Here is a 40,500-nt window from a genome sequence, read left to right as displayed (position 1 = left end):
AGGCGCTCAAGGTCCAGCGGGTCCACAAGGACCAGCAGGTAATGACGGTGCAGTAGGCCTACAAGGCCCAGCCGGTCCACAAGGACCACAAGGACCACAAGGACCTCAAGGTCCACAGGGTCCTCAAGGCCAACCTGGTCAAGATGGACAAGACGGAGCAACAGGTCCTCAAGGACCTGCAGGCCCAACGGGTGCACAAGGTCCTCAAGGTCCACAAGGCCCACAGGGTCCTCAAGGCCAACCTGGTCAAGATGGACAAGATGGAGCTACAGGTCCACAAGGACCTGCAGGCCCAACAGGTCCAACTGGCCCTCAGGGTCCACAAGGCCCACAGGGTCCGGCAGGAGATCCAGCAACGGATGACCAAACCCTTTCTACAAACGGTAGCCCAGGTTATATTGCTATTACTGGAGGGAACAACGTAACCATAAATGTAAATGATGCCGATAGTAATATTGGAAATGAATACAATACTGGTTTTACCGTATCTGGAGGTAACCTAAGGATTACTGATGGTGGGGGTAACCTAGATGTTCCATTGACAGATATTGGTTCTGATGACCAGTTTGATGATGAAGTTAACTTAAGAACTCCAATAGACGTAGATGAGGGTGGTGAAGCTTCACCTACGGCAGAGACTAATGTACAAGAGGTTATACAAGCAATTGCTCCAATTACATCTAAAGCGGCAAGAATTTTTTATCCGCCATCAATTGCTGTAGATGCCTCTATAAATGGAACGTTCTCTATAGACTTGCATGCGCAGTATATGGCACAGTACGGTAGCCCAACAGTAGGTAGTGCTGGCGCACCAGCTGCCTTGCCAACTTACACGGCTACGGAGCTTTATTACTACGTAACCTATGCAGATCCTACAGTATTTAATACGGCCACGATGAGCATTGATGCTAATGGTGTTCTAAGTTATGAGATTATTGGGCAACCTGCAGATTACAATTCGTTGATCAACGTAGTATTTGTAGTAAAGTAATCATCTAAAGCTCATCAAATTTTGGATACATCCATTACACATAAAATAAAACTCCTGTCCATATTCCTTTTTATAATGGGTATGGGCAGTGTTTCTGCTCAGTTTTTACTACAAGCGCCAACAGATAGTGATCAAAATAACTTTAGGTGGTTTGAGGCTTCGGACACAGCAACCGTTTTAGGAACAAATTCCTTTTATGAAGTAACCGAACCTGGAGTTTATTTTGCAACCTATGATGGTACGCTGTGCGGTTCTAATGCTACAGGATATTTTATAGTAACTAATTGCAATTCGCCCTATAATGAGGTTACTTTAGACGTATCCCAGAATATTAGTGGCAGCGCAACCATAGACTGGAACAATCCGAGTATGAGTGGTACGCAACCCACGGTAACAGCAACTCAAGATGTTGAACGTTATGTGGCCACAATTACCAAAGCCAATAATAGCTTTGCGTTACCAAGATTCACGGTTGTTTGTATGGACCAAGCTGCTATTTTGGTAGAAGATTTTGCAGTAGTGGATGAAGATGATTCCGTTCAAATTCCAATATTTGATAACGATTCGGAATTGCCAGATACTGGGGTTTTAACTTTTACAGAACCGGCAAATGGTGTAGTATCTGTAGATGAGAATGGCACACCAAACGACCCTACGGACGACATTGTCATGTATACACCAAATCCAGATTTTAATGGACAAGATGTTTTTGAGTATACCTTATGTAATAGTTTTGGCGATTGCTCTACCACAACAGTAACAGTAGATGTAAACCCAATTGTAGACGCGATACCAGATGTGGTAACTACAGAAGAAGATACACCAATTACAATAGATTGGGCAGTCAACGATAATGATTTGCCATCAACAGGAACATTAACCTTTACAGAACCAACAAATGGTACTGTGGTAGTAGATGATAATGGTACACCTAATGACCCTAGTGATGATGTTATTACCTATACACCAGATACAGATTTTGATGGTACCGATATGTTTGATTACACGGTTTGTGATGCGCTAGGTAACTGTAGTACATCTACCATTACAGTAGTGGTAACAGACCAGGTTATTTTAGATACGGATGGGGATGGAATTCTAGATAGTTTTGAAGATTTAAATGCCGATGGCGATAATGACCCAGCTACCAATCCTACAGATACTGATAATGATGGTTTCCCAGATTATTTAGATATAGATAGTGATGATGATGGTATCCCAGATAATATTGAGGCACAAACTACTGATGGTTATATTGCTCCAACTGGTGTTGATGCTAATAACAATGGTCTAGACGATGCTTACGAGCAAGATGGTAATCTAGGGATTATACCTGTAGATACAGATTTGGACGGATTACCAGATTACGTAGATGAAGATGCCGATGGAGATGGTGTTCCAGACAATATAGAAGGTAACGACTTTGACCAGAATGGCTTACCAGATGTGGTATGGGTAGATTCTGACAAAGATAACGATGGTCTTAATGATGGTTACGAAGGCGATGCAACTGTAGATACGGATGTAAATGATGAAATTAACGACCCAGTAGTAGACTTACCAGATACAGACCAAGATGGTATCCCTGATTTTAGAGATACAGATGACGATGGTGATGGTATAGAGACTACTGACGAAGATGTGGATTTAGATGGAAATTTTGCAAATGATGATACCGATGAGGATGGTATTCCAAATTACTTAGATCCAGATTTAATTCAGCAAGAAACAGAAATAGAAGTCTTTAATGTGGTAACTCCTAATGGCGATGGTGTACATGATGTATTACGAATTGCAAACATTGAGAATTTCCCCAACAACACGGTTAAAATATACAATCGTTGGGGTGTTTTAGTATACCAAACAAAAGCTTACAACTCTAATGGTAATGTTTTTGATGGCACATCCGAAGGTAGAGTAACCGTAGATCAGGATAGAAAATTACCTGTTGGTACGTATTTCTACATCATCAATTACGAAGATTCCATCGGGAATATGAAGCAATTGTCAGGATACATTTATATCAATAGATAAAACAAACTAGTATGTTTAAGTACATATTCAAACATAAAAAAACAACTTTAGCTTTTGTAGCGTTGGTAATGACTTTAGGTACCATCAATGCGCAACAAGATGCCCAGTATACACAATACATGTACAATACCATGAGTGTAAATCCGGCTTATGCGGGTTCTCGTGGTCACTTAAGTTTGGCAGCCTTGTACCGTAATCAGTGGATTGGTTTAGATGGTGCTCCAGAAACTCAGACATTAAATGTGCATTCTCCTATAGGCTACCGTGGTGTAGGGTTGGGAGTGTCTATTGTTAATGATAAAATAGGACCTACTTCTGAAACCTATTTTGATGCCGATTTTTCATATACCATTTACACTAGTGCAGAGGGTAGATTGAGTTTTGGCCTTAAAGCAAGTGCTCATTTGTTAAACGTAGATTTTGATCAATTGAATCAAGATGATGTACAGGGTTCAGATGCCACACTACAAGCGAATATAGACAATCGTTTTTCGCCAAATATTGGTGCAGGAGTATACTATCATACAGAAAAATTTTATGCAGGCTTATCTGTGCCTCGCTTTTTAGAAACGGAACATTTTGCAGAATCTTCGCAATCTGTAGCAAAAGAACGGATGAATTTTTATCTGATTACCGGCTACGTTTGGGATTTAAATGACAACCTTAAATTTAAACCAGCTGTCCTAGGAAAGATGGTCAATGGAGCGCCTTTACAAGTAGATTTATCTGCCAACTTTATGTTTAATGAAAAATTTATTGGTGGCGTTGCCTACCGTTGGGATGCTGCATTTAGCGGTATGTTTGGTTTTAATATTTCTGAGCAAATGTTTTTAGGTTTAGCTTATGATAGAGAAATAACAGAATTAGGTTCCACTAGTTTTAATGATGGTTCTTTTGAGGTTATTTTTAGATTTGAGTTTCTACGCTCAGAAGGAAATTTAAAGTCCCCTCGTTTCTTCTAACATTTTCCTTTACAATTTATCTATCTGTTGGCAGCTAGAGTCGTATAAAGACTTTATTTTTATGCCATGGAAGAAAAAGTGATTTTGGTAGACTCCAATGACCAACAAATTGGATTAATGCCAAAAATGGAAGCGCATGAGAAGGCGTTACTACATAGAGCATTCTCAGTATTTGTGTTGAATAAAAAGGGAGAGATTATGTTGCAGCAGCGTGCCGCACATAAATACCATACCCCAAATCTTTGGACTAATACTTGTTGCAGCCATCAAAGAGATGGTGAATCCAATCTAGAGGCTGGTAAACGCAGATTGATGGAAGAAATGGGCTTTGTGGTAGACCTTAAAGAAATTTTCTCATTCATTTATAAAGCACCTTTTGACAATGGCCTTACAGAGCATGAATTTGACCATGTAATGGTGGGCTATTTTGAAGGAGAACCTAAGATTAATCCAGAAGAAGTGCAAGCTTGGAAATGGATGACGCCCAAGGCAGTGAAAGAAGACATTGCTACGCATCCGGAAAACTACACAGCTTGGTTCAAGATTATTTTTGATAAATTTTATAATCATTTAATGCAACAAGTACATGAGGGTTAAAGTAAGCAGAAAAGCACAGTTTAACGCTGCACATAGATTATACAGAGAGGATTGGACGTTTGACAAGAATCAGGAGATTTTTGGTAAATGCAACAATCCCAAATTTCATGGGCATAATTACGATTTAATCGTAAGTGTTACTGGCGAGATTGATAAAGAGACTGGCTATGTGATGGATATGAAGGTGTTAAAAGACCTAATTAAAGAACATGTTATAGAACCCTTGGACCACAGAAATTTAAATCTAGACGTGCCAGAGTTTGCCAATCTAAACCCTACAGCAGAGAATATTGCAGTAGTAATATTTAATAAATTGAGACCACATATTATAGCTGAAAACGAATTGGAAATACAATTGTACGAGACTCCTCGTAATTTTGTAACCTATACGGGCTAAGCAAATTAATACTTAAACTGCAAACACGACGTTATAATTTGTAAGAAAAATAATACGAAATTATTATGGGACTATATCCATTAAAGTTTAACCCTATTATGAAAGACCGTCTATGGGGTGGAGAAAAATTAAAGTCGCTTTTTAACAAGCCAAGTGAAACTGATACAACAGGAGAAAGTTGGGAGCTGTCTGCTGTTAAAGGCGATGTTTCTATAGTTTCTAATGGCGCAATAAAAGGTACTTCCTTACAAGAACTTATAGATGAACAAGGCGAAGCTTTACTAGGTAAAAGTGTGGTAAATCGTTTTGGTAGAGAGTTTCCTATATTAATTAAGTTCATAGATGCTAAACAAGATTTATCAATTCAATTACATCCTAATGATGCTCTAGCCAAAGAGCGACACGACTCTTTTGGTAAAACCGAAATGTGGTACATCATGGATGCAGATCCTGGAGCTAAACTTATTGTTGGTTTTAATAAAGACGTTGAGAAAGAAGCTTACAAGAAAAGCTTGGAAGATGATACCCTGTTGGATTTATTGAATTATGAAGAAGTAACCTCTGGCGATACCTTTTTTATTAATACAGGTAAAATACATGCTATAGGTGCTGGTGTTTTATTAGCAGAAATACAGCAAACATCAGATATTACATACCGTGTTTTTGATTTCAATAGAAAAGACAAAGAAGGAAATTTAAGAGAATTACATACAGATTTAGCCTTAGATGCTATTGATTATACTAAAAAAGACGATTTTAAAGTAGCGTATAATACTACTAAAGACCAAGTTAATGGCATGGTAGATTGTCCTTATTTTAAAACCAATTTTTTGGATTTAGAGAAGGATTTATCGCAAGATGTAACTACAAGAGATTCTTTCACCATATACATGTGTGTTGAGGGCAGTGCTACTGTGACTAATGACTATGGTAGTGCAGAATTAACTAAAGGAGAAACTATTTTAGTGCCAGCATCATCTACCAAAATAGCAATTGCAACTAGTGGTGTTAAATTGTTAGAGGTAACTATTTAGTAACTACCTTTGCTCAAAATTTAGAAGAATGGCAAGTGTAAAGAATTTAAAGAAAGATATCAACTACGTTCTAGGGGATATTATTGATGCAGTATACCAGTGGGAAGCAGAAACCGGAAATATTAATTCTAAAGAGGGTTCAGAATTGATAGATAAAGCTATTGCTACTTTTGATAATCTTTTAGAGAAGGTGCACCAAAAAGATGTTGAAAACAAAAAGGTACATTATAAAGAAATCCGTAACCAATTAGAAAGAGAGGCTACGGATTTAATCTCATCTTTGAACGATTTAGCTACAAGTTAAATTCCACCAAAATATTATTTTTTTAAAAGCTTGGCCAGCTCCTTACCATAGGTAGAGTTGGCCACTTTTGTATCTAGGTTGTTGTAAACAGAATCTAGATATTTTGGGTTAGCCTCTGCGCCATCTCTAACTGTAACAAAAGGGGTAACATAGCTTTTAGGGTGTGTTAAACCAAAGTTTAAGATGTAGCCATATCTTCTTAAGTAATTGCGCTCCGCCGCAGTTTGTAAAGAGTCTAATTTTGTAGTATCCTGCACATTGTAGGCTAATTGGGCTAACTCTAAGTCTTTTTTATGAAAATTAGAAATGATATTTTGGTATTCCTCATAATCAGTTTGGCTGGCAGAACCGATTATTTTAGCTTGATCAAACTCATCCCAATTAGTGGTAATAGTAACTTGGCCTGCTTCACCAAAAAACTGCAAACGGTCATTAAAAGTGTTATTATCTGCTCGGTCTAAATGCAAGAAAAATAATTCTGGATGTTCTAAAGGTTGCTCAAACTCAAAAGAACCATCGCCATGAAAAGCTATAGAATCTACAGTAACCATAGTGGTGTCCTGTATTTTTTGTAGATATAAGGTTCCTTTTTTAAGTCCCTTAATGGTCCCAGTTAGTTGCATAGTCTTACTTGGGTCGCTCCCGCAAGAAGCCAAAATGGAAATAATTCCTAAGGTTAAGATTAGTTTCTTCATCATCAAATTTAAAGTGGCAAATATCTTAATTAAATCGATTTTTAAAAGAGGTAATATGCACAAGTTATTTACATAGTTGCGGCAACTTCCATTAAAATGGCACATAAATAGGCGCCTACTGTACCCACTACATAGCCGAATACAGCCAACAAAATACCTACGGAAGTTAACGAAGGATGAAATTCTGCAGCTACAATAGGGGCAGACGCTGCACCGCCAACATTGGCTTGGCTCCCTACCGCTAAGAAAAAGTAAGGTGCTTTTATCAACTTAGCTACTACAATTAAGAGTAAGGCATGTATAATTATCCACGCAAAACCTATGGCAATTAGTCCTGGATTTTCTAAGACTTTACCTAAATCCATTTTCATCCCAATAGTAGCTACCAAAATGTACACGAATAACCTGCCTATTTTACTAGCTCCTGCTCCTTCATAGTTTTTTGCTTTGGTAAAAGAAAGCAGAATGCCAAAAGCTGTTGCTACTACTACCATCCAAAGAAAGGTTGAACTGAGGGAAGAAAGAATCTTTTCCTTATTGCGAATAATTTCAAAATTATCTTCTAAAAATTGAGCAATAGAATTGCCAAAAAAATGGGATAGACCTACCCCAAAGAAGGCAAAGAAAAAGAGCATTATAAAATCGTGTAGGGTAGGGACTCTAGTGATTTTTTCAGTGTGTGCTTTCACTTTTTCTTTTAAGACTTCTATAGAAGAGGTGTCTGCCTGTAACCAAGTATCTATTTTTTTGGATTTACCAATACCAAATAAGACGACGGCCATCCAAACGTTTGCAACTACAATGTCTATCAACACCATACCACCGTATTTGTCTTGGTTGTATTGAAAAATCTCTAACATGGCTGCTTGGTTAGCGCTACCGCCAATCCAACTGCCAGCAATAGTGGTCAATCCTCTCCAAACAGCATCAAAGCCTGCTCCACCCACAGTTTCTGGAGAAAAGATAGACACAATTAGGATGGCTAAAGGGCCACCAATAATTATACCTACGGTACCCGTAAAAAACATGATGAGCGCCTTAGAACCTAAATTGGCTATGGCTTTTAGGTCAATACTAAGCGTCATTAAAATAAGGGCAGCTGGTAACAAGTATCTACTTGCGATGTAATACAAATTAGAATCTGCTTCTGAAACCAAACCAGAACTGGTTAAAACGGCTGGCAATAAATAGCACATAAGTACACCAGGTACTATTTTATAGAATTTGCTCCAAAAGCCTGTAGATTTAGAAGAGGTGTAAAAAACAAAGCCTAAACACAATGCTAATAGGCCAATAATAACGGTGTCCTCCGTTAGTGGCAGTTGATTCATATTGGTTTGGAATTTATCAAATATAGAAAAAAGAGGACTGCTAGATATTAAGCCAATAGGTAAACTTTAAGTTGATGCTACGGCTTCTAGGCATAAAGCTTTCCACAAAGTAATTATCATTGTATACCAGGAATAAATCTGATAATGGAGCAAAACGCCATTGTAATCTTGAATTGATTCCTAAATTGTCGCGTTGGTTACTATACTGTACCAAGGTAGACCAGAAAACACTTTTAGAAAAAGTTATGTTGACTCTAGGACTAATCAGCCAAATGTCTGCACTAGAATAGGGTTGTGGTAAACTTATGTTATCGTATTGCAAATTAAGGCCTACTTCTACTTTTGGTTGAAATCTAAAATTGAATCGTGATTCTACGGATAAACGATTACCATTAAAAAATTCGCCATAACTAGGCTGTATGCGATAAGAGAAAACGCGTCTTTCATCAGAAGAAAAGCCTAGAGAAAAACTATTAAAGTGGTAAGCACTATTTGCAGGTAATTCTAAAGCATCGTCTTTACGAGAAGGGTCAAAACTATCTGTTAAATACACATAGCGTTTATTTAAGCCAAATTCTAAACGTTCTAGTGTTTTAAAAAATGCGGTAGTTCCAAAATTGATATTATAATCAGAATATAAAAAATCTAATCCAGGTCGCCATGTAATGGTCTGGAAAAGCTCGCTCTCAAAACGGTTTATCTTTCCTTTTTTTGGCCAAAAGCGACCCGTTAATCCGTTAGCTACTTTAAAAATATCTGTTCTGCGGATGAATCCTAAATCTGAAGAAAAATCATCATCAATAGAAACTACATCAACAAAGGCAGAAAGGTATTTGGTATTTTTTATGGCAAATACACCGAGGGATAAATTACCATCGCTATTATTAGGTTGAAAAGATTTGTGCGCATAAGCTTTACCATTCCAACTATTATCGGCAGAAGCGAGGTTGTAATCTATACCGATAACGCGATTGTAAATTTCGTCTTCTGGTAAAAAATCTTCTGCGCCAATAGCTTGCCTATTGATAAAAAAAGCGCTGATGTTAGAGCGGGAAAATACCTTTTGTTGCAGCGCTATCATCATATTATTGTTAGAGGCAATTTCGTTCTCCTTATCTTCTTCTGTTTGTATATTAAGAAAACCTATACGCAAGTTTTTATTGAGTTTACCACTTAACCGTAAGCCTCCTAAAATTCTGTTTTCTATAGTATTATCTGCGGTATCTTTGGCAATACCAATACGTCTAGAAAAAAAAGGATTTGCATCTCTAGTGCCCCCAAAACTGCCAAATAAATCGTTGTTATCCACAAAAAATTGGCGTCTCTCTGGCAAGGCAACCTCAAACCGGGTAAGGTTAGTAATAAAATTATCTACCTCTACGGTAGAGAAATCTGGATTTACGGTTAAATCCAAATTTAGGCTATTGCCAATAGCAACTTTAGCATCGGCCCCTACTTTAAAATTATTAAGTTGTTGGTTTTCTTCGTGATTCTTAGCCACAATACCATTTACATAAGGGATTATAGCTAGGGGTGTTCTGCTTTTACCTAAGGGTTTTTCAAAAACCATATCGCCCATAAAAGCAAGACTAAAAATAAGTTGGTTTTGCGGTATCCTAATCCACGAACTGCGTTCATTGGCTTGCATGTCTAATCGGTAGCTATTAAACCGCCATTTGGTTTCTCCTTCTCTGAATTTAAAAGAGGTGAGTGGAATAGCAATTTCTGAGATAAAGTAATTATCATAAATTTTAGATTCTCCCTTCCACTTTACATCCCAAGAAGTAGTAAAGTCTCCACGATCTAAACCACCATTAGAAATAAGGGCTTCTCTGCGTACTCCAAAGGGATTTATACCAAATAAAAAGGCATTGGTACCGTCATTAAACGTATCAAAAAGTAGGCTTATTTGGTCTATTCCTCCACCTCTAAAGTCCCGTTGTAAAGATTGAGTGATATAGTCTCTACCTTCACTATACCCTTTTACAGCTACATACAAGGTGGTTTCATCATACAACATTTTAATTTCTGTAGGTTGCACAGCCATTACAGTATCTACAGGAAAATATTGATGAAAATTAGTGACGCTCTGGGCTTTTTCCCAATCGGTCTCATCCAAAACACCGTCTAAAACTATGGGTTTGTCCGTGTGTTTTACAACAAAAGATTTGCTAGAAACCTGTGCATTGATTATTTGAAAAAAGACAATAGCAAGGAGTGTGGCAAAGTACTTGGCCATGATAATTTTTTGAATTAGCTGCCCCGAATTTAACAGTTTGTGCTGTTAAATAAATCACAAATATTTCCACTAGGGTTTTATTCTTCTTTTTTGGGTGCTCTTTTTGCCTCTTTCAGCGTTTTCATAAGCATCCATTCAATCTGGCCATTAGTACTACGAAACTCGTCTGAAGCCCATTTTTCTATGGCTTTAAGCATGTCTTCATTTAAACGTAGAGCAAAGGCTTTCTTCTTACTCATGTAGCTTAATAAATTTTTCTATCGCATTAATTAGTTGGGGAGAAATTGGGAAGTTTGGATTGGTATACGTTTCAAGGCCTTTTTCTTTTAAAGCGACTTCTTTTAAAACATGGGTAGTATTATCTAAAATTTGATAGGTTGCTTTAGGACTAGCTTTATATAAAGCTTCCGCTTCTGTAATAGAAACTTGTATGTCTAAATCGCCATTAAGAATAAGAACCGGGAGTTCTAATTTTTTTAATTCTTCTGCAGGATTGTAATTGGCCCACGAGCGTATAAATTTTTGATTTTGAGGTGCAAATATGGAGAATAGCATAGGATTCAGTTCCTGTATGGTATCCGTTGCCATTAGTTCTTTAAAATGCTTGGAAGCAATAGCAGCTAGTTCTGGGCTTTGCTTTTTTATTTGATGGATTAAGATAGTGTCTATACTGTTAGCAGGCCCAGCAATAGAAGTAAAACTTTTAATTTTTGGGTGCTTTTGTAGCATACCTACCAAGGAACCTTGGCTGTGACCTAAAATATGGTATCCTGAAAAATTACCGTTATCCTCAAAATGAGTAAGCATTTGGCCAACATTTTGCACTAAGTCTTCAAAGACTAACTCGGGTTTTTTTGCAATAATATCGTTTAGAACTGCAGCCTTGTCAAAGCGCCAAAAGGCAATACCTCTATTGTTTAAACTATCTGCAAGTTGCAAAATGTAGTCTGCTTGCAGCATGGGTTTTTGATTCCCGTCCATGTCTACAGGTCCGGAACCAGGAATAAAAATGGCTAAAGGCATTGGTTTTTTGCTTTCAGGATAAGATAATATCCCTTTAAAACTAACACCATCATAATTAAACATTATTTTGGCCTGTTTATGCTGCGCAGAGCATGTAACAACAATAAAAGCGATTACAATTTGTACGACTAGTCTCATCTATTTTTAGTTCTTTCCATTATAATTCTCCCTGTATTTTCCAAGTATTGCTTGTACTCCCAGCCATTTTTTGCATGCGCGTTTAAAACACTTTCCAAACGCTGTACGTTTTTGGCCAATCCACCAACAAATTGGACTACTTTGTATGCTTTCATATTAATGATTTAAAGTTCCTGTATTCACTACTGGAGACGCATCTTTATCTGAGCAAAGTACCACCATAAGATTACTTACCATGGCAGCTTTACGTTCTTCATCTAAGGCTACAATATCTTTTTTATTAAGTTCTTCTAAAGCCATTTCTACCATGCTAACTGCGCCCTCTACAATTTTGTGTCTTGCGGCTACAATGGCAGTGGCCTGCTGTCTTTTAAGCATTGCATTGGCAATTTCTTGTGCGTAGGCAAGATAACCAATCCTTGCTTCTAATACTTGAATCCCTGCCATTTGTAGGCGGTCTTGAATTTCTTTTTCCAAAGCCTCACTCACCTCGTTAACGCTAGAGCGCAACGTAATATCTTCTTCTATACCTTCGTCTGCAAAATTATCGTAGGGATACATACTAGCTAGTTTGCGTACAGCTGCATCAGTTTGTACGCGTACAAAATTTTTATAATCATCAACATCAAAAGCGGCTTTATAAGTATCTGTAACCCGCCATACAAGTATCGTACTAATCATTACTGGGTTCCCAAGTTTATCGTTCACTTTTAACCTTTCACTATCAAAATTACTTGCCCTTAAGGATATCTTTTTCTTAGAAAATAATGGGTTTACCCAGTACAGGCCATTTTGTTTTATAGTCCCAACATATTTTCCAAATAGAAGAAGCACTCTAGAACTGTTAGGATTCACTAAAACCAAACCCATGGCAAGTAAGAGTCCTGTAAAAACAGCTAGTATAAAAAGTAGGCTACCGTTATTAAATAACATAAATACGCCACCAAATAATAATAGTAAGGCAAGAAAAAGCATGAGGTAGCCATTGATTGGCTTTAAAGTAATTTCGTTTGTCATAGTGGTTATTTTATAAAAATGATATTAAAATGATATCATAAATATATTGAAATTATCTTAGCCACGAAATTTCTTCTTCTTTTTCTTCTTTGGATTGGTGAACAATCGTTTTAAGAATCCGTCTTTTTTTATAGGGTCACAGGCAAGTTTTGCTTGCTGTTCTGGCGTCAATGGACTAAAAATGGCTTTTGTAATACTGTCAAACTGAGCTTCGGCATTCATTTTTTGGTAGAGCTTGGCAAAAACGGGCAGTGCTGCGTTTGCTCCTTGACCAATGGCGGTATTGCTGAAACCAATCTCATGATTGTCTAAGCCCACCCAAGTAATGTTTACATATTTGGGGGTAATTGCTGCGAACCACGCATCTTTATTATTTTGTGTGGTACCCGTTTTGCCAGCAATAGCATTTTTTAGTCCATAAGAACTTCTTAGGCGAGATGCCGTACCATTATTGACAACGGATTGCATCATGTGTAGCATTATTTTCCGGTTATCCTCACTATAGGCACTTGTTACTGGTTTTTCTTGTTGATGCTTGTAAAGAACCGAATCTTGGTAAGACCTAATTTGTTGAATTATATAAGGACGTATTGGTCTACCATGATTAATAAAGGAGCTATAAACGCTAGCCATTTCTGTCATTGGTATCTCACCTGTGCCTAGAGCAATAGAAGGTTCTTTAGGTAAATCTGTTTGTATACCCATCTCAGTAGCTTGAGCGAGCACTCTTTCTAAGCCTGTTTTTTCTAAAACCTTTACTGTTACTGTATTTACAGACTGGGATAGTGCTTCTTCTAATGAATAATTTAAATATGCTTCGTCCTTATTACCCGAATTACTAGGAGACCAACCTTTTAAATTTTGATATTCCACTTCTCTAGCCGAAAAATAATCGCAAGGTGCTACTCCATTTTCTAAGGCAGTTAAATAAACAATCGGTTTAAAGGTAGACCCCACTTGGCGTTTACTTTGATTAACATGGTCATACTTAAAATAGCTAAAATTAACTCCGCCAATCCATGTATTGACAGCTCCACTTTTTGGATGTATGCCAATACTACCAACATTTAAAAACTTCATAAAATGTTGTAAACTGTCCAAGCTATTAGCCATCACCTCTTCTTCGCCATTGTACGTAGGGAAGGTCATTTTTCGCTTAATTGATAAGCTATCCTGAATTTGTTTTTCTGATAAACCCACTTGTTGCCAGTGTTTGTATTTAGAAAGCTTTTTAGCAGCTTTCATGATTGATTTTTTAGATAACCAAGGAGCTCTTTTACCATAGCCATCTTCAAACTGCTTTTGTAGCTTTTTCATATGTTCCGTCATGGCTTCTTCTGCTAATTGCTGCATGCCATAATGGAGCGTAGTTTGTATTTTTAATCCAGAAGTATAAATGTTTACATCTTTATCATTTGCCCAAGCTAACAACTCTTTACGTACCGCTTCTCTAAAATAAGGGGCTATACCATTATTGTGGTCATAGTCTCGGTAGTTTAGTACTAATGGGAGTTGTTGCAAACTATCTTTTTCTTCTTCAGCTATAAAACTATTACGTTGCATATTGTAGAGCACCAAATTTCTGCGCTCTAAACTTCGTTCTGGGAATAATCTAGGATTATAACCATAAGTAGCCTTAAGCATCCCAACTAGAACCGCCGATTCCTCTATCAAAAGAGAATCTGTAGGCTTATCAAAAAATTTGCGTGCAGCGGCTTCAATACCATAAGTGTTATCTCCAAAAGAAACAGTGTTTAGATAGAGTTCTAAGACTTTATTCTTATCATAATTTGTTTCTAATCTCTTGGCTATGAGCATTTCTTTTACCTTATTTACAGCTATATTTTTAGAGGTACGCTCACTACGTGGATATAGATTTTTTGCCAGTTGTTGCGTTAACGTACTACCGCCACCCGCACTTTTATCACCTAAAAGAATGCTTTTAAACGCTACACGAAACATACTTTTTAAGTCAATACCATTATGGTCATAAAATCGTTCGTCTTCAATGGATATCAATGCTTGGAGTAGATTTTGTGGCATTCGTTTTAAAGGAATCGGTTGTCTGTCATTTAAATAAAACTTACCTATAAGAAAACCATCCGCCGAATAAACTTCAGAAGCTTGCTGGTGTTCTATGGTCGCCAACTCTTGTTTAGTGGGTAGTTTGCCAAATACGCCTATATATACAGCAAAAACAAAAAGCAGTGGTAATAAAAGCGCTGTGGCTAAGACGATTGCTGCTATTTTTAATAGTTTTTTCTTTTTGGCAGATGTTTTCATAGGTCTATTTTGAAAAGGTACAAGATGATAATAAAAGGTTAAAAGCCCCTTAGATTTAACACTAGGTTAAAAAGGCAATGGTATATTCGCCAGAAATTTTTTTGAATGCGCGCTTTATTCCTATTTCTTTTAGCTTTTACCATTACCACAACCAATGCAAACACCCTTTGGGGTAAAAAAGGGCATCGTGTTACAGGGCATGTGGCCGAACATTATTTAAGTAAAAAAGCTAAAAAGCAAATTGATAAATTGTTAGCAGGGCATAGTCTGGCTTTTGTGTCTACCTATGCAGATGAGATTAAAAGTGATAGAAGTTACTCTAAGTACGGACCTTGGCACTATGTGAATTATCCTTTGGATGTACATTATCATGATGCTGAAAAAAGTGATTTAGGCGATGTGTATACGGCTATAGAAAAATGCAAACGTGTACTCTTAGATAATAATACCACCGAAGCAGATAAAGTATTTCATTTGAAATTTTTGGTGCACCTAGTAGGAGATATGCACCAACCAATGCATGCGGGTAGGGCTGCAGATAAAGGTGGTAATGATATACAAGTACGATGGTTTAACGAGGGCAGTAACCTACACAAAGTCTGGGACACTAATTTAATTGAATCTTACGGGATGAGTTTTCATGAATTGGGAGACGAACTCATACGTACAACGAGTAAAGCTCAAAAGAAAGCCATAGAGTCCGGTGCTGTATTGGATTGGATGGAAGAAAGCCATTCCCTAGCTGCAGAAATATATGGTTCTGTTAATTCCGGAGAAAAACTAAAGTATAGCTATAGCTACCAATACAACCCAGTAATGTTTGACCGCCTTAAGAAAGGCGGTATACGCTTGGCTAAAATTTTAAATGATTTGTTTAAGTAAGTTAACGCTTGCTTACCTTATTACCACTAATATGGCGTTGTCTAGAACATTTAAAACGACCAGTTTGATTGTCTCTTAGTTTTAGGTGTTTTGTTTTTCTGCCTTGTACACGCTTACGCCACATTCTAAAGCTACTAGGCTTCATGTGCTTGCGCATAAGTTCTATAGTTTCTTGTTCAGAAATATTAAATTGAAAGGTAATGGCCTCAAACGGGGTTCTGTCTTCCCATGCCATTTCTATAATGCGGTCTAATTCCCGCTCCGTAAATTCTTTTTTCATAGCATTACAAAGATAAAGTATCACCCTTAAAAATACTATTTTACTATACGATGCGTCTAAAGGTGAGGTTAATCCGTGGTGCAATAGGCTTTTTAGTTTTGGGTATCTGGTGCAACCAGTGGTGTTGCGTTTCGCCTTGCATCAATAATAAACTACCGTGTTCTAAAAGTAGACTTCTTTTGAGTGATTTCTCTGTACGATGTTTTAAATGAAACATACGTTCTTGACCCAAACTTACAGAGGCTATAACAGGATTAATCCCTAATTCTTTCTCGTTATCTGCATGCCAGCCGTTGCTATCGCTGCCATCACGATATAGATTTAAAAGACAAGTGGTAAACTGATGGTCGGTAATATGGGTAAGCTTTTGTAATAGCTCCATTAAACTATCCGTATAAGGATGAGGTTCCATTATAATAGAGGAGTAGCTATAACTTTTACCGTTATTTCCATATAGCGCAGTTAGTCTAGGTTGGTCATAGGTTTTACCAAATACTTTAATCTGGTCTTGTTGCCATGGCGTTTGTTCTAATAATACTTTATAGTAGTGGTCTGCCGTTTCTTTATCTAAAAAATTAGGAAAATAAAGAATCTCTGCCTGTGGTAAATCTAAATCTATACGTTGCAGTCCAAACATTACACTAATGTAAAACCGATTTTAATTGATTGCGATATTCAGACGGGTTTTGACCTGTGAATGCTTTAAAAGATTTATTAAAATGAGAAAAATTATTAAACCCACTTTCATAACACACCTCTGTGATACTCATAGGTTGCTCTGCTAATAATTTAGACGCGTGTACCAACCTATATTCATTTACAAATTGTGTAAAGGTTTTATTGGTGATTTTTTTAAAGTATCTGCAAAAAGAAGGGACTGTCATACTTACCATGTCAGCAATCTGTTCTAGTTTAATTTCTTCTTTAAAATTGGTCTTTACATGGTTAAATACAATATTTATACGGTCATTGTCCTTAACTTCACTCTGCATGGTAAAACCATCTGCATTTAGAACTTTATATTCATCTGTAGAACCAAGTTCATTTAAAATATTAAGAATGGATAGCAAACGTTGAAAATCAGTTTGGTATTCTAATATTTCTATTTTTTCGCCAATCTTAGTTTTCGTTTTGCCATAGAAAGCAATACCACTTTTACAGATTTCAAACAAATTTTTAATTTTCTTCATTTCTGGAATCTCAAAGAAATCATTACCAAGAAAATCTTTTTTCATCTGTATTACAGATTCACTTTTGTTGCCTGTAAGTTTATCGGTAAAGCCACAATGGGGTAAGTTGCTACCTATTAATATAAGGTCGCCGTCTCTAAAGTAAGAAACGTGGCTGCCTATTTGGCGCTTACCAGAACCACCATTAATGTATACTAACTCTAATTCTGGATGGTAGTGCCAAGCCGTAAAATTATTTAGATTATACTCATCATATTTATGGTATGTAAAAGAATAACCAAAGTTGGGCTCAATGGCTTCAAATGCGGGTTTGTGTTTTAATACTTCCATAGGACTCATATTTGGGGGAATACCCATGTTTCTGTGCAAATTTACCAAAAAACTGTGTAAAATTACCGTTTACAATAAATTAACATTGGGTATAGGGTAATATAGCATAGATATTGGCAAAAATTGGTGTAGAATGGCATAGTACAACGGGCGTATGTTTGCAGTGTAAGTTTTTACTAACATATTAAACGATTGAGTTATGAAAGCAATCTTAAGAAACTTAACAGTAGTAGCAATCATGTTTGCAACAGTTGCAAGCTTTGCAAAAGGACCAGAAACAACTTTCGGTGGTAAAGTTAATGAGGTAGAAAAGAACTTAATGGCTGTAAAGCTAGACCCAATATTTAAAAAGAAAGGAAACAAGTTGTTTATGAACTTGTTGAATTTAGACCAGCAAGACGTTACTATAAAGGTATACGATTCTGAAGGTAGAGTGGTATTTAAAGAAATATTAGAAGGCGAATTGGTAATAGAAAAGGCATTCAACTTTGAAAATGCTTTTGAGAACGATTACACTGTAGTAGTTGTAGACAACCAAAAATCTTTTAAAGAAACTGTAGTAGTAAAATAAGCTACAGTTCTAACACGAAGCAGTTTAGTTTTTAGTTAATTTATTCAGTTTGTGGGAACCCCGGCTTTTAGCCGGGGTTTTTTAGTTGAGCAACTGGCTATATTTTTCTTGTTTCTCTGGTTTAACAGCATCACAAACAAGTGCTTTTTTAATTACAGACGGTTCGGTGGTTTGGTTGGTAGCTAGCTCATAATATTCCTGAACAGTAAATTTGGCTGGGTGTTCTTGTTGTAAAACAAATTCGTCCCCTACCTTTACAGTTCCTTCTTGCAATACCTTAATGTAGGTGCCTGGACTGGGATATTCTAAAAATTCTTTAATCACAGCGGCATTATTAAACCTAATCCCTAATTTAAAACAAGGTTGTCTAGGTTCAGATATTTGGACCAGAGCACTACCAACTTTATAAATATTACCAATATAAAGTTGCGTTTCATCAAAACTAGCTACGGTAAGGTTTTCTCCAAACATACCATAGTCCCAATCTAGATTTGGATATTTTTCTTTCCAGTAGGGATAATGATGTGCGGAAAATAAATAGCATGCTTTGTAAACTCCTCCATGATGTTTTCTGTCAATCACGTTGTCTGATTTTACATCTGTTTTACCTAGGAAAATAGGTTGATTTATTGGCTTTTTAAAGATGCCCGTTTGGACTTCTTTTTTGCGCCATATTACTGTGGTCCTTTCTCCAATGTTAGTACTTACTATTTTCATAGTTTTAAAGATAGCTATATGCCCAGTAGATTAGAACAAATTGCAAGGGAATCCGTAATAGTAAAATCCATTTTGGAATACCAGCCGCGGCTTTTTCACTACTCAACATGTAAAAATGAATGCTAAAGAATAGAATTAACATTAAAATTAAAGCGTAAATAGCCCAGTCTTTGGTGCTTGGAAAACACAGCCCTACTGCTACGGCTATTTCTGCTACACCACTCCAGAGTACCAGCGTTTTGTGTGCGGGTAAATAACACGGCATTACACGCATAAAAACTTTTGGTTTTATCAAGTGCATCACTCCTGCAAATCCATACAAAAAAGCCATTAAATAAAGGTGCCAGGGCATAAAAGTTAGTTTTAAGATTTAAAATACCAAAAGGGAATGGTTTCTTCAACAGTGACTACCAAAGAATCTTTTTCTTTTTTCTTTCGCACTAAATTGATAACATGATTACCTTCTTTTAAGTCTTTTATATTTAAATAGGTTATAAAGCCCAGTAAATCTCTTTCGTCTGTGGTGGCAATAAATTCTGCATCTCTCTTTACACCATCAATGGTAAAGTAATGCATTTTATTAAAAACTTTTAATTACTTTTTGCGTATACTAGAAAGTTTTTTGCTGTTGACCATCGAACTATCAGAATTATTATTGGTTAAACACACTAAGTTCATAGCCCATATAGTTGGCTATAGCGCCTTGTTCTCTCAAAGGTTCTATTGCATTAAAAAGCTCATAAAGGACAAAACCTGAAAGTAATAATTCTAGTTCCCAACTTTGCTGTTGTAGAGCATCTAAAAAACGTTTAAAACTTGGAGTACGGTAATCTTTATACAATTTGTGAGTTGGTTTAAAGCCCAAGATACTTAAATAATTAAAATACTATCTAAAAACTGTATTGAAGACTTAAATCTTTATTTTGTGTACTAAAAGTTGATTTTACCTATTGAAACAATATTCAATATTCTTTAAACTCAAGAAAAATTAAGTAATTGATAATACTGTAGCTTAGAATTGGCTGTATGGTCAATCAAGTATATATTTAACCTATTCAATAAAGTAGACCGAATGCCAAGCAAACCAAAAATAGCACCAAAGGAACTTTATAATTATGTAAAGACCTCTTATTACAATTTTAGCCATAATAAAATGGCAAATAAGGCGCTAAAAACTATTGAAAAGGAAAAAGGGAAAGCAAACCCTAAAGAACTAAAATTGGCAGAAGCTTATGCTAAAGATATATTGGGTTGGAAAGGGTATGCCCCTTGGTTAAAAGCATATACTGCTATGGCTGGAGAATTTAAAGAAGGGTGGTTGCCAGAAAATTATTTTGGAAACGTAGTTGTTCCAAAACTTCAAGGAGAGGTTGGTAAAACATCATTCTTAAAACCACTTTCTAAAAGACTGTTTGAAAGTGACGCTTTCTCTGATATAGGTTACTTAGTTAATGGTTCATTTTATGATAAGAATTATAAAATATGTTCCGCTTCAGAAATAAAAGAGAAATTATTCTCAAAATCTGGTAAGATTGTTTTTAAGTTGAATAATTCTTTCCAAGGTAGGGGAGTTTTTGTGCTAGAGCAAGCTACATTTAATACAAAACAGGTGGTTAAATTTGGTGCTGGGGTGTTTCAGAATTACATAGAACAGCATTCCTTTTTTAATCAAATTATGCCTAACTCTGTTGCGACCATTCGCTTATTAACGGTTCTGGATGATTTTGGAGAATCATCTTTAAGAGCTGCTTATTTGCGAGTTGGCAGAAATAAGGATTCTCATGTAAAATCTAGTTCTCAAATTGTAGTTCCTATAGCCTTAGATTCCGGAAATTTGAACGAACTGGGGCACTCCAAAATGTGGTTTACTATGAAAGAACATCCAGATACTAATTTTAAGTTTAAAGGGGAGCAGATACCAAGATTTAAAGAAATGGTAGAAACCGTATTAACAATGCAGAAGAAAATGTCTTTTGTTCGATGTATTGGTTGGGATGTAGTTTTAGATAAAGATGACAAAATACAAGTTATGGAATGGAACGGATTCCATACGGGTATTGGTTTTGCAGAATTTACTCAAGGACCATGTTTTAAAAATTTAGGATGGGAACACTTGTGGAAAGAATAAAAAAAACCGTCTGAAGTCTATTTAAAGACTTTAGACGGTTTTATATATAGATTCCTGACTTTGCAGGAAGTAGTGTAACACTACTTAATCATCTCGTAACTTCTAGAGATAAATTTGGTCAATTCTTCACCCTTTAATAGGCCCTTTGATAAACGTGCTAAATCTAAAGATTGATTTATTAATCGTTCTTTTTTCTTTGCCGTTTTAGTGTTTAGAATTTCACCAACTAATTCGTGGTTTGTATTCACAATAAGATTATACATATCTGGCATATTCCCCATTCCAAACATACCACCGCCACCAGTCTGTTGCATATCTTTCATTCTACGCATAAATTCTGGTTCTGTGATAATAAAAGGCTGGGCGGTGCTATCCATAGCTTCTAATTGTACAGTGTAGGTACTATTTTCTCCTAAAACACCTTCTAAATCAGCCTTTAATTTATCTTTTTCTTCATCAGATAACTTAGAAATAGTATTATCCTCTTTTTTAATAAGATTGTCTACATGGTCAGCATCTACACGAGCAAAACTTACATTTTCCTTAGAGGTTTCTAATTTCTGAATCAAGTGTGGTACAATAGGAGAGTCTAATAATAAAACCTCATAACCTTTTGCTTTGGCAGCTTCAATATAACTATGTTGGTTTTCTTGGTTAGAAGCATAAAGTAAAACTAGTTTACCATCTTTATCGGTTTGGCTTTCCTTAGTCTTTTCTTGTAGTTCTTCAAATGTGTAAAATTTTCCATCTACCGTAGGGTACAAAGCAAATTTTTCTGCGCGATCATAGAATTTGTCTTCAGAAAGCATTCCGTATTCTATGACCACTTTAATATCATTCCATTTTTGTTCAAAATCTTCTCTGTTGTCTTTGAACAAGGAGTTTAGCTTGTCTGCAACCTTTTTAGTGATATAAGAAGATATTTTCTTTACCGCACCATCTGCTTGTAAATAAGAACGGGATACGTTTAAGGGAATGTCTGGTGAATCTATTACCCCGCGTAACATGGTCAAGAACTCTGGTACTATACCTTCTACATTATCGGTAACAAAAACCTGGTTTTGGTAAAGCTGTATTTTGTCTTTCTGTATGTTTAAGTCGTTTGTAAGCTTTGGAAAATAAAGAATACCCGTAAGATTAAATGGGTAATCTACATTTAAGTGAATGTTAAATAGCGGCTCTTCAAACTGCATAGGATAAAGTTCCCGGTAGAAGTTTTTGTAATCTTCACTTTCAAGGTCCGTTGGTTTTTTAGTCCAAGCAGGGTTAGGGTTATTAATAATGTTGTCTACTTCTTGTGTAGGCGCTGGGTCATCTTCTTTAGCATCTTCTGGTTTAGGTAGAGTTTCTGTACGTGTACCAAATTTAATAGGTATTGGCATAAACTTGTTGTACTTAGTCAACAACTCCCTAATTTTAGCTTCTTCTAAAAACTCAGTAGAGTCCTCGGCTACATGCAACACTATTTCTGTTCCGCGCTCTGTTTTATTAGCTTCAGAAAGTTCAAATGTTGGAGAACCATCACAGACCCAACGTACCGCAGGTTCATCTTTAAAACTTTTGGTAATTATTTCTACTTTCTCTGCTACCATAAAAGCGGAGTAAAAACCAAGACCAAAATGGCCTATTATGCCCGTGTCTTTGCCAGAATCTTTGTATTTATCTAAAAATTCTTCTGCACCAGAGAATGCTACTTCGTTTATGTATTTTTTAACCTCATCCTCTGTCATACCAATACCCTGGTCAATAATGTGGATTTTTTTAGCTTCCTTATCCACTTTTACCTCTATCATTGGATTGCCGTAATCTACCTTTGCCTCACCAATTGCAGTAAGGTGTTTTAGCTTTAGGGTTGCATCTGTTGCATTAGAAACCAATTCTCTCAAAAAGATTTCATGGTCACTATACAAGAATTTTTTAATTAATGGAAAGATGTTTTCTACAGAAACATTGATTTTACCTGTTGCCATTCTTATCTGTATTTAGTTGTCTTTTGTTAGACTGTTATAAACTTTTTACTGTTGGCTTTTAGTCAAAAAAAATACCATTCTATAAAAACTGACAAACTGGCATTTGGGGTTAAAAATTAGAATATTAAGAAAGTTTAACACAAATTAATATGTTTAACATAATGCAAAATAAATTAAACATAATTATATTTGTACTGTTGTGGTGAAAAAAATGCTATGAAAAAGATACTCTACAACAAGAGTTGTTTATTTATTGGTTAGGTTGTTGAAAGTGCACTTTTGCTAGAAGGTGCACTTTCTTTTTTCTTGTTGTAACTTTAGGTTGAAATAAATAAAAAATTAATTAAACAATATTTTAGATATGGCTACAAAAAGTACTGCTTCCAAAATGACAGAAGATAAAATTTTGGGTTTTTATATGGATGAGGTTCTGGAACAAGAAGCCTATCCAAAATCAGTTTATAAGTTCTGTAAGAATCATAAGATTAAAGAAGAAGAGTTTTACGCATTCTTTGGTTCGTTTGAGGCCTTAAAGGAGCGTGTTTGGCATAAATTTTATGAGAATACTATTAATGTATTGCACAAGAATGACGAATACACCTCTTTTACAAATAAAGAAAAATTGTTAAGCTTTTATTACACATTTTTTGAGGTATTAACCCTTAATAGGAGTTATGTTCTTTATGTTTTAGGGGAGCACGTAACTATGCCAGATAGGGTAAAGGAATTGAAGTCGTTAAGACCCAAGGTTAAGGCATTTGCAAAAGATTTGGTAGAGGCGGGGAATGAAGGCAAAACCTTGAAGATTACAAAAAAGAACCCCCAAGTTTTTGCAGAAGGAGCATGGTTTCAATTTTTGTTTCTGCTTAGATTTTGGGTAAAGGATAGTTCTGCTGGATTTGAAAAAACAGATATGGCTATAGAAAAGTCTGTAACTACAGTTTTTGATGTTTTTGATAATACACCTCTAGATAGTCTGTTAGATTTTGGAAAATTCTTGTACAAGGAAACCGTAACTAAATAATGGAGTAAAATGAAAACATTGGATAAAATACCAACAGGTAAGTTGGAACGTGCAGGGAAATTGGTAAAGACCGGTGTTAAAATTGGTGGCAACTACGTTAAATACTATGGTGCTAAATTAATAGATGCAGAAAGAGCTAAAGAGCAACTAGATGAGAATAATGCAGAAGATATTTATGACGGATTAAAGGATTTAAAGGGTAGTGCATTAAAAGTGGCTCAAATGCTTAGCATGGAAAAAAATTTGCTACCCAATGCTTATGTAGAAAAATTTTCTTTGTCTCAATTTTCGGTACCGCCATTATCTGCCCCGTTAGTACGTAAAACTTTTAAAAAGTACTTAAATAAATATCCTGAAGAAGTTTTTGATTCGTTTGAAAAAGATAGTGTCAACGCCGCGAGTATAGGTCAAGTACATAGGGCTGAAAAAAATGGAAAAAAATTGGCAGTTAAGATTCAATATCCAGGAGTTGCAAATAGTATTAGCAGTGATTTGGCTTTAGTGAAACCTGTGGCAATACGGATGTTTAATCTGCAGGGCAAAGATTCTGATAAGTTTTTTAAAGAGGTAGAAGGTAAGTTGTTAGAAGAAACAGATTATGTTTTGGAGTTGCAACAAAGCCAAGAAATTACAACAGCTTGCAAGAGCATACCTAATATGCGTTTTCCATCGTATTATCCAGAGTTGTCTAGTGAACGTATTTTAACTATGGATTGGATGCAGGGGAAACATCTGAGTGAGTTTACCAAGACAAATTTCTCTCAAGAAGTTGGTGATAAGCTAGGTCAGGCACTTTGGGATTTTTATATGTTTCAAATTCATGGCTTAAAAAAAGTGCATGCAGACCCTCATCCAGGTAATTTTTTGGTTAATGATGCGCACGAATTAATTGCCATAGATTTTGGTTGTATTAAGTTAATACCAGATAGTTTTTATGTGCCTTATTTTGAACTGGCAGAAAAGGATAACATATCTAATCCAACAATTTTTTCAGATAAGTTGTATGAACTAGAGATATTAATGCCGACAGATACGGACCAGGAATTACAATTTTTTACAGAACTATTCAAAGAAATGCTTACGCTCTTCACTTCGCCTTTCCATGAGGATACCTTTGATTTCGGAGATGAAAAATTCTGGGGGCAAATTGCAAATTTAAGTGAGCGTTATTCCAAAGATCCGCAAATCCGTAAAATGAATGGGAACAGGGGTTCCAAGCATTTTTTATACATGAACAGAACTTTCTTTGGGTTGTACAATTTACTGCATGACCTTAAAGCTAAAGTAGAAGTAAATAATTTTAGGAAATACCTTTAAACTATATTATTTCTTTAGATAGTTGCTTTTAATTTAGCATTTCTTAATTTGCACCGCTAAATTTTTTAAAATCCAAAAAATAAAGGTGATGTTCGCCTCTAAAAACTAAAATTGTGGCTATGTACAATGCTAAGATAAAAGGGCTTGGGTTCTACGTCCCAGAAAATGTAGTAACTAATGATGATTTGTCCAAGGTAATGGACACTAGTGATGAGTGGATTCAGGAACGTACAGGAATACAAGAGCGTAGACATGTTGTAGAGGGTGGTGATACCACTACTTCTATGGGAGTAAAAGCTGCAAAAGTTGCTATTGAACGTGCTGGTTTGGATAAAGATGATATTGATTTTATCATTTTTGCCACACTTAGTCCAGATTATTATTTTCCTGGTCCAGGGGTGCTTGTGCAAAGAGACTTGGGTATTAAAACGGTTGGGGCATTAGATGTGCGTAACCAATGTTCTGGGTTTGTTTACGCACTTTCTGTAGCGGACCAATATATAAAAAGTGGTATGTATAAAAACATACTGGTTATCGGCTCAGAAGTACATAGCAAGGGGTTAGATATGACTACCCGTGGTAGAGGTGTTTCTGTGATTTTTGGAGACGGTGCTGGTGCTGCCGTGGTTAGTAGGGCAGAAGAAGGTAGTAAAAGTGGAATTTTATCTAGTCACTTGCACTCAGAAGGGCAACATGCAGAAGAATTATCTGTGATTGCGCCAGGTATGGGCAAAAGATGGGTGACAGATATCATTGCTGATAATGATACAGAAGACACTTCTTACTTTCCGTACATGAACGGACAATTTGTATTTAAAAATGCAGTAGTTAGGTTTAGCGAGGTAATTAAAGAAGGGTTAAAAGCAAATGATTTGCAACCCCAAGATATAGATATGCTAATTCCACATCAGGCAAATTTAAGGATTGCACAATTTGTGCAAAACAAATTTGGGTTAGCAGATGATCAGGTGTATAATAATATTATGAGTTATGGTAATACAACAGCTGCTTCTATTCCTATTGCATTAACAGAAGCCTGGGAGCAAGGAAAAATTAAAGAAGGAGATTTAGTAGTGTTAGCTGCTTTTGGTAGTGGATTTACCTGGGGTAGTGTAATCTTGCGATGGTAACAGAAAAATGCCCTAGCTACAAATTGCTAGGGCAAGACAGGCCTTTGGAAAAACTAACCAACCAAAAAACATTCCAAAGGCCGTTCCGTTTTTCTGCTAACATTATTAACTTATATAATAGACTGTAAAAAGGGGTTAGATGTTACAGTAAAACAAAAAAAAGAAATATCTGTAAAGAAGTAGCCCCGGGATTAACCGGGGCTTTTTACATTGATAAGCTATACTAAACACTAACCATTAACTATAAAAAATACAGTCTTACCAATGAGTTTGTAACTTGTATATTTTATAAGACGTAAGAATAAAGGATTCGTTACGACTAAAAATTACAATTAACAGTATTTTAATATTATGGAGACTACTTTAGTCTTTGGAGCCTCATTAAAACCTAATAGATATAGCAATATGGCTATTAAAAGGCTTCAAGAAAAAAATGTGCCGACAGTAGCTTATGGTCTGAAGGCTGGTTTGGTTCATTCTATACAAATTACGACCAATTTGGCGGAAATTCCAAAAATTGATGTGGTTACTTTGTACATAAATCCGAGCCGTCAGAAAGAATTTTACCAAGATATCATCAACCTAGAACCTAGAAAAGTAATATTCAATCCTGGTACGGAAAATCCAGAATTCTATGAGCTTCTTAAAGTTCATGGGATAGAGGTGCAGGTTGCTTGCACCTTGGTTTTGTTAGCTACAAATCAATATTAAGCAGGTTTTTTAATGGCATAAAGACCAATAAACGTTAAAAGGCCATTAAGTGGTAGCAATTCGTAACCCAGAACATAACCACCTAAATGCTTAGGGTCTATGGCGGCAATAGAGCTAATAATTATTACAGAAACTATGGCTACTACCCAAACCCACTTATCGTGTATTTGGTAGTTGGTAAATATTCCAAAGGCAAACAAACCAAGTAATGGCCCATACGTATATCCAGCTACGGTAAGTAAGCTGTCTATAACATTGCTGTTTAAGATGTATTTAAATGCAATGATAACAATGACTAGGGCTAAGCTCATATAAATGTGGGTTTGTTTTCTTACCTTCTTCTGCTTTGCTTCTGTTTTTTTGTCAATTTTTAAAAAATCTACACAAAACGAAGTGGTTAAAGAAGTTAGAGCGCTATCTGCGCTAGAATAAGCAGCGGCAATTAATCCTAGCATAAAAGTAATGCTGAGTACTAACCCTAAGCCAGAATTGAGTGCTATCTCTGGGAATAGCAAATCTGTCTTTGGATTGCCATCTAATAGCGGTAAGCTTATGTTGTTGTGGCCTGCATATATAAATAAAAGAGCGCCTAACAACATAAACATAAAAGTAACGCCTACTAGGACAATGCTAAAAGAAACCATGTTTTTCTGTGCATCTTTTAAGTTTTTGCAAGTAAGGTTTTTTTGCATCATATCTTGATCTAAACCTGTCATGCAAATGGTGATGAACATACCGCCAAGGAACGATTTTAAAAAATGATTCTTCGCTTTAAAATTGTCTGTAAATACAATTCTACTGTAATTTTTAAATTCTTCTGAAGATAGAAAATCACTGAACGTCCAGTTTAATTTGTCTAGAATAAGAAGTATTGATAACAACACTGCAATAATCATAAAAGAGGTTTGTAGTGTGTCTGTCCAAACTATTGTTTTTATTCCCCCTTTATTGGTGTAAATCCAAATGAGTAAAACAGAAAGAATTACTGTAATTTCAAAAGGTATGTGAAAGGCGTCAAAAACAAATTGCTGTAGTACTATAGCTACTAAGAACAGTCTAAAGGCTGCGCCCAGTACACGAGAAATAAAGAAGAAAAATGCACCTGTTTTATGGCTGGTGGGTCCAAATCGTTCTAAAAGATACTCATAAATGGAGGTTAGATTAAGTCTGTAATAAATAGGTAAAAGCACAAAAGCGACAACAAAGTAACCTACTAAATAGCCAAAAACTACCTGCATGTAACTAAATTGTGAGCTATCTACCCAGCCAGGTACAGATATAAAGGTGACTCCAGATAAAGAGGCGCCAACCATGCCAAAAGCAACCAAATACCAAGGAGATTGCCTACCAGCTTTAAAAAAATCAGCATTACTATCATTCTTACCTGTAAAATAAGATATGCTCATAAGAACAAGAAAGTACCCAGCTATTAGGATGAGGATTTGGATTGCACTCATAAAATTGGATTAAAATACAAAGAACAACAACTTTGAGCAGAAGATAAAATCGTAATTTTGCAATATGGAATTTTCGTCTAAATTGTTGGAGAATGCGGTGTACGAGATGTCTCAATTACCCGGTATTGGTAAGCGAACTGCCTTAAGATTGGTGTTGCATTTATTAAGGCAGCCAGAGCAGCAAACGTACCATTTAGCAAATGCTTTAGTTAAGTTAAAAGACGAAATTAATTTTTGTAATAATTGTAATAATATATCGGATACAGTACTATGTGAAATTTGCGCAAACCCAAAAAGGGAAGCTTCAATTATATGCGTAGTAGAGGATATTAGAGATGTTATGGCAATAGAGAATACGTCTCAATTTTTAGGGCATTACCATGTATTGGGCGGTAAAATTTCTCCTATGGAAGGGATTGGGCCGCAAGACTTATCCATTATTCCTTTAATTAACAAAGTTAAAGAAGGTAAGGTAGCCGAGCTCATTTTTGCATTAAGTGCATCAATGGAAGGAGATACCACCAATTTTTACATTTATAAGCAGTTAGAGGGTTTAACGGTTAAAACATCTACCATTGCTAGAGGGATTGCTGTTGGGGACGAATTAGAATATGCAGATGAAGTTACTCTAGGAAGAAGCATCTTAAATAGAATACCTTACGAAAATTCCTTAAAGACAAATTAATATGCATTACATAATAAAATAGGGATTTAATTGTTATTTTTGCAAAATAAAAGGACTCAAACACACTCTTATTAAGAATATGTCAAAATTTGAATTGAAATTGCCGCAAATGGGGGAGAGTGTTGCAGAAGCAACATTGACCTCTTGGTTAAAAGAAGTAGGGGATACTATAGAAATGGACGAGGCTGTTTTTGAAGTAGCAACGGACAAGGTAGACTCAGAGGTGCCTTCTGAGGTAGAAGGCATTTTGGTAGAAAAGAAATTTGATGTAGACGATGTTGTAAAGGTAGGGGATGTTGTTGCAATTATAGAAATTGAGGGTGAAGGTGCTGTATCGATTACTGCGGTAGCAGTAGAAGAAGAACCTGCACAGGAAAAAGAAGCAGCGATTTTAGAAGAGCAGATAAACCATGTTAAAAATGATGTATCTCCTTCTGGTGAAGAAGTATCATCTTCAGATAGATTTTATAGTCCGTTAGTAAAAAATATAGCTAAAGAAGAAGGTGTTTCTTTGGCAGAATTAGATGCTATAAAAGGAACGGGTTTAGAGGGTCGTGTAACTAAAAATGATATTTTAGATTACGTGGCGCAACGTACTTCTGGTGGTGCCATAGCGGAGCCGATAGTACCTCCGAAACAAGAAGCTCAAGTTTTAAAAGAGCCAAAAACAACTTCCGCACCTGCGGCCAAAGCTACTCCTGTAGTTGCTAAGGATGGAGATGAGCTTATACCTTTAAGTAGAATGGGTAAGCTAATTGCACACCATATGGCAGAAAGCGTGTCTACCTCTGCTCATGTGCAAAGTTTTATAGAGGTAGATGTTACCAATGTGGTCAATTGGAGAAATAAGGTTAAAAATGAATTCCAAAAAAGAGAAGGAGAAAAGTTAACTTTTACACCCATCTTTATGGAGGCTATAGCAATGGCACTTAAGAAATATCCATTGATGAATATAAGTTTAGATGGGGATACCGTTGTTAAAAAGCGTAATATTAATTTAGGTATGGCTGCCGCTCTGCCAGATGGTAATTTAATTGTTCCTGTAATTAAAAATGCAGACCAGTTGAATTTGGTAGGCATGGCAAAGATGGTGAATGATTTGGCTAACAGAGCCAGAGCTAACAAATTAAAGCCAGATGAGGTTAAAGATGGCACCTACACCGTTACAAACATTGGTAGTTTTGGTAGTGTTTTTGGAACGCCAATCATCAATCAGCCACAGGTGGGGATTTTAGCTTTAGGAGCAATTAGGAAAATTCCATCGGTAATAGAAACACCAGAAGGGGACTTAATAGGTATACGTAGTAAAATGTATCTATCACACAGTTATGACCATAGGGTGGTAAACGGTGCTTTAGGGGGTATGTTTGTTAAAGCGGTAGCAGATTACCTAGAAGCTTGGGATATTAATAGGGAAATCTAGGCTTTTTTAGAAAAGCCAGTATCTTTGCGCCCCAACGTAAGCAGAGTTTATGGAACTAAAATTAGCTAAACCCATTTGTTTTTTCGATTTAGAAACAACAGGAACAAATGTGGCAAAGGACCGTATTGTAGAAATTTCAATTTTAAAGGTTTTTCCTAACGGTAATAAAGAAAGTAAAACTTGGCTGGTAAATCCAGAAATGGAAATACCAGCAGAAGTAGTTGCAGTACATGGTATTTCTAATGATAAAGTGGCTCATGAGCCAACATTTAAACAATTATCAAAAGAAATCTATAATATGATTAAGGATAGTGATTTAGCCGGATTTAATTCGGATAGATTTGATATTCCTTTATTAGCAGAAGAAATGCTACGCGCAGAAGTAGATTTTGATATGAAGCATATGGTTTCTGTAGATGTGCAAACCATTTTTCATAAAATGGAGCAAAGAACATTGTCTGCGGCATATAAATTTTACTGCAACAAATCTTTAGAAGATGCTCATAGTGCTGCAGCAGATACCAATGCAACCTATGAGGTGCTTTTAGCGCAATTAGACCGTTATCCAGAACTAGAAAATAATATCAAAAAACTTTCAGAATTTACAACTAGAAGAAAAGCGCTTGATTTTGCAGGTTTTATAGCAAAAGACAAAAAAGGTGAACCAATCTTTACCTTTGGTAAGCATAAAAACAAAAAAGTAGATGAGGTTTTAGAAAAAGAACCTGGCTATTATGGTTGGATTATGAATGCAGACTTTCCATTGTATACCAAAAAAGTTTTAACGCAGTTAAAATTGAGCAAACTCAACAATAAGTTGTCTTAATGCGTTTGTTTTGGTTTTTTTTGCTTTGTAGTGTAGCAATTACAGGGCAAGAAGTAGATTTTGAGGGTTATATTAAAGATGTAGATACAAAAGAGCCAATACCTTTTGTTAATATAAGTTTTTTAAACACCTTAGTCGGTACTTCAACTGATGAAGCAGGTCATTTTTTATTGACCATCCCTGAGCCTGTTTTGCAAAAGCAAGTGCATATATCTTCTTTAGGTTATAAGGATACTATAGTGGCAGCTAATACTATTTTTCTAAAGAAAGGCTTTTACATAAAGGCAGAAGCGATGGCTTTAGAAGAGGTGGTCTTGGCAGAAGATTTTGGAGATAGCAAGGTATTAAATCCCATAAGCAGTTATAGCATCACAAGCGGTTTTGATGCTTCCTCTACTCCTTGGATTCTAGCACTTTACTTTCCAAACATTGGTGCGGCAAAAAAATATCTAGAAAAAGTAACTATTTTTTTCAGAGATAAAAACGAGTTCACCCGAGACCGAGCAAAATTTAGGTTAAGGTTTTTTGGGGTAGACCCAATTACTAAAGAGCCAACCGTAGACTTAACCCGTAAAAGTTTGGTTTTAGAAGCGGTAAAAGGAAAAGAATTTACAGCGATAGATGTGACTGCTATGAAGTTAAAAATGCCAAAAGAAGGGGTTTATGTGGGGTTAGAGTGGCTCTTTATCCCTTACAATTGGTATAAAAAGGATGAAAAAGATAATATTACCAATAAACCAAGAATAGAAGATAGGTTTGCTCCAACTTTTGGCGGTGTGTACACTACCAATAGCAATTATAAAGTGTATGTTTATGGTATGGGAGCATGGAGGCCTTTTGATGTAAAAGCAAGAGGCAATAGTAAGCATTTTATCCCAGCGGTGAGTTTAAAAATTGGTCAAAAACTTTAATGCTTTTTAGCTATGAAATTAATTTGCATAGGCAGAAATTATGCTGCGCATATAGATGAGCTCAATAACGAACGTCCTACGGAACCAGTGGTGTTTATAAAACCAGATTCTGCTGTTTTGCCTAAGGAACAAGATTTTTATATTCCAGAGTTTTCATCAGATATACACTATGAAGTGGAGGTTTTGGTGAAAATTAAAAAGGTGGGAAAGCACATAGACCAAAAATTTGCGCATAAGTATTATGATGAAGTAAGTTTGGGTATAGATTTTACAGCAAGAGACCTACAATCAAAGCTTAAAGAAAAAGGATTGCCTTGGGAAAAAGCTAAGGGTTTTGATGGTGCCGCGGTAATAGGGAAATGGTTGCCTAAAGAAAAATTTAAAAATTTAAACAATCTTAAATTTTCTTTACATAAAAACGATACGTTGGTCCAAGACGGAGATACTGCCTTGATGCTTTGGAAAATAGATGAGCTCATTGCGCATGTATCTACCTATTTTATGCTTAAAAAAGGAGATGTAATCTTTACGGGAACGCCAGCAGGTGTTGGAAAAGTCTTGCCTAATGATTACCTTGACGGTTATATAGAAAATGACCAAATTTTTTCAATCAACATAAAATAATGATTTATAGTCTAGATAAGATTAACGAGATGGCGGATGGCGATCAAGACTTCGTAGTGTCCGTAATTTCGGTTTTTCTAGAAGAAGTGCCGTCTGATGTAGCTGCTCTAGAAAACGCTATTGCAGCAAAAGATTACGAACAGATTCGTAAAATGGCACATAAAATCAAGCCCAATGTAGACCTGCTTGGCATGGAACAAACTCGTGCTAATGCTTTAGATTTAGAAACCTTAGGAAAGAATCAGGGGGACATGGACGAAATCGAAAAAAAGTTCCCAATGCTTAAATTAGATGTTGAGCAGGTAATTGGTGAGCTAAAAACAGATTTTAAACTCTAGTTAAAGTAAAATAACCCCGTCGTTTTTTTCTTAATTTTGCATGCCTAAAAGCTGGTTTATCTGGCAATTAACGTAAGTATTATGCAAGCAGAAATCATTACCATTGGTGATGAGATTTTAATTGGGCAAATTGTAGATACCAACGCTACGTACATGTCCAAAGCCTTGAATAAGATTGGGGTGTCCGTCTATCAAATTACTTCTATACAAGATACCAAAGCTCATATTTTAGAAGCTTTTGAAGCGGCTAAATCTAGGGTAGATTTGGTATTGATTACAGGAGGTCTGGGGCCCACAAAGGATGATGTTACCAAAATTGCTTTATGTGAGTACTTTGATGATGTATTGGTAAAGAATGATGCGGTCCTTGAGCATATAGAGATGCTTTTTGAAAAATACGTTTCTACACCTATTTCGGATATGAATCGGCAGCAAGCGCAGGTTCCGAGCAAAGCGGAGGTGCTCCATAATCAATGGGGTACAGCCCCTGGAATGTGGTTACAAAAAGATGGAGTTGTTTTTGTTTCCATGCCGGGGGTACCTTATGAGATGAAGAATTTAATGGAGCATCAGGTAATACCCCGTATCGTAAAGCGTTTTGATAGACCTTATATCATCCATAGAACCATAAATACATATGGCTTAGGAGAGAGTGCTATAGCAGAAAGAATAGAAACGTGGGAGAATAATTTACCGTCTCCTGTTAAACTGGCCTATTTGCCTAGTTTAGGTAAAGTAAGATTGCGTTTAAGTGCAACAGGGAAGCAACAAGATGTTCTAGCTGCTCAAGTAGAAGAACAAGTGCAACTATTACTGCCACAGATTAAGGATATCGTTTTTGGCGAAGAAAGTGATGAAGAAATAGAAGCAACAATAGGTAGAGCTTTGAATAGGTTAGGAAAAAAACTGGCAACAGCAGAAAGCTTTACCGGAGGTAAAATTGCCAATCAATTGTTAGCTATTCCTGGGGCATCAGGTTATTTTAGAGGTAGTATGGTCACCTATGCAACAGATACCAAAATTAACGTTTTGGGAGTTCCTGAGAACGTTATTGAGAACTATTCCGTGGTAAGTGCAGAAGTAGCCAAGGCCATGGTGGAGCGTATTATGATTATTATGGAGGCAGATTTTGCCATTGCAACCACGGGCAATGCGGGGCCTACAAAAGGGGACTCAGATGCAGAAGTAGGTACTGTTTTTATAGCAATTGGCAGTCCAAGCGGTGTTACTGTGCATAATTTTAATTTTGGAGACCACCGGGAACGTGTTGTAAATAGGGCGGTAGGCAAGGCATTAGAACTTTTGCAAAAAGAAATTTTAAATTTCTGAGTTAGAATTTTGTACGTCTAAAAGAAATATCTAAATTTGCACCCTCAATAAAATCAAGCAAAATTTAAGGAGATGTCCAGAATTTGTGAAGTTACAGGAAAAAAGGTGATGTTTGGAAACAACGTGTCCTTCTCTATCAATAAAACGAAAAGAAGATTTGACGCTAATATTTTCAAAAAGAAGTTCTACATCCCTGAGGAAGACCGATGGGTTACAATGAACGTTTCTTCTAAAGGAATCAAGATAATTAACAAAAAAGGGATCTCTGCTGTCTTGAAGGACTTGAGAGCCAACGGTTTTGTTAAGTAAAAAACAGTAAAAGATGGCAAAGAAAGGGAATAGAATTCAGGTGATTTTAGAGTGTACTGAGCACAAGGAGTCTGGTATGCCAGGAACTTCTAGGTACATTACTACTAAAAATAAAAAGAATACGCCAGACAGAATGGAGATTAAAAAATTTAATCCAATTCTTAAGCGTATGACTGTACATAAAGAAATTAAATAAGTTAGGCCATGGCTAAGAAGACAGTAGCAACACTACAAAGTAGTTCAAAAAGATTAACTAAAGCTATCAAAATGGTTAAGTCTCCAAAGAGTGGAGCTTACACTTTTGTTGAGTCTGTTATGGCACCAGAATTGGTGAATGATTGGTTAAATAGCAAGTAGGCTATACCAAAAAAAGATTTTATAGACCGTCCTCGATTATTTTCGGGGACGGTTTTTTATTGCATTATAATGAACTTGTTGCCAAAACGGTTTGCTCTAAATATTTAGATGCAGTTCTACCCAGTTAAATGAGTGTACTTTCCTATATTTGATTATCTTTTGTAAAAGCTCATGAGTTTATTTAAAAATATATTTTCCAAAGACAAAAAAGAGACCCTAGATAAGGGTTTAGAAAAGAGTAAGACCAGTTTTTTTGGAAAACTAACTAAAGCCGTTGCGGGTAAATCCAAGGTAGATGATGAAGTATTGGATAACCTAGAAGAGGTTTTGGTAACTTCTGATGTAGGTGTAAATACTACTTTAAAAATCATTGAACGTATAGAAGAACGGGTTTCTAAGGACAAATATTTAGGAACGGAAGAATTAAATAGCATACTTAGAGAGGAGATTGCAGGTTTACTTTCTGAAACCCATAGCGGAGAAGATAAAGAATTTGCTATCCCTACAGACAAAAAGCCCTACGTAATAATGGTAGTGGGTGTCAATGGAGTAGGTAAAACTACGACTATTGGTAAATTGGCTTATCAATTTAAAAAACAAGGTAAAAAGGTGGTACTCGGTGCCGCAGATACATTTAGAGCTGCTGCTATAGACCAATTACAAGTTTGGGCAGAACGTGTAGATGTGCCAATTATAAAACAGAAGATGGGTAGTGACCCTGCTTCTGTAGCATTTGATACTTTAAATTCTGCCGTATCAGAAGGGGCAGATGTTGTGCTTGTAGATACTGCAGGGCGCTTACATAATAAGGTGAATTTAATGAACGAGTTGTCTAAGGTCAAACGTGTAATGCAAAAAGTAGTACCAGATGCGCCGCACGAGGTACTTTTAGTATTAGATGGCTCAACGGGTCAGAATGCGTTCGAACAAGCAAAGCAGTTTACTAAAGCTACAGAAGTAAGCAGTTTGGCTGTAACTAAGTTAGATGGTACAGCTAAAGGTGGTGTGGTAATTGGTATTTCTGACCAATTCCAAATTCCGGTAAAGTATATTGGTGTAGGTGAGGGTATAGAAGATTTACAGGTTTTTAATAAGTTTGAGTTTGTAGATTCTTTTTTTAAAATGTAATTATGTGTTATGACGTTAAAGCGCAATTAAAAACGCAATTAAAGCGCGCTAAACGTCATGGAGATTCAACAGCGATTCAAGAAATTGAAGAAAAGCTTACTCCATTAACAGATTTGCCGTTGTACCATGCATCAGGTTTTCAACATCCAAAACTATTTATATACCCTAAAGAAACACCATATCTTCCTGTAATTGCTACATGGGGCTTAATACCTCATTGGGTTACTTCTATAGAACAAAAAAATCAGTTATGGAACAAAACCATAAACGCTCGTGGTGAAACACTGCTAGAAAAAGCTTCTTTCAGAGTGCCTGCATTACGGCAAAGATGTTTGATTTATGTTGATGGTTTTTATGAACATCATCATCTAAACAAACACGCTTATCCTTTTTATATCAGTCTTAAAAATAAACAAGCAATGTGTTTTGCTGGGGTGTATGATGTTTGGCGAAATCCAGATACTTTTGAAGAGAGCACCAGTTTTGCGATAGTTACTACTAAGGGTAACTCATTGTTACAACGGATACATAACAACCCTAAAGTTAGTGGACCAAGAATGCCATTGATTCTATCAGAAAAAAAAGCAGAAGCGTGGTTAAAAGATGAAGATGAGCACTTAATGGAAAGTAAAATAGCCGCATTGTTAGACCCTATTCCAGAAGATGAATTTGTTTATCATTCGGTAGCTAAATTACGAGGAAAAGGTTATGTAGGTAATATTTCTACCATATCTGACGCTGTAGACTATCCAGAACTAGCACTTGCATTTTTGTAGCTGATGGTTCATCTCTTTTTAGTGCGAATACTGTATCTTGTAAAGGACTAATTTATCCAACAAGAAAATGAAATATTCTACCTACGGCAGTTTATTAATGACTGTTATTTTTAGCTGTTTTTTACTTTCCTGTAAACAAGATAGCAACAAAGAAAATGCGGAAAACACAATTCTTTGGGAACCTTATAACGACTCTTTAGAAGTTGCAGCTAATGCAAATCATGATAATCCAAGGATGCGCTATAAATTAATTCAATCTAAAGTTTTAGATAAAAATGATGTTTTTCGACCGCTTTATCAAGAAGCAAAAGCGTTTTCTAATGAGCGTTATTTGGCTTTAAAACCATATATTTTGGAACAAGATATTCCAAGTATTCAATCCTCTATAAAGCAGAAAAAGTTTACTTATGAAGAATTGGTGCTTTTTTACTTGCATCGTATTTACAAATATGAGCTAGATAACGGTACTACCCTTAATACCATAATAGCTTTGAATGCATCTGTACTGGAGCAAGCTAGAGAATTAAAATCAAATTCAGATGGCGAACACCCTATTTACGGCATGCCTATTCTGTTAAAAGATAATATTGGATTTAAAGGGTTAACGACTACTGCTGGGGCATTAGCTTTAAAAGATAATACTACAGCGGATGCTTTTATTGTAGAACGATTAAAAGAAAAAGGTGCTCTTATTTTAGGTAAGGTAAACTTAAGTGAATGGGCGTATTTCTTTTGCGATGGTTGCCCTGTTGGGTATAGTGCTGTCGGCGGACAGACTTTAAATCCGTATGGTAGAAGGTTGTTTGAAACTGGAGGTTCTAGCTCCGGTAGTGGTACTGCAATCGCCGCAGGCTATGCCGTTGCAGCTGTAGGTACAGAAACCTCTGGATCTATTTTGTCTCCCTCTAGTCAAAATTCTGTGGTAGGTTTAAAACCAACCATTGGAGTGCTAAGTAGAACAGGAATCGTTCCTATTTCTAGTACCTTAGATACCCCAGGACCTATGACCAGGAATGTTACAGATAATGCGATTCTTTTGTCGGCTATGCTTGGATTTGATGAAGCGGACCAACATACTAAAAAAGACCTATTTTCTGCTGCGCAATTATTGGAAACTCCCAACAGTTCCATAGCACAAATTAGAGTAGGCGCTATAATCACTTTAATGCAACAAGATAGTATTTATAAGACAAGGGTAGAAGCCTTAAAATCAGCTGGCGCAACTATAGTGCCAATTACGCCTCCAGAAGTAAAACTAGATGGTTTTTTGAGTATACTGAACATAGATATGAAGCATGATTTGCCACAATATTTAGAAACTTATGCAAAGCAAAAGGATGTGGTTTCTGTGACCTCAATTGCTGACGTAGTAACTTACAACATGCAAGATTCTACCTTGCGTATGCCTTATGGACAAGCCAGATTGGAGAGTATTTTAACAGATAGTACAACTATAGAAGAGTTGCAAACTATAAAGTTGAATTTGGAAAAAGAAGGTAGGCGCTTTTTTGATGAAGCTTTAGATAACCAAGATTTAGACGCTATTTTGTCTATCAACAATTATCATGCGGGCTATGCAGCAGTGGCTAAATATCCTGCCATCACTATTCCTATGGGGTATAAAACTACAGGTGAGCCCATTGGTTTAACCTTAATAGGTAAGCCATTGACAGAGGTTTCCTTACTATCCATAGCCAAGAGTTTTGAACAGGTAATGCAGGTTCGCAAGTTACCTGAGCTATACAGTAATTAATTTATTTGCATATACTCAGAAAGTAAATTCCAGAGGTCAACATCAAATGTCGAAAGCGCAAAGTTTTCGGCATTTGCCGCTTCTCCTAAGCGTACTATTACTAGATTTTGACTGGGTATAACATATATTTTTTGGTCATTTTTGCCTAGCGCAGCTATTAAATCTTTAGGTGCGGTGGGTATTAAGGGACCTTCATAAAGAGTATTGCTACCGGGTAGCATGTAGTTTTCTTTGCCATTAAGCCACCATAAATATCCATAGGCGGCATTCCATGGCTGTGAGGTTGTGGTCATTGCATTATAATAGGATTCATTTTTTAATAGATTTTCATCACTCCAAATACCTTTATTCATCATTAACAACCCAAATCGAGCCATGCTTCTAGCGGTACTAAAATACACGTGGTTTGCCTCGTCTGTCGATAGCCAAAAGCCGTCCATCCCAATTTTATCTTTTAATTGAGATGTAAAGAATTCATTATAGTCAGTTTCTGTGGCTTTTGTTAGTACTTCTTGTAAAAGGGTGTAAGGACCATTATGGTAAGCCCAACGATTGCCAGCCTCAGCAGTAAAAGTTAAGCAGGTAGGTGTTACGCATGTAAACTCAGTTTCATTCAAACCTGTAGTCATGCTTAATTGATGTTTTATGGTAATTTTTAATTCTTGTTCTGGGGTCAAGGAGGTCCACCCATTACCCAAATAGTTACTGGTGGCATCGTTTAAGTTAACTAATTCTTGCGCTAACGCCTGCCCCATAGTAAAAGCAGTTAAAGTTTTGCCAGCAGAAGCCCAATACCAAGTCTTATAAGCGTCAAAGCCGTTAAAATACCATTCCTTTACGATTCTTCCTTTTTTTAAGATGATAAAGGCTTTTGTATTTTGATTTTCTAAATGGTTTTTTAGTTCAGTTTCTTTACTTATATCCCAGTCTAATGCAGAAGAACTCAAGGTTTCCCATTCAGAACTATGAACAGGTGGAAAATAGATGTTCTCCATTATTTCGGTTTCATCAACTATTTCCTGTTGTGTGGTATCAGAGGTGTCTTTGTCACAAGATGTAAGCTGTAAAGCAACTAGAGAAATGCAGAGAACATTCAATTTAGTCGTAAAAGGAAGATGTTTCATATTAGTTTAACGAGTAAAACAAAGAAATCTGTTGTAAAATAGACCAGTTGCCACCTTCTGTTGTATTTTTGCCCTCCATTTATAGAAACTATGCGTACGAAATCCCTAAAAAAGAACAAGATAAATGTAGTAACCTTAGGTTGTAGTAAGAATGTCTACGATTCA

46 protein-coding genes (1 of these 46 cut by a window edge) are annotated in these 40,500 nt (G+C 36.2%); 28 read left to right on the top strand and 18 right to left on the bottom strand.

All coding sequences use genetic code 11. The annotated features are described in order from the left end of the window. The 7 genes from HCO57_RS16600 to HCO57_RS15885 all read left to right on the top strand — a co-directional run. Positions 1-991: hypothetical protein (locus tag HCO57_RS16600; protein ID WP_209066182.1), on the top strand; the 991-nt coding region annotated here is incomplete at its 5' end. A gap of 75 nt (positions 992-1,066) precedes the next feature. After that, positions 1,067-3,025 (top strand): gliding motility-associated C-terminal domain-containing protein, encoded by a 1,959-nt coding sequence (locus HCO57_RS15910; RefSeq protein ID WP_167989847.1) that lies wholly within the window; start codon positions 1,067-1,069, stop codon positions 3,023-3,025. 11 nt (positions 3,026-3,036) lie between these two features. Continuing rightward, complete coding sequence (locus HCO57_RS15905) at positions 3,037-3,987, top strand: type IX secretion system membrane protein PorP/SprF (protein WP_136952151.1); 951 nt, start codon at positions 3,037-3,039, stop codon at positions 3,985-3,987. Positions 3,988-4,053: 66 nt separating this feature from the next. Then, entirely contained in the window at positions 4,054-4,584 is a 531-nt protein-coding gene (idi, locus tag HCO57_RS15900; RefSeq protein WP_167989844.1) for an isopentenyl-diphosphate Delta-isomerase, read from the top strand. Continuing rightward, positions 4,574-4,981 (top strand): 6-pyruvoyl trahydropterin synthase family protein, encoded by a 408-nt coding sequence (locus HCO57_RS15895; protein WP_136952149.1) that lies wholly within the window; start codon positions 4,574-4,576, stop codon positions 4,979-4,981. The genes idi and HCO57_RS15895 overlap by 11 nt, the downstream gene beginning before the upstream one ends. Positions 4,982-5,046: 65 nt before the next feature. After that, positions 5,047-6,015, top strand: a complete 969-nt coding sequence (locus HCO57_RS15890; RefSeq protein ID WP_167989843.1) for a type I phosphomannose isomerase catalytic subunit — start codon at positions 5,047-5,049, stop codon at positions 6,013-6,015. 28 nt (positions 6,016-6,043) lie between these two features. Then, positions 6,044-6,319 (top strand): hypothetical protein, encoded by a 276-nt coding sequence (locus tag HCO57_RS15885; protein ID WP_167989842.1) that lies wholly within the window; start codon positions 6,044-6,046, stop codon positions 6,317-6,319. A gap of 14 nt (positions 6,320-6,333) precedes the next feature. Here HCO57_RS15885 and HCO57_RS15880 read toward each other — a convergent pair whose 3' ends face one another. The 8 genes from HCO57_RS15880 to HCO57_RS15845 all read right to left on the bottom strand — a co-directional run bounded on the left by HCO57_RS15880 (position 6,334) and on the right by HCO57_RS15845 (position 15,045). After that, on the bottom strand, positions 6,334-7,014 hold the full coding sequence (locus HCO57_RS15880; RefSeq protein WP_167989846.1) for a DUF4369 domain-containing protein: 681 nt from the start codon (positions 7,012-7,014) through the stop codon (positions 6,334-6,336). A 68-nt stretch (positions 7,015-7,082) separates the two neighbouring features. Next, on the bottom strand, positions 7,083-8,345 hold the full coding sequence (locus HCO57_RS15875) for a DUF819 domain-containing protein (protein ID WP_167989841.1): 1,263 nt from the start codon (positions 8,343-8,345) through the stop codon (positions 7,083-7,085). Between the two features lie 40 nt (positions 8,346-8,385). Further along, positions 8,386-10,584 (bottom strand): DUF5916 domain-containing protein, encoded by a 2,199-nt coding sequence (locus HCO57_RS15870; protein ID WP_167989840.1) that lies wholly within the window; start codon positions 10,582-10,584, stop codon positions 8,386-8,388. 77 nt (positions 10,585-10,661) lie between these two features. Beyond that, complete coding sequence (locus HCO57_RS15865; protein WP_136952143.1) at positions 10,662-10,823, bottom strand: Arc family DNA-binding protein; 162 nt, start codon at positions 10,821-10,823, stop codon at positions 10,662-10,664. Further along, complete coding sequence (locus tag HCO57_RS15860) at positions 10,816-11,745, bottom strand: alpha/beta hydrolase (protein ID WP_167989839.1); 930 nt, start codon at positions 11,743-11,745, stop codon at positions 10,816-10,818. The genes HCO57_RS15865 and HCO57_RS15860 overlap by 8 nt, the downstream gene beginning before the upstream one ends. Next, a complete protein-coding gene (locus HCO57_RS15855) occupies positions 11,742-11,900 on the bottom strand; it encodes a DUF4177 domain-containing protein (RefSeq protein WP_167989838.1) in 159 nt (52 codons plus the stop codon). Before HCO57_RS15855 ends, HCO57_RS15860 begins: the two co-directional genes overlap by 4 nt. Before the next feature lies 1 nt (position 11,901). Further along, complete coding sequence (locus tag HCO57_RS15850) at positions 11,902-12,762, bottom strand: SPFH domain-containing protein (protein WP_136952140.1); 861 nt, start codon at positions 12,760-12,762, stop codon at positions 11,902-11,904. 57 nt (positions 12,763-12,819) lie between these two features. Beyond that, positions 12,820-15,045 (bottom strand): transglycosylase domain-containing protein, encoded by a 2,226-nt coding sequence (locus HCO57_RS15845; RefSeq protein ID WP_167989837.1) that lies wholly within the window; start codon positions 15,043-15,045, stop codon positions 12,820-12,822. Between the two features lie 105 nt (positions 15,046-15,150). On the opposite strand from HCO57_RS15845, the gene HCO57_RS15840 reads away from it, so the two are divergent. Beyond that, positions 15,151-15,927: a S1/P1 nuclease gene (locus HCO57_RS15840; RefSeq protein ID WP_167989836.1), complete on the top strand. Its 777-nt coding sequence runs from the start codon at positions 15,151-15,153 to the stop codon at positions 15,925-15,927. 1 nt (position 15,928) lies between these two features. On the opposite strand, the gene HCO57_RS15835 is transcribed toward HCO57_RS15840, so the two are convergent. From HCO57_RS15835 to HCO57_RS15825, 3 genes are read right to left on the bottom strand one after another with little or no spacing between them, the layout of a single operon-like run. Then, the gene (locus HCO57_RS15835; RefSeq protein ID WP_167989835.1) at positions 15,929-16,207 is read right to left on the bottom strand and encodes a TIGR03643 family protein; all 279 of its coding nucleotides are present in this window, start codon (positions 16,205-16,207) and stop codon (positions 15,929-15,931) included. Positions 16,208-16,250: 43 nt separating this feature from the next. After that, positions 16,251-16,844, bottom strand: a complete 594-nt coding sequence (locus HCO57_RS15830; RefSeq protein WP_167989834.1) for an alpha-ketoglutarate-dependent dioxygenase AlkB family protein — start codon at positions 16,842-16,844, stop codon at positions 16,251-16,253. A 4-nt stretch (positions 16,845-16,848) separates the two neighbouring features. Beyond that, positions 16,849-17,727: an AraC family transcriptional regulator gene (locus HCO57_RS15825; protein WP_167989833.1), complete on the bottom strand. Its 879-nt coding sequence runs from the start codon at positions 17,725-17,727 to the stop codon at positions 16,849-16,851. A 199-nt stretch (positions 17,728-17,926) separates the two neighbouring features. On the opposite strand from HCO57_RS15825, the gene HCO57_RS15820 reads away from it, so the two are divergent. After that, positions 17,927-18,298 (top strand): hypothetical protein, encoded by a 372-nt coding sequence (locus HCO57_RS15820; protein ID WP_136952185.1) that lies wholly within the window; start codon positions 17,927-17,929, stop codon positions 18,296-18,298. Between the two features lie 81 nt (positions 18,299-18,379). On the opposite strand, the gene HCO57_RS15815 is transcribed toward HCO57_RS15820, so the two are convergent. From HCO57_RS15815 to HCO57_RS15800, 4 genes are all read right to left on the bottom strand, one after another. Further along, the gene (locus HCO57_RS15815; RefSeq protein ID WP_167989832.1) at positions 18,380-19,015 is read right to left on the bottom strand and encodes an MOSC domain-containing protein; all 636 of its coding nucleotides are present in this window, start codon (positions 19,013-19,015) and stop codon (positions 18,380-18,382) included. A gap of 4 nt (positions 19,016-19,019) precedes the next feature. Then, a complete protein-coding gene (locus tag HCO57_RS15810; protein ID WP_167989831.1) occupies positions 19,020-19,367 on the bottom strand; it encodes a DoxX family protein in 348 nt (115 codons plus the stop codon). Between the two features lie 11 nt (positions 19,368-19,378). Next, entirely contained in the window at positions 19,379-19,591 is a 213-nt protein-coding gene (locus HCO57_RS15805) for a hypothetical protein (RefSeq protein ID WP_167989830.1), read from the bottom strand. 76 nt (positions 19,592-19,667) lie between these two features. Continuing rightward, the gene (locus HCO57_RS15800; protein WP_167989829.1) at positions 19,668-19,856 is read right to left on the bottom strand and encodes a hypothetical protein; all 189 of its coding nucleotides are present in this window, start codon (positions 19,854-19,856) and stop codon (positions 19,668-19,670) included. Positions 19,857-20,087: 231 nt separating this feature from the next. On the opposite strand from HCO57_RS15800, the gene HCO57_RS15795 reads away from it, so the two are divergent. Continuing rightward, positions 20,088-21,143: a sugar-transfer associated ATP-grasp domain-containing protein gene (locus HCO57_RS15795; RefSeq protein ID WP_167989828.1), complete on the top strand. Its 1,056-nt coding sequence runs from the start codon at positions 20,088-20,090 to the stop codon at positions 21,141-21,143. An 80-nt stretch (positions 21,144-21,223) separates the two neighbouring features. Here HCO57_RS15795 and htpG read toward each other — a convergent pair whose 3' ends face one another. After that, a complete protein-coding gene (gene htpG / locus HCO57_RS15790) occupies positions 21,224-23,113 on the bottom strand; it encodes a molecular chaperone HtpG (protein WP_167989827.1) in 1,890 nt (629 codons plus the stop codon). Between the two features lie 361 nt (positions 23,114-23,474). On the opposite strand from htpG, the gene HCO57_RS15785 reads away from it, so the two are divergent. The 4 genes from HCO57_RS15785 to HCO57_RS15770 all read left to right on the top strand — a co-directional run bounded on the left by HCO57_RS15785 (position 23,475) and on the right by HCO57_RS15770 (position 27,295). Continuing rightward, the gene (locus HCO57_RS15785) at positions 23,475-24,137 is read left to right on the top strand and encodes a TetR family transcriptional regulator C-terminal domain-containing protein (RefSeq protein WP_167989826.1); all 663 of its coding nucleotides are present in this window, start codon (positions 23,475-23,477) and stop codon (positions 24,135-24,137) included. 9 nt (positions 24,138-24,146) lie between these two features. Continuing rightward, entirely contained in the window at positions 24,147-25,454 is a 1,308-nt protein-coding gene (locus HCO57_RS15780) for an ABC1 kinase family protein (RefSeq protein ID WP_167989825.1), read from the top strand. 119 nt (positions 25,455-25,573) lie between these two features. Beyond that, positions 25,574-26,584 (top strand): 3-oxoacyl-ACP synthase III family protein, encoded by a 1,011-nt coding sequence (locus tag HCO57_RS15775; protein ID WP_167989824.1) that lies wholly within the window; start codon positions 25,574-25,576, stop codon positions 26,582-26,584. Between the two features lie 351 nt (positions 26,585-26,935). Continuing rightward, a complete protein-coding gene (locus tag HCO57_RS15770; protein ID WP_136951967.1) occupies positions 26,936-27,295 on the top strand; it encodes a CoA-binding protein in 360 nt (119 codons plus the stop codon). Here the strand turns inward: HCO57_RS15770 and HCO57_RS15765 are convergent. Then, a complete protein-coding gene (locus HCO57_RS15765; protein WP_136951968.1) occupies positions 27,292-28,752 on the bottom strand; it encodes a sodium:solute symporter in 1,461 nt (486 codons plus the stop codon). The two genes, HCO57_RS15770 and HCO57_RS15765, sit on opposite strands and share 4 nt — an antisense overlap. A gap of 64 nt (positions 28,753-28,816) precedes the next feature. Between HCO57_RS15765 and recR the strand changes: the two genes are divergently transcribed. From recR to HCO57_RS15700, 13 genes are all read left to right on the top strand, one after another. After that, positions 28,817-29,437, top strand: coding sequence for a recombination mediator RecR (recR, locus tag HCO57_RS15760; protein ID WP_167989823.1), 621 nt, complete (start codon positions 28,817-28,819; stop codon positions 29,435-29,437). 79 nt (positions 29,438-29,516) lie between these two features. Continuing rightward, on the top strand, positions 29,517-30,860 hold the full coding sequence (locus HCO57_RS15755; RefSeq protein WP_167989822.1) for a dihydrolipoamide acetyltransferase family protein: 1,344 nt from the start codon (positions 29,517-29,519) through the stop codon (positions 30,858-30,860). 49 nt (positions 30,861-30,909) lie between these two features. Beyond that, positions 30,910-31,686, top strand: a complete 777-nt coding sequence (locus tag HCO57_RS15750; RefSeq protein WP_167989821.1) for a 3'-5' exonuclease — start codon at positions 30,910-30,912, stop codon at positions 31,684-31,686. Further along, positions 31,686-32,597, top strand: coding sequence for a carboxypeptidase-like regulatory domain-containing protein (locus HCO57_RS15745; protein ID WP_167989820.1), 912 nt, complete (start codon positions 31,686-31,688; stop codon positions 32,595-32,597). The genes HCO57_RS15750 and HCO57_RS15745 overlap by 1 nt, the downstream gene beginning before the upstream one ends. A 12-nt stretch (positions 32,598-32,609) precedes the next feature. Beyond that, positions 32,610-33,221, top strand: coding sequence for a fumarylacetoacetate hydrolase family protein (locus HCO57_RS15740; protein WP_167989819.1), 612 nt, complete (start codon positions 32,610-32,612; stop codon positions 33,219-33,221). Then, on the top strand, positions 33,221-33,559 hold the full coding sequence (locus tag HCO57_RS15735) for an Hpt domain-containing protein (protein ID WP_167989818.1): 339 nt from the start codon (positions 33,221-33,223) through the stop codon (positions 33,557-33,559). Before HCO57_RS15740 ends, HCO57_RS15735 begins: the two co-directional genes overlap by 1 nt. Before the next feature lie 81 nt (positions 33,560-33,640). Then, positions 33,641-34,888, top strand: coding sequence for a CinA family nicotinamide mononucleotide deamidase-related protein (locus tag HCO57_RS15730; RefSeq protein ID WP_167989817.1), 1,248 nt, complete (start codon positions 33,641-33,643; stop codon positions 34,886-34,888). 72 nt (positions 34,889-34,960) lie between these two features. Then, positions 34,961-35,197, top strand: coding sequence for a 50S ribosomal protein L28 (gene rpmB / locus HCO57_RS15725; protein WP_136951976.1), 237 nt, complete (start codon positions 34,961-34,963; stop codon positions 35,195-35,197). Positions 35,198-35,210: 13 nt separating this feature from the next. Then, entirely contained in the window at positions 35,211-35,393 is a 183-nt protein-coding gene (gene rpmG, locus HCO57_RS15720) for a 50S ribosomal protein L33 (protein ID WP_031444791.1), read from the top strand. Positions 35,394-35,401: 8 nt separating this feature from the next. Next, positions 35,402-35,554, top strand: coding sequence for a DUF4295 domain-containing protein (locus HCO57_RS15715; RefSeq protein WP_136951977.1), 153 nt, complete (start codon positions 35,402-35,404; stop codon positions 35,552-35,554). Between the two features lie 171 nt (positions 35,555-35,725). Beyond that, complete coding sequence (gene ftsY / locus HCO57_RS15710; RefSeq protein ID WP_167989816.1) at positions 35,726-36,682, top strand: signal recognition particle-docking protein FtsY; 957 nt, start codon at positions 35,726-35,728, stop codon at positions 36,680-36,682. Positions 36,683-36,684: 2 nt separating this feature from the next. Continuing rightward, entirely contained in the window at positions 36,685-37,458 is a 774-nt protein-coding gene (locus HCO57_RS15705; protein WP_167989815.1) for an SOS response-associated peptidase, read from the top strand. A 67-nt stretch (positions 37,459-37,525) separates the two neighbouring features. After that, positions 37,526-39,211: an amidase family protein gene (locus HCO57_RS15700; RefSeq protein WP_167989814.1), complete on the top strand. Its 1,686-nt coding sequence runs from the start codon at positions 37,526-37,528 to the stop codon at positions 39,209-39,211. Here HCO57_RS15700 and HCO57_RS15695 read toward each other — a convergent pair. Continuing rightward, positions 39,208-40,335, bottom strand: a complete 1,128-nt coding sequence (locus HCO57_RS15695; RefSeq protein WP_167989813.1) for a serine hydrolase domain-containing protein — start codon at positions 40,333-40,335, stop codon at positions 39,208-39,210. The two genes, HCO57_RS15700 and HCO57_RS15695, sit on opposite strands and share 4 nt — an antisense overlap. Positions 40,336-40,425: 90 nt before the next feature. Between HCO57_RS15695 and rimO the strand changes: the two genes are divergently transcribed. Continuing rightward, positions 40,426-40,500, top strand: partial view of a 30S ribosomal protein S12 methylthiotransferase RimO gene (rimO, locus tag HCO57_RS15690; RefSeq protein WP_167989812.1) — the start only. 1,233 nt of this gene lie beyond the right edge of the window; the window shows 75 of its 1,308 coding nt (coding positions 1-75); it begins with the start codon at positions 40,426-40,428; its stop codon lies off the right edge, out of view.

This window comes from Croceivirga sp. JEA036, assembly GCF_011882165.1.
GTDB lineage: Bacteria > Bacteroidota > Bacteroidia > Flavobacteriales > Flavobacteriaceae > Croceivirga.
This window is presented reverse-complemented; position numbering and strand designations above follow the sequence as displayed.

Coding starts and splice junctions, on each gene's coding strand:
- HCO57_RS15730 (WP_167989817.1), top strand. CDS start 33,641: ATGCAAGCAGAAATCATTACCATTGGTGATGAGATTTTAATTGGGCAA.
- HCO57_RS15805 (WP_167989830.1), bottom strand. CDS start 19,591: ATGCATTACTTTACCATTGATGGTGTAAAGAGAGATGCAGAATTTATT.
- HCO57_RS15765 (WP_136951968.1), bottom strand. CDS start 28,752: ATGAGTGCAATCCAAATCCTCATCCTAATAGCTGGGTACTTTCTTGTT.
- HCO57_RS15875 (WP_167989841.1), bottom strand. CDS start 8,345: ATGAATCAACTGCCACTAACGGAGGACACCGTTATTATTGGCCTATTA.
- HCO57_RS15700 (WP_167989814.1), top strand. CDS start 37,526: ATGAAATATTCTACCTACGGCAGTTTATTAATGACTGTTATTTTTAGC.
- HCO57_RS15820 (WP_136952185.1), top strand. CDS start 17,927: ATGAAAGCAATCTTAAGAAACTTAACAGTAGTAGCAATCATGTTTGCA.
- HCO57_RS15740 (WP_167989819.1), top strand. CDS start 32,610: ATGAAATTAATTTGCATAGGCAGAAATTATGCTGCGCATATAGATGAG.
- HCO57_RS15885 (WP_167989842.1), top strand. CDS start 6,044: ATGGCAAGTGTAAAGAATTTAAAGAAAGATATCAACTACGTTCTAGGG.
- HCO57_RS15865 (WP_136952143.1), bottom strand. CDS start 10,823: ATGAGTAAGAAGAAAGCCTTTGCTCTACGTTTAAATGAAGACATGCTT.
- HCO57_RS15770 (WP_136951967.1), top strand. CDS start 26,936: ATGGAGACTACTTTAGTCTTTGGAGCCTCATTAAAACCTAATAGATAT.
- HCO57_RS15855 (WP_167989838.1), bottom strand. CDS start 11,900: ATGAAAGCATACAAAGTAGTCCAATTTGTTGGTGGATTGGCCAAAAAC.
- HCO57_RS15715 (WP_136951977.1), top strand. CDS start 35,402: ATGGCTAAGAAGACAGTAGCAACACTACAAAGTAGTTCAAAAAGATTA.
- HCO57_RS15705 (WP_167989815.1), top strand. CDS start 36,685: ATGTGTTATGACGTTAAAGCGCAATTAAAAACGCAATTAAAGCGCGCT.
- HCO57_RS15830 (WP_167989834.1), bottom strand. CDS start 16,844: ATGTTTGGACTGCAACGTATAGATTTAGATTTACCACAGGCAGAGATT.
- HCO57_RS15785 (WP_167989826.1), top strand. CDS start 23,475: ATGGCTACAAAAAGTACTGCTTCCAAAATGACAGAAGATAAAATTTTG.
- HCO57_RS15890 (WP_167989843.1), top strand. CDS start 5,047: ATGGGACTATATCCATTAAAGTTTAACCCTATTATGAAAGACCGTCTA.
- HCO57_RS15810 (WP_167989831.1), bottom strand. CDS start 19,367: ATGCCCTGGCACCTTTATTTAATGGCTTTTTTGTATGGATTTGCAGGA.
- rpmB (WP_136951976.1), top strand. CDS start 34,961: ATGTCCAGAATTTGTGAAGTTACAGGAAAAAAGGTGATGTTTGGAAAC.
- HCO57_RS15895 (WP_136952149.1), top strand. CDS start 4,574: ATGAGGGTTAAAGTAAGCAGAAAAGCACAGTTTAACGCTGCACATAGA.
- HCO57_RS15880 (WP_167989846.1), bottom strand. CDS start 7,014: ATGAAGAAACTAATCTTAACCTTAGGAATTATTTCCATTTTGGCTTCT.
- recR (WP_167989823.1), top strand. CDS start 28,817: ATGGAATTTTCGTCTAAATTGTTGGAGAATGCGGTGTACGAGATGTCT.
- idi (WP_167989844.1), top strand. CDS start 4,054: ATGGAAGAAAAAGTGATTTTGGTAGACTCCAATGACCAACAAATTGGA.
- HCO57_RS15835 (WP_167989835.1), bottom strand. CDS start 16,207: ATGAAAAAAGAATTTACGGAGCGGGAATTAGACCGCATTATAGAAATG.
- HCO57_RS15780 (WP_167989825.1), top strand. CDS start 24,147: ATGAAAACATTGGATAAAATACCAACAGGTAAGTTGGAACGTGCAGGG.
- ftsY (WP_167989816.1), top strand. CDS start 35,726: ATGAGTTTATTTAAAAATATATTTTCCAAAGACAAAAAAGAGACCCTA.
- HCO57_RS15775 (WP_167989824.1), top strand. CDS start 25,574: ATGTACAATGCTAAGATAAAAGGGCTTGGGTTCTACGTCCCAGAAAAT.
- HCO57_RS15755 (WP_167989822.1), top strand. CDS start 29,517: ATGTCAAAATTTGAATTGAAATTGCCGCAAATGGGGGAGAGTGTTGCA.
- HCO57_RS15745 (WP_167989820.1), top strand. CDS start 31,686: ATGCGTTTGTTTTGGTTTTTTTTGCTTTGTAGTGTAGCAATTACAGGG.
- HCO57_RS15750 (WP_167989821.1), top strand. CDS start 30,910: ATGGAACTAAAATTAGCTAAACCCATTTGTTTTTTCGATTTAGAAACA.
- HCO57_RS15870 (WP_167989840.1), bottom strand. CDS start 10,584: ATGGCCAAGTACTTTGCCACACTCCTTGCTATTGTCTTTTTTCAAATA.
- htpG (WP_167989827.1), bottom strand. CDS start 23,113: ATGGCAACAGGTAAAATCAATGTTTCTGTAGAAAACATCTTTCCATTA.
- HCO57_RS15905 (WP_136952151.1), top strand. CDS start 3,037: ATGTTTAAGTACATATTCAAACATAAAAAAACAACTTTAGCTTTTGTA.
- HCO57_RS15840 (WP_167989836.1), top strand. CDS start 15,151: ATGCGCGCTTTATTCCTATTTCTTTTAGCTTTTACCATTACCACAACC.
- HCO57_RS15735 (WP_167989818.1), top strand. CDS start 33,221: ATGATTTATAGTCTAGATAAGATTAACGAGATGGCGGATGGCGATCAA.
- HCO57_RS15795 (WP_167989828.1), top strand. CDS start 20,088: ATGCCAAGCAAACCAAAAATAGCACCAAAGGAACTTTATAATTATGTA.
- HCO57_RS15860 (WP_167989839.1), bottom strand. CDS start 11,745: ATGAGACTAGTCGTACAAATTGTAATCGCTTTTATTGTTGTTACATGC.
- HCO57_RS15845 (WP_167989837.1), bottom strand. CDS start 15,045: ATGAAAACATCTGCCAAAAAGAAAAAACTATTAAAAATAGCAGCAATC.
- HCO57_RS15695 (WP_167989813.1), bottom strand. CDS start 40,335: ATGAAACATCTTCCTTTTACGACTAAATTGAATGTTCTCTGCATTTCT.
- HCO57_RS15825 (WP_167989833.1), bottom strand. CDS start 17,727: ATGGAAGTATTAAAACACAAACCCGCATTTGAAGCCATTGAGCCCAAC.
- HCO57_RS15815 (WP_167989832.1), bottom strand. CDS start 19,015: ATGAAAATAGTAAGTACTAACATTGGAGAAAGGACCACAGTAATATGG.
- HCO57_RS15850 (WP_136952140.1), bottom strand. CDS start 12,762: ATGACAAACGAAATTACTTTAAAGCCAATCAATGGCTACCTCATGCTT.
- rpmG (WP_031444791.1), top strand. CDS start 35,211: ATGGCAAAGAAAGGGAATAGAATTCAGGTGATTTTAGAGTGTACTGAG.
- HCO57_RS15910 (WP_167989847.1), top strand. CDS start 1,067: ATGGGTATGGGCAGTGTTTCTGCTCAGTTTTTACTACAAGCGCCAACA.